Raw genomic sequence first — 57671 nt, 5'->3', positions numbered from 1 at the left:
ACTGGAGCAGTGAGATTAGCTGTGCAGAATCGTTCGCGGAGAGACCTATTATTTTCTTCGCAAAATGTCCCAGCAGCAGTGTCCGTTCCCCGGTCTCCGGGTGGACACGTACAAGCGGATGCTCGGTCTCATACAAGGTGGAGACAAACACTTCCTTGTGATGGCGAGCCGCTTCCTCCGTGATCTGCTCGCGGTGGGCAGCATAATCATACTGATTCGTATGCACCGCCCACAGCCGGTCCACAAGGTTCCTCAGTTCCTCAGGGAGATGGTCATACGCTGCGGCGGTATTGGCCCATACGGTATCTCCCCCTGCTTCAGGTATCACCACGGAACGAAGAATCGAAGCCTGAGGATAAGCATCTACGAAGGTCACATCCGTGTGCCACGAATCCGCCCGTCCTCCGTGAGCAGAGTCCAGCTCAAGCACATATTCTGTTCCATTCTTAATCGGTACCGTTGGATGAGCAACCGGAGCTCCAAATATGCCTGCAAGTGCTTCCTGTCCGGCATCATCCAGATGCTCCTGTCCACGGAAGAAAATTACTTTGTACTTCAGCAGAGCCTGACGGATCTCGGAGATCGTCTCAGCATCAAGGTCTGCCCCCAGACGAACACCGTGAATTTCTGCACCAATTCGGCCCGCAACCGGCAGCACCTGTAGACCCTTGATAACTTCCTTGTTCACCAAATTACTCATCATTAGTTCCTCCTTTTATTTGGATCCTGAATTAGGATTTGAAACCGTTAAGAGTTAACCGTTAAGAACTAAGAATAGCTTTAGTTGACGCTATACAGCACGGCTGCATCTTCAAAGGCCGCAGGATGCACCGGCCGCTTCAATTCGAGATGATCCCGCAGAGTTGTTCCTGTATACTCCGTACGGAACAATCCCCGTTTCTGAAGCTCGGGTACAACCAGATCCACGAATTCCTCAAGCCCTCCCGGCAAATACGGCGGCATAATATTGAATCCGTCTGCCGCTCCGCTTAGGAACCACTCTTCTAATTGATCTGCAATTTGTTCCGGAGTACCTAAGATCTCGCGGTGGCCCCGTGCACCGGCAATCCGCTCATACAACTGGCGAATCGTCAGATTCTCCCGCTCTGCCAGGTCCTTCAGCAGAGTGAACCGGGTCTTGCCTCCATTAATTTGATCCAGTTCCGGAAGATCCGGGAGCGGTCCATCCACCGGATATGGTGATAGATCGAAGCTGATCAGCTGAGACAGCAGACTTATCCCCGCCTCTTCAGGAATCAGCTGCTCCAGAAGCGCTTTTTTCTCTTTCGCCTCCTCTTCCGTTCTTCCGATAATCGGGAATACCCCAGGCATAATCTTCAGATCCTCCGGCGAGCGTCCATACTTGGCTAATCGCCCCTTCACATCACTATAGAAGTTCTGGGCTTCCTCCAGCGTCTGCCACGCTGTGAATATCACTTCCGCTGTGCGTGCGGCAAGCTCCTTGCCAGGCTCGGATGATCCGGCCTGTATGATCACCGGATACCCCTGAACTGGGCGGGCAACATTCAGAGGCCCTTTCACCGAGAACCATTCCCCTTTGTGATGTAGGGTATGAAGCTTGTTCTTATCGGCAAAAGCCGCATTCTCCTTATCAAATAAGAAGGCATCGTCCTCCCAGCTGTCCCACAACCCCGTGACTACGTTAAGGAACTCTTCCGCCCGTTCGTAGCGAAGGGAGTGAAGCAGATGGCTCTCCTTGTTGAAATTGAGCGCTTCATCCGGGTTCGCAGAGGTAACCACGTTCCATGCTGCGCGCCCGCTGCTCAAATGATCCAGTGAGGCAAACTTTCTGGCCACATGATAAGGCTCGTTATAAGTGGTCGATACAGTTCCAGCAAGTCCAACGTGGTCCGTTACGGCGGCCAAGGCGGACAGCAAAGTAATCGGCTCCGGACGTACGGTTACGGTCTGGGCCACGGCCTCGGCATATTTCTCGGAGACCGAGTATCCGTCAGCCAGAAACAGCATGTCAAATTTGCCTCGTTCCGCGGTCTGGGCCAGCTTCTTGTAGAATTTCAGGTTCAGCACTTCCGAAGCTTCCGCTCCCGGAAATCGCCATGCTGCCACGTGATGGCCGGGTGTCATCAGAAAGGCTCCGAGTTTCATTTGCCGCGTACTCTTGCTCATAGGGTTTCCTCCTCATAATGGACCGTGATATTTACTAGATAAGTTGAACTATCGAATTACACGTAGTCAGCCGTATGAAATATTCTTACGATCGCTGTTGCTCCCAGACTTCTTAATTGAAGTTTAAAGGTAGAAGTCTGGGAGCAAAGGCGAACGCTCCGCTTCTCCAGAATCATTTCACACTCTTGCCTACTAGTAATTCTTAAGTTCTCTTATATGGATAAACTCAGAACCATTCCTACTAATTCGAGACCTGCTTCCAAGCGGTCAATTTCTTCTCCAAAGTCACGAGCGCGTAATTCAGAATGACACCAAAGATCGAGATCGTAATGATCCCTGCGTACATCTCCGTAATCTGAAAGCTGAACTGTGTGTACTGGATGAAATAACCAAGCCCCGACTTGGCTCCTGCCATTTCGGCAGCGACGAGAACCAGGATGGAGGCCGATCCGGCTTGGCGGATGCCCACAAATATGGTAGGAACAGAAGCGGGCAGTACCACTTTCCGGAATAGCTGTACCGGAGATAACCCCATCGATCTGGCGGATCGGATGAGCAGCGGATCCACATTTCTGACCCCACTGATCGTATTGAGCAGCAGCGGAAATACGCAGGCATAGAAGATAATGGCGATCTTGGAGGTCTCTCCGAGACCGAGCAGCATAATAAACACCGGAAGCAGCGCAAGCACCGCTGTATTACGGAATAACTCAAGCAGCGGGTTCAGGTACTGCGCCACGCTCTTCCACCAGCCGATAGCCAAGCCCAGCGGAACACTGACCACCAGGGCCAGGGCAAATCCTCCAATAGAGCGAACGAGACTAACTTCCATATGTTCGGCAAGATCCCCCGAGAGGAGCAGGCTCCACCACGTGCTCAGCACTTCACTTAGAGGAGGCAGAAACGTAGCATTGGTCCAGCCGAGACGCGGAGCCACTTCCCACAGAACCATAAACGCAATTATGACAATAGATGACCTGAACGCCAGAAGCAGCTTCTCTATGGTCCAGCCCAGCGCTCTCCTCTGGGTGCTCTGTTCCTTCTTCTCCAATCTGACAAGTACTTCTCCTATTCCTGCTCCTGCTCCCGTATTAGCCATGGGTAGCCGCCCCCTTCCCGGATATTTTGCCGGTCCCCGACTGCAGACTGCGGTCCTTCTCCTGCTCCTGCGCGAGCTTGACTTCATCTTTTAGCAAATCCCAGATTTGGTGCCGCAATCTGACGAAGTCCGGATGAGCACGCAGATCCTCCTCTGATGTTCTCGCCTCAAACGGAACTTCAATCACTTCTTTAATCCTTCCCGGCCGGGAAGTCATGACAGCAACACGCTGGCCTAAATAGACGGCCTCCTCAATTCCATGAGTTATGAAGATAATCGTCTTCTTCGTCGCTTCCCAGATCCGCAGCAGTTCACTCTGCAGCGACTCCCGAGTCTGGGCATCCAGCGCGGCAAAAGGTTCATCCATCAGCAGCACTTCCGGATCGTAGGCCAGGCTTCTGGCAATCGCGATCCGCTGCTTCATCCCGCCGGACAGTTCATGGGGGTAACGATGCTCGAAACCGGCAAGACCCACAAGTTCGATATATTCCTGAGCGATAGCGCGCCGCTCTTTACGCGGAACTCCCTTCGTCTCGAGGCCGAACTCTACATTGGCCAGGGCCGTCTTCCAAGGAAATAAGGCGTACTGTTGGAACACAATTCCACGGTCCAGATTAGGCCCGGTTATAGGCTTGCCATCCAAAAGGATCTGTCCACTCGTCGGCGTGGTAAGACCCGCGAGAAGATCGAGCAGGGTGGACTTTCCGCATCCTGATGGACCTACAATCACCATGAATTCGCCCGGCTTCACGTCCAGATTAATATGGTCCAGTGCCTTTACAGACTGACTGCTGCCTTTCAAATCTCCGGGTCTACGCCGGACTCGAAAAGATTTATTCACCTGCTGAATGCTGATTTTAGCGGAATCGATACTCATCAATAACACCCCTTTTCTGATTATGATGCGAGTTACTTGGCCTCATTCAAGTAAGGATTGAACTCATTGGTATACAGATCTTTCGGATTCAGCTCTCCCTGCTTGATCGTGCCCTCCTTAACCAGCCAATCGACCCAGGTGCTGAATTCCTTCTCGGCTATAAGTCCGCCCTTCCCGGCAATTCCGGTACTCTTCCAGTACTTAATCGCCTTGGTATCCTCCTTGCGGCCGCGATTCTTGATAATCTTCTCGTATCTCGCCACAACCTCTTCACGCGGAGTTGTCCTCGCCCATTCAATGGCTTTGGCTGTGGCCTCCACGAATTTTCGCGTGGCCTTTGGATTATTCTTGATAAATTCATTGGTTAACACGTAGCTGCCTGCGCTGAACGTTCCGAACAGCTCCTTATCTGTGAAAAGAGGATGAATGCCACCGCGTTCCAATGCTTTGTCCCGCAGGATCCCACCAAGTGTGGCTACATCCACCTGATTGGCCCGCAGCGTCTGTTCCGTTGTAACTGGCGGAACAACAACTAGCGTAACCTGGTTGATCTCATCCTGAGTCAGGCCCTGTCTGTGGAGGTACTCTTTAATCACGAATTCGTGGTGGGCTCCAAGCGTATTAACGGCAATTCTTTTGCCAATTAGATCCCGGGCTGTCTTAATGGAACTCCCGTCCAGCACGTAATATCCGCTCCAGGTGTTATCATCAACCCCATAGTAAGAAATGACCGGAGTAATTGGCGCTTTGGCAGCAAGCAGCTTGACAATAGCTCCATTAAACGCTCCTCCGAAGTCGGTATCTCCAGTCACTACAGATTGGATATCCTGCGGTCCGCTGATTGTATTTCCGATAAATTTCAATTTGAGCGGAGCCAGATAACCGAGGTCTTCAGCAAGCTCGGGATAGGTAACCGCACCCACATTTCCCTGGTAACGAAGCTCGGCAACTTCCAGGCCATTCTGGCCGGCTGCGCTTGCCGATGGGGTTTTGTCTTTGCTGCAGCCGGACAACACCAGCGAGGATACAAGCATCAGGGCCATAGCCGTACCGGCAATTTTAGAAATAGGATTCATGAGAACAACCTCCATCTGCAATTTGATATGCGCTTTTAGAGCGGATGAACCGGTCTTATACATTTGCTGCAGCAAAAAAGACACATTCATCTTCAAGATGATCGTGTCTCCGGTGGTCCGGTCGATTAACGCATAAAACCAATCGACTTACTATGATTTGAATGTTATATTACATTTTGCCTCTGCTATAGTCAATACCTTTTCTGGAAATAAATATTATTTTCCTTAACTTCACTTTCGCTTTTCAAATGTCTATTATAGTCCGTAGATGAGCAATCAATATAAAAGCAGTCTTTCAAGGAGGAATTAGAATGTGCCCCAGAAATGTGGAACGTGACCAAAGAGTTAGAGATGAACGAATTCAGCTTATTCTGGATTCAGCTATAACCGTTATTTCTACTAAAGGCTTCGGATCGACAAGCATCAGCGACATCGCGAAGGCAGCAGGGATCAGCATCGGTACGATGTATCATTACTTCAGATCAAAGGATGAAATTTTTGCCGAAGTGCTGAAACGGGGTCAGCTGGATTATGGAAAGAGAGTGTTGGAGCTGGCCGAAGAACAGGGAACTCCAGCGCTTATCAAGCTGCAGGATTTTGCCGCGGGCTGGCTTGCCAATCCGATCAACTGGGCCTATACGATCATGCTTCAAACTGCCAGAACTACGGATACAGTGCCGCTGGAGATCAGACAAGCCGTAACCGACAGATTCACGGCGAACCTTCAGCCTCTCGCCCGTATTATGGAGGATGGGCAGCAGGAAGGGACCATCGTTCAAGGCGATCCGCTGAAGCTGGCCTTTTATCTGGTCAGTATGATCCAAGGCTTGACGCTTCAGCAGGCACCGGGATTCGAGATTCCCATATCTATTGAAGTCGACAGATTGATAGGATTGTTCCAAGCTTAGAATTCATTTAACTAGATCCAATTGAGCATACCCGAGTTAACTCATAGGAAAAAAATGATTGACACCCCAAACTCCCCCTGATAGAATGCTCATAACAAACCGAATACATATTCAAGTTGTGACTTTATCTAATTTGCAATGATAATTATCACATTTTCGACCAGACAGCTGGAGACTTGGCAATAGGCATACAACGGGCATGAATATCCTGCTCTGTATCCTTTGCCTTCTCTTTTGTGAATAAAACCAATTAAACAGGTTTGTTTAATAAACTTTAGGAGGCACGGTTATGTCTGAGCATTCTTTGGTCATCGAACATCTCAATCGTACTTTTGCTTCTCCCGCGGGTCCTGTCCACGCTCTCTCGAATATCCAGCTCAAGGTCAAACAGGGAGAGTTCGTCACGCTCATCGGTCCCAGCGGTTGTGGCAAGAGCACCCTGCTCAAGATCGTGGGCGGTCTGGATACCGGGTACGAGGGCAAGGCCGAGCTGAACGGCAGACCGATTACCGGTCCTGGCATTGAGAAGGGTGTGATCTTCCAGGAACCGCGCCTGTTCCCATGGCTGACTGTAGAGAAGAACATCGCCGCCAACCTGTCCCTTAAGAATCCGGCCGTTCGCCGCAGGGTAGATGAACTGATTGAGCTCGTTAGGCTCAAAGGATTCGAGAAGGCCTATCCCCGTGAGCTGTCAGGAGGCATGGCCCAGCGTGTTGCCATTGCAAGAGCTCTGCTGCGCAGTCCTGATGTGCTCCTGCTCGACGAGCCCTTCGGCGCGCTGGATGCTTTTACAAGAGCCCATATGCAGGAAGTGCTGCTCGATATTTGGCAGAACAACAAGACGACGATGCTGTTCGTCACCCATGATCTCGACGAGGCTGTTTTTCTCGGGGAAAAGGTCGTGATTATGAATCCCAGACCCGGTCACATTCGCGAAATTCTGCCGATTGACCTGCCCTTCCCCCGTTCAAGAACCGGAGCTTCCTTCCAGGAGCTGCGCCGCCTGGTTCTCCAGGCTTTTGAGAAAGGTGAAGAACCCGCGCTCGATTTGGGGGCAGGGATTTAAGCCCTTGCAGTGCATCATAAACCTACAAAATTTGAAGTTACTAGAGGAGAGAATGAGATGAAGAAACGGATATTTGCTGTGCTGATGCTGTTGGTTGTACTTACTACTGCAGGTTGCGCGTCCAAGGATCAAGCGGCAGCTACTACGACAGCGGATGGCAAGACGAACTATCAAGGGCTCACCCTTAAGCTGGGTGTTCAAGGAAGCGGCGGCTTATATGGCAAAGCCAGAGAAGAGAAATGGTATGAGCAGGCTTTCGAGAAGCTGGGCGTCAAAGTGGAATGGGCAGAATTCCAGAGCGGACCGCCGATGACGGAGGCCATGGCTTCAGATAAGCTGGATTTCGCAGCCCTCGGGAATATGCCTGTGATCGCGGCCCAAGCGGCGGGGATCAAGTTCGAGATTATATCCCAAATTCTTGACGGGAAGCAGAACACGGCAATCATTGTGCCGGCGAACAGCACGCTCAAAGATATTAAGGATTTGAAAGGGAAAAGGGTTGCCGTTACCAAGGGAAGCAATGCCTATAACCTCCTGACGCGTGGACTGCATGATGCCGGAATTGAAGCGTCGGAGGTGCAGATCATCCAGCTTCAGCCGAATGAGGCTCAGCCTGCTTTTGACTCGGGCAAAGTTGATGCCTGGGCGACCTGGGATCCTTTTATCACCATTAACACGCTTACCGGAAAAGGAAAAGTGCTGGCAGAAGGCGAGTCTCTTGGCGTTCTTGCCCCGTCCTTTGTGATTGTTCGTAAAGAGATCGCCGATAAATATCCGGAACTTGTCACTACTTATTTATCCGTGCTGGAGAAGTCGCGGCTATGGGAAGAGCAGAATTCAGCTGAGGCCACCAAGAAATATGCGGCAGACTACAAAATTCCTGAGGCTATTGTCGGAGGCATGCTGAAGCGATCCAAGTCCATCAACATTCCGGTCAGTCAGGATATTATTACAGAACTTCAAAAGACCGCGGACTTCCAGAAGTCTATTGGAACCATCCGCAGACAGATTGATGTATCGGAAGTCGTGAACAACAAGTTCATTGAAGAAGCACTCAAATCCGCGTCATCCACTAAATAGCATTTCGAAATGAGGCGCTGTCCATGTTCCCTGCAAGCACTCGAAATAAGACACTTCAAGGCGGGCTTCACAGCTCGCCGCAAATCCGGAAAGCACGTCAAAGATCCGTTCGCCTGACGAACCGATGGATCGGACTGCTGCTGCCGCTCACGCTTCTCGTGGTCTGGCAGGCTGCTGGCTCTGCGGAGCTTCTTAATCCCATATTGCTGCCGGCTCCCTTCGATATTTGGGAAGAATTCAGGGCCATGCTCCTCAGCGGGGAGCTCCTCAGCAATCTCGGTATTTCGACATGGAGAGTCCTGTTCGGCTTCTTGATGGGAGGTGGACTCGGACTTGCCGCAGGTCTATGGGTAGGCTTCTCCCATAAAGCCGAGAGGCTGCTGAACCCATCCCTGCAAATGCTGCGGACACTCCCCCACCTGGCCATTGCGCCCCTGTTCATTCTATGGTTCGGATTCGGGGAGGAATCCAAGCTGCTGTTGATTGCCAAGGGATCCTTCTTTCCGCTCTATATTAATACATTCCTCGGCATTCGCAGCGTGGATAACAAGCTGTTCGATGTAGCCCGAGTTCTTGAGTTCAGCCGCATGCAAATGATTATGAAATTAATTCTGCCAGCTTCGCTGCCTAATATCCTGCTTGGTACCCGCCTCTCACTTGGGGTTGCCTGGATTGGTCTGGTCGTAGCCGAGATGATGGGATCTACATCGGGAATCGGCTTCATGATCAATGATGCCCGGTCGATGTCTCTGACGACAGTCATGTTCGTCGGGATTGTGGTCTTCGCCATCGTAGGCAAGCTTTCGGATTCACTCGTTCTGCTCGTAGAGCGCAGGCTGCTCCGCTGGAGAGACAGCTTTCAAGGGGAGGGAGGTCAATAATGGCACAGCTTATCCATCAAGAAGTCCGGGGAGAGCCGGACACCTCTACAGTTAAGACATCTCTGAAATACAGGAAGGAACTTGGCTGGCTTAACCGGGTTCCCTTCTGGCTTCACGGACTGCTTGTTCCTATCGTCCTGCTAATCATATGGCAGATCGCCGGGGATACCGGACTCGTCACCAAGGAGCAGCTGCCCACGCCTCTAGCCATTATGAAGAGATTCATAGAGCTTGGGGCAAGCGGTGAGCTGTATCATCATCTTGGAGTAAGCGCCCTTCGGGCCCTAAGCGGCTTCATGCTGGGTTCAGTCATCGGTCTGCTGGTCGGAATGTTCATCGGGATTGGCAAAATCATCGAACGAACGCTCGACCCTTCCCTGCAAATGCTGCGGACTGTACCGCTGCTCGCTCTGATTCCCCTATTTATTCTTTGGTTCGGAATCGGCGAATTCAGCAAAGTTTTGATGATTTCACTAGGGGCCTTCTTCCCCGTCTATCTGAATACATTTCTCGGGATCCGAAGTGTGGACACCAAACTTTATGACGTGACTCGGATACTCGGATATTCCCGCTGGCAGCAGCTGACCAAGCTCATTCTTCCTTCTGCACTGCCGAATATTTTGCTAGGTCTGCGTCTGGCGATGAGCACTTCCTGGCTCGTTCTCGTCTTCGCCGAACTCATGGGAACCAGTGCCGGTATTGGCTATATGATCGAGGATGCCCGTACGTATTCCAATACGGACATTGTCTTTGTGGGGATTATCCTGTTCGCGCTGGTCGGATCTTTATCCGATATTGCTGTTCACGCTCTAGAGAAGCGCTGGCTAAGCTGGCAGGATACATTTAAAGGTTAACCATACTTCTTCTCATTAAAAAGGAGGCTTGAGGCAGCATGACCCAACGTACAGATCAGCTACACCTGGGCGCATTCATCTATTATGCCGGCCATCACCATGCCGGATGGCGTCATCCGGATTCCGGAGTCGAAGGCATGTATGACTTCGATCTTTACCGCTCTATTGCCGAGACGGCGGAACGCGGCAAGTTCGACATGATTTTTTTCGCGGATTTATTATATGTACAGAACGTAGACATGGCCGCATCAGGCATGCTCGATCCGATCACGCTCCTGTCTGCGCTGTCCGCGGTGACCACCCGGATTGGTCTGACGGCTACCGTCTCCACGACCTACAACCATCCGTATAATGTAGCCCGCAAATTCGCTTCCCTTGATTATATTAGCAAAGGCAGAGCAGGCTGGAATATTGTCACATCCCAGCTGGACATTGAAGCCCATAATTACGGGCTGCCCAAGCATCCCGATCATGCCCTTCGCTACGAGATGGCCGAAGAGTTCGTCGAGGCCGTGACCAAGCTCTGGGACAGCTGGGATGATGATGCGCTTGTCCTCGACCGCAAGACCGGTATCTATGCAGATCCCGGCAAGGTCAAAGCCATTGACTACAAGGGAAAATGGTTCTCGAGCAAAGGTCCGCTTAACCTTCCAAGGCCTCCGCAAGGGAATCCGGTGCTCATCCAAGCCGGTTCATCTCCGCAGGGTCAGCAGTTCGCCTCCAAGTATGGCGAGGTCATCTTCACGGCCCAGCAGTCGCTGGAAGCTGCCAAGGCTTTCTATGAAAGTGTGAACAGCAAGCTGATTGAAGCGGGAAGAAAGCCGGGAAGCCTCAAGATTATGCCGGGAATCTCACCGATTCTCGCAGCCACCGTGGAAGAAGCTAGGCGTAAAGAGCAGGAGCTCATGGAACTGATTCCGGCCGAGCTTGCTGTAGCTGCTCTATCCGGTATGTTAAGTTATGATCTCTCCGCCTATCCTGCTGACGGACCTCTGCCCGAGATCCCGGATCCTGTTGAGAAATCTAACGGAATGAAGAGCCGTATTCAGCTCATCATGGACACGGCTCGTTCCCAGAACTTGTCCATATTGGAGCTCGGCCGCAGAATTCTTGGGGCCCGTGGTCACCTGCAGTTCGTTGGCACGCCGGAGCAGCTCGCAGACCTCATGGAACAGTGGTTCCATGAGCGGGCATGCGACGGATTCAATGTCATGGGGCCAGTTCTTCCAGGGGATCTGGAGATATTTACAGATGAGGTCATCCCGATTCTGCAGCGAAGAGGTCTATTCCGCAAGGAATACACCGGGACTACGCTTCGGGAGCATCTGGGCCTGGATCGACCGGAATCGGGTCATTTCAGCCGTGGCCGCGCTGAGAAATCTGCGATCAGCTAAATGGCCCTCATAGAGCACCGCGGCTGAAGCTTGTCCGCAGCAACAAAAACCCGTGAGGCTATGGCCCCACGGGTGTATTACATTATAGGCATAGGCTGGATAATTGTAATTAACTGCTTCTGCAGCTTCAGCTCTCTTTGAATGTTCTCAAAAGATTTCTGAAGCGAAGAATCCCAACACATTGAATCCTGTCTAATATAGCTTAGAACTTCACCACAGCTTTGAATGAACCTCTGTAACTCGCTGCTCGATTCAGGCATACCCAAGCACATCTCTTCGATTATCCCGGAGTAATCCGAGATCAGCTTGATCTGAATTTCCCGCTCTGCAGGGGCAAGCTCCGACCATTCATAGGCACCGCCGTCCACAACTTCCACCGAACCATCAACATATTTCAGACTAGAGTGACAGACGATAAACCTTTGAATCTGTTCTTCAAGGACTTGGTAGCGTTCCAAAATAATGTGTACATTGTTCATAAATCGCCCCAATCTCACTCCTGAATGCGAAAGAACTTCCCTATAGTCAATAACTAATCGGGAAGCCCTTCAACTAACGACCGCAAACAGTAAGTTAATTCCATTATACCCTTTATCGACAAAAAAGTACATCACTATCTTTACGTCGAGAAGTAAATGTCCTCCTTGCCTGTAGGAGGAGTGGTTGCATTCCAGACCGCTGCCAGCGTATCTGGCAGACTCGTTGCTGCCGTAATATAGTCTCCGATCAGCGGAACAGGCGTTGGAGAATTACCATTCGGATCGAAAGACGCATCCGTCAGACGCCGGTTGGAGAAGGACCCCCCACCGTTGAATGACTCCGCTACAAAAACATCGAGGAGAAAGCCATTGACCCGATTAGTGTAATAAATAATTCGAATTGTCCCCGTGGAGGGCGAGACCGTAATAGATGGGAAGAAGTTCTGAGTTCCTGGCGGCGCTCCGGTTATACTTGTGGGAATAGGCCACAGTTGTCCATCTGGCGAGATAGAGAGTAGAATATCCGAATATCCATTGCGGAAGTCATTCCAGGCAGCGTATACGTTGCCGCTTCCGAGGCCGTTCGATATGTCCGCACCAAGAGTTAGATTCGTCTGGACACGAAAGCCGTAACCTGGTACCGGGAGAGGCGATGGAACGGGAACCACAGATGAAATCAGGATAGATTCCCGCGCTATTTGCGGAAAGAACGAGGCTCCTCCATCATAGGAAATGCGCAGGTTGGCGGACGGATTCGTTGGCCCTGTCAAGATATATCCGGAATATACCTCTCCGGATAAGCCTACCGCAATAGCAGCCCGGTCATGGAACCCTCTTGGATCACTAAGCCGCTGAGGAGTCTCCCAGCTTGCACCCTCATTTACAGACCGCTGGAAGAAGATCGCCGAGAAGTTGAAGAGCGGGGTGTAGCTGACATACGCATTGCCCCGGTAAGGACTGCCCGGTGAACGGTCTACGGCAATGAAGGGCTCATCATTATGGATAATTACCCCATATCCCCGCTGCACAATGACTGGTGGATTGAAATTCGCCCCGTTATTGAATGAAGTGTAGGTAACAATAGTCCCATCATTGATTCCATTAAATACATGAGCAGCAACAATGAACGTATTAGGAAAAGTATAGTCCACGGTTGGAGCCTCTGCGCTCTCATAACCACTCGGCTGGGGGAGAATGCTGCTGCTCCAGGTCTGGCCCCCGTCCGACGAAATGGATACACCAATCCGCCCCGTTCCCAGGCTGTCATCTACATACACTACGCACATGAAATTGGATAAGACTGAATTCACAGCAATCGAGGGCTCGAAATGATTCCCCGGTAACGCCCCCGTTATATTTACAACTGGCAATCATCTCACCTCCTTTCTCTCAAGGGAGATTTGTCAATCTGTCAATCTGGCTCATTTCAGCCTGTAGAACTCTCTGCACAACACCGCCTACAGCATCAAGACCAAATACATGAATCACTGCACTTGTTGCGCTGAAGTAATCCACCTGTACTTCATAGAAACCGCCCGCATTGATTGGATATGTGAAACTTTGGATAGCCTGTGGCGGCAAGGCAATTAAGTTATGCCCCAACGGCGTCCGCGGCCCATCGGTTATCCCCCATTGGAATACCTCAAGTTCAATACTTGCCGTCAGATTAATGGAGTCATTAATACAAATCACTAGAATTTGACCAGCCGCAGTTGAGCCCGTTGAAGGATTATATATGGCTCCGGTTGTGTAGGGCATCTCCCATGCTCCCCCTCCCGCGTTTTTGACTACTTTATAAAGACGTATAGAACCCTCCATTTAAAATATGCGAATGACGGTATAGAGAACAGGCTAAACGGCAATTATTTCGCGATTCTATCACACCATCATGGCTGATATACAGGAATAAATAGAAGTCAAGCATATGTTACCTGTGTAGTATATTCCACCCTTCGGAGGTGATTGATATGACTCTCTCTATTATTGATTTTGGCCGCAGTATTCCAAACAGCTTCACCCAGTCAACGAATATTCCGCTTGTTGCTATCCCAAGCGCCAACACACTGGCCAATTTCGGCCTGCTTACCAATACTGGCGGCCTGGTCGAACTTCATGTGAGCTTAGGTTTACAGGCTACTGCTGGAAGCCCTACCGTCCTCATCTCCCTGATTCGTGACGTGACGGAAATCGCCAATACCCAAACGACAATTTTCACCGTGAATGCCTTGGAGACGCTCAGTTTCTCGTTCGTAGATGCCAATGCTCCAGCCGGCTATCACTCTTATACACTTCAAGCCTCCATCACGAGCAACTTTGCCTTCAATAGGGCAAGTGTTGTCGGGCCAATCGTATTCTCAGGAACCTCTCTGGCTTAATTGCATCTGTAAGTTTATTGATGAGCATCTATTCATACTAAAAGCCGGAGCTCCTCGAATGGAGTTCCGGCTTTGTTACAACTATATCCTGTTATCCTTACTCGGCAGCTTCCTTATATTTGATATCCAGCAGCTCCCCGGTATCTTCGTTGAATTGTACACTTACATAGACACCAAATTCCTTGGAGGGCTTCTTCACGATCAGCTTGAACTGCTCCTCATAGATATGATCTTTAACCGGTTTCCGGCCGATATGCTTATAGTCGGTAATGTCGGCATCGTACTTCTTCTTCGCCTCCAGGACAGCGACCCTGCCCCACTCGGCATAGGAAGGTTCCGCCATTGCCAAACTCTCCGTACCCAGCATACTTATAGCCAAGGCTGTGAATAATGTAATCACCCATCTCTTTGCAGCTCGCATGAGATCTACACTCCTGTCTTTGAATTTTAAATCTTAGTATTCAAAGGAGATGTTGAAATTATACAGATGGGTCAGCCTGCGGGCAGCTCTACCTATAAGCTCCGGTAATGTCCCTGATCTTGATCCACTGCCAATCCTCACCCAGCTGCAGCTTGATCTCACGGCTGTGTGTATGAATAGAAGTGACGACACCCCGCAGCTCCGTGTCTTCATATTCCCCCCACAACCTAACCGTGACCGCTGTACGGCCTCTGAGCGATTCATTCAGCGCGCGCTCGATCAGCTCCAGCTCTTGGGCATCTACAATTGGCTTGGTACGGCGATCCCGCTCGCGGCCTGCCCGAATAATCGCCTCTTTGTGCTCCGGCAGCATCATCCTCGACGATTCCCACAATCCATTCGCTTCCAGCTTTCCTGCCATAACCCTGTCCTCCCGTCTCATATCATTCCAATTCATCTTCATTATATGCGAACACCTGTTTGTATTATATCCAGTTAGCTCAATCTAAATCAATGTAAATAAAATCCTTCTCAAGTACAACTTATATAGCAGGAATTGAACAAGCTGGGTAAGAATATAAGAATGATTACCGTGCTGGCGGCGAAAGGTATAGATTTAAGTCAGACCCGGCTCGGATAATTTAAAAGAAGCTTGTTCAGGCAAGCTATGGAGGACACAGAACAAGTATGCCCAGCATTCGTTTAGCGGAGCAACCAGAGTTTGAGACATTGACGCGTATTTGGCTTAATGCCACATTGACCGCTCATTCTTTTGTGAATCGGGAGCACTGGGAAGCGAGTGTCCCCGATATGGTGAATAAGTGGCTTCCTATGGCGGAGAACTATATGATCGAATTGGAGAACCCTGCTAGGATTGCGGGGTTCATCTCGCTCGTTGATAATTACCTCGCTGCTATATTTGTTGATCCTCAGGATCAAGGCAGGGGAATGGGTACAGAACTTTTGAACAAAGCCAAGAAGCTTAAAGATAGCTTAACATTGAAAGTCTATCAGAAGAACGAGTCTGCACTGCGTTTTTATTTAAGACACGATTTCGTTATTGACCATGAGGAGATAGATGGTTCCACGGGTGAGAAGGAATACCTTATGACGTGGCACAAATAAAAAACCGTTCCCATGTAATAAGTACTTACAAAGGAACCGCCTTTGTTTTTATGGATGAGTTTATGGACTACTTATCCAGTAAATTTACAGAGTAACAAGCTGCCTCAGATAAGGCATGAGCTGCGGATACAATTCCTCCTGACTAAGCCCGATCTCCAGGATCGCCTGAATGTAGCCAAATTTGTCGCCAATATCATATCTCTTCCCGGCGAGTTCAAGAGCAAGCAGCCCTTCCGTGCCGCAGATTCTGTGCAGCGCATCCGTAAGCTGATATTCCCCGCCTGCTCCCCGGTCGATCTGCTCCAGCACGGAGAAGATCGAAGGCTGGAGAATATAACGTCCCATAATGGCCATTTGGGAAGGTGTCTCCTCCGGAGAAGGCTTCTCCACCAGTCCGCTCACCTGATAAAGTCCATTTTCGGCGGAGGAAGAATCGATAATTCCGTATTTACTTACATCAGATAACGGGACAGGCTTAACGCCGACTACCGGCTTTCCCGTCTCTTCGAACACGGAGATCAGCTGTTTGAGAGCCGGAGGCTCGGAGACCATAATATCATCGCCGAGCAGAACGGCGAATGGCTCATCTCCGATGAATTGCTGGGCGCAGAGGATGGCATGGCCGAGGCCAAGAGGTTCTTTTTGCCGGATATAATGAATCCCTGCAAGCTCACTGATGGCCTGTACTTCCAGAAGAAGATCGTGCTTGCCCTTCTCCTTCAGGATGCGCTCCAGCTCCACGGACTTATCGAAGTGGTCCTCGATCGATTTCTTGTTGCGGCCGGTCACGATAATGATGCTCTCAATTCCGGATTGAACCGCTTCTTCTACGATATATTGAATCGCCGGCTTGTCGACGATCGGCAGCATTTCTTTGGGTTGTGCTTTGGTCGCCGGCAGGAAGCGGGTGCCGAGTCCGGCGGCGGGAATTACGGCTTTTCTGACTTTCATATGGATTCACTCCTGTTCTTCTTATCTCTAGTCTGTTGTCCGAACACCAGATAGCGGCTTCCCGCGTAATTAACAAGGATAATCGCTGCTGTGGCAGCCAGCTTGCAAAGCGTGAGATTCATTCCTGTACTAGCGTACAGCGACTTGAGCAGTAACGAAGATAGGGTTAGCGCTGCAAGATTCACCAGTATAAATCGAAGAAGCTCATGCTTTCTTTTCTGGGCGCGCACCGCACGAAAGGTCCATCTGCTGTTCAGGATATAGCTGTTCAGTACACCGCAGCCATAGGACACAATCTGGGCGGGAATAACAGGGGTACTCACCCAGATGAGGAATGTGAATACCCCCAGATCAATTCCGGTATTCAGAAGTCCAACAAGCCCGAATTGAATCAGCCGGGTCATCCTGCTGTTCATGCCTTGATTGTGTGCTCCGCAGGGAGCTGCTCCTCTTGTTGAATCCCGTGCACTTCATTCACGATATAAAGCGGGCGCCCCTTCGTCTCATCATAAATCCGGCCGATATATTCACCAAGCACCCCAAGCATGATCAGTACAAATCCATCGAACAGCAGCATAATTCCAATGAGGGAAGGCCAGCCCTTACTGGTGGCCCCCGTGAACAATGCCAGATACAGAACATACAGCAGATAGATGAAACCAAGGATGGACAAAGTTATTCCTGCATACCCCGCGAGCTTCAGCGGTTTGTAAGAGAAGGACATGATCCCGTCCAATGACAGCTTGATCATCCGTTTGAGGGGATATTTGGTCTCCCCGGCAAGACGTTCATCCCGCTCATACTCCACCGCGGTCTGACGGAAGCCTACCCAGCTGACCAATCCGCGGACGAACCGGTTCTTCTCAGGCAGGCGCTTCATCTGCTCCACAACCTTGCGGTCCATCAATCGGAAGTCACCCGTATCTACCGGAATATTAATATCAGTAGAAGCCCGGAGAACGCGGTAGAACATGCTGGCAGACCACTTTTTGAACAACGTCTCCCCGTTCCGTTTAACCCGCTTCGCGTAGACAACCTCAAAGCCTTCCTTCCATTTATCAATCATAGAGAGAATCAGTTCAGGAGGATCTTGAAGATCCGCATCAATGATAATAATAGCTTCTCCAGAAGCATAATCCATACCTGCTGTAATGGCGATCTGATGCCCGAAATTCCGGGAGAAATCGATCAGCTTGACGGTGTCATCCCAGCAGCTGTAATCCTTAATAATCTCGGCACTCTGGTCCCTGCTGCCGTCATTTACGAATATTAACTCATAGGCTTCCTGCAAAGTTCCCATTACTTTTTTTAAACGTCTATACGTCTCCTGAATAACAGCTTCTTCGTTATACATCGGAATCACAACTGAATACTTCGCTTGTGCGCTCATACGGTCGCTCCCTCCTTAGAAAATAAATTTATTTCACGGTAACTTCGTAAAGAGTCATATTTCCATCCGGTCCGCCCTGCATGAGGCCTGAATCCGTCTGCTCCGCTGTACTTCCGGATTCATTCCATTCACTAGAAGGAATTTCAGTACCGTGGTCTTTGATCCAGGTTGTAAGCTCTGAACTTCCGCCACGGCCGCCCATTCCACCGCCAACCAGGAAATACTTCACTTTGCTGCTCTTCACCAGAGTTTCAAGCTTAGCAGTTGTATATACAGGGTCTGAACCTGAGAAACCACCCATAATGATGACAGATTCATCTTCATCAATCATATAAGGAGCCGCAGTACCATAATTCGTCGTGGCGAATAAGTACTCCTGACCTGTGTTGTTCTTCTTCAAATAAGCAAGCAGCTTGGTATTCACCTTCTGGCTTTCGCCCATGCCTCTGCCGCCTTGACCCGCATTCGATCTGCTGTCGTTCTGGGCTGCAGAACCCGGTGAAGTATCTGATGGTGTAGTGTTATTCGCTGAATCTCCCCCTGCGGGGATACCGGTTGAGCCGCTTCCGGAATTCATTCCAGGCGGAGTCATATCGCCAAACGGTCCGTTCGCGCCTCCAGGGAATCCCATCCCCCTCATACCGCTGGATGTTCCAGGCCCGGCCTGCGGGATCATGCTGTTAAGTCCATACGTAAGCGGAGTCCATGCCCAGAATACCGGCCCAATCATCAGTACCAGGAATCCGGCCACCGCCGCGGTATGCTTCCATGATTTCTCCTGTCTGCGGATGTAGACAAGCACCCCTGCAGCCACAATGCCGGCTGTCGCTATGGCGATAGACCATCCAGTTCCGATGGTGCTGTTATACGCCTGAACAATGTAATATTGAAATGCGGCTGTAACGATCACGGCTGCCGGAAGCAGCCAGGACTTCCAGCCGCTCCGTTCGCGGTAGGAGGTCCACATTGCAGTCCAGCCTGCGCCAACCAGCGCCGCAATCGGAGCAGCGAGCATGATCAGATAATAATGATGAAAGAAACCCGCAATGCTGAAGAACACCATAACCGGCCCAAGCCAGGCCAGCCAGAACAAGGCTTCTTTATGCTTCTCTGTAATGCTGTTGCGGCGAATCCCTGCGAACAGGGCAACGAGGCCGAACAATACAAAGGGCAGTAGCCAGCTGGCCTGACCCGAGAGTTCAGTCTGGAATAGGCGCAGCGGACCCGGGGTTCCTGTTCCGAACATGCTTCCCATACCTCTGCTGCCATCATTTCTGCCATTCTCACCAAAAGGCGGCATGCCTTGGCCGTTCCATCCACGGCCGCCGTCGTCCTGATTCATGCCGGCCTGTGGAGCCTGGTTGTTAGCTGACAGGGCTGTGTTCGACTGATTGTTGTTCGCTTGAGTACTATTTGTTTGACCAGATCTTGATTGAGCACCGCTGTTCGATGGAGCATTGTTCGAAGGATCGCTGTTCAATTGAGTACCATTGGATGGACCATTGCTCGCCTGGGCGGACCCGGACTGATTCATTCCTGAAGAACCCCCACCGCCTGCATTCCCCATACCTGTCTGACCCGGATTCTCTCCGTTGAAGCTGCCTCCTGGAGGCGTTCCAGCGCCCATGCCGCCTTGATTCCCGGTCAGACGGGATACGCCATTATAACCAAATGCCAATTCAAGAACCGAGTTGGTCTCACTGCTTCCGATATAAGGTCGCTTGTCTTTCGATATGGAGTCCACGGTAACCGCCCAGGACAGGGATACGACCATGAGAACCGCAGTGCAGCCGGCAAGTATACTCACCTTTCTTTTCCAGCTGGCTTTGACGGCAAGAAGATAGAATAAGTAGAATGCGGGAAGAACCATATAAGCTTGGAGCATCTTCATATTGAAACCAACGCCGACCATGGCAAAAGCGCCAAGCAGATTCCATATACGATTCCGCCGGATCCCCCGGAACAGCAGCCAGGCTGCAAGCAGCAAAGTAAATACCAACATACTGTCAATGTTATTGGTTCTGCTTACAGCTACGGCTACCGGCATGCAGGCCATGACAAGCGCCGCAATTCTGGCCGATGCCAGTCCAAAGGTTGGCCTCACCAAGAAGTAGATGAGCAGCACCGAGCCAATCCCGGCAAGCGCTTGAGGCAGAATTACACTCCAGCCATGAAGACCGAAGATATAAGCACTGATCGTCTGAATCCAGAAGGTAACCGGAGGTTTGTCCACGGTCACTGAGCCAGCCGAGTCAAGCGACCCATAGAAGAAGTTGTGGAAATTCTGAAGCATACTTGCGACAGCTGTTGTGTAGTAAGTGTTGGCATACTGATCATTCCAAATGCCATACAAATTCAGAAAAGCTGCTAGCAGCACGATAAGAATCAGAAGCTTATCCGTGCACATTTTCTTTAATAGTTTCATATTCCAAATCCACTCCCTTGATTAACCTGCACTAATTGTGCCATCCTTAACTGAAGTGAAATTGAGTGCTGGCTGAATGCTAGCTGAATGTTTAAGTCCAGCGCCTAATCAGGCGTATTTTTCAGACAAATTTCAGTTAAATAACCGATAATACAATAGGAATGCACCTGCCAGAACTGCTTCAGAGAGAGGAAGAACCTAGATGAAACCAACCAAGGGAATCAAAATATTACTCGTTGACGATGAGCCGCATATTCTGCAGTTTCTTGAAATGGGTCTTAGTAATGAGGGATTCGAGGTACAGACGGCACCCGATGGAGCGATTGCGGTAGAGGTAGCCGTCGACTTCAAGCCGCACGTAGTGATCCTCGATGTGATGATGCCCGAAATGAACGGCTTCGAGGTGGTTAAGCAAATGAAAGCTGATGGCAATAATGTGGGCATTATTATGCTCACTGCCAAAGACGAGGTGGAGGACCGGGTTAAAGGATTGACTTTGGGAGCGGACGACTACATGGTCAAGCCCTTCAGCTTTGATGAACTGCTGGCGCGGATCCAGGCACGCCTGCGCAATCAGTTTCCTGATTTGCTGGGAGAAGTCACGCAAGGTCCATTCCGCATTGATGACCGCAGAAAAGAAATCATTTACAATGACAAAGCTCTTGAGCTATCTCCTACAGAATATGAGCTGCTCAAATTCATGATCATGAACTACGGGATTGTGCTCAGCAAGACGCTGATTCTGGACCGGGTCTGGGGATATGACTTTGGCGGGGAAGAGAATATCGTTGAGGTCTATATTCGCTCACTTCGAGAGAAGCTCGGTGACAAGGAGCACAAGCTGATCCGTACGCTCCGCGGTGTAGGATACCGGGTAGATCTGCCATGATCAAGAAAGCCCGAAAGTTCATCCGTAATCGATTAGTACCGGGCTCTCTGCGTTCCCAGCTGCTCGTACGTTCCTTGTTCATCCTTGCGGCCCTGCTGATTCTCATCGGCGGTCTACAGTACTGGCTGATGAGAGACTTCCTTTACCAGAGTCGTGCTGAGGGAATGCGGGCACAGATCATGTCCATTCCCAAAGGGTTACTTCGTACCACCCAAGGAGAGATCTTCCCTGATTCGGATCATGAGGAACAAGAGAAAAATCATAATGCATCGAATTCCTCTGCATCAGATTCCAGTATGGAGCGGGAGGGACGTCCTTTTGTATTCAGAGAAACCTCCCTTGCCTTAATTAATACTGACGGAAGCTTTACCGACATCTCGGGGGAGTTTGGAATGAAGTCCCCACAGCTGTCTGCTGCAGAATATACAGCGCTCATGACTAATTATCAGGATTACCATGCTCATAAGAATTACGTAATCGCGCAGGATTCTACTGGAGAAGAGCAGCTGATTGTATTCAGTCCAGCCGGTCCTCCCAGCGAGTCCAAGGGCCTTCTCCAAATGGGCACAAGTACGGCTCCGCTGCAGGAGCAGCTGCTTCAGCAATTGCTAATCTTTGTCGTGCTGTCCTTTCTCGCACTAGCCGGGGGTGTAGTTCTCTATATTCCTGTGCTTCGCCGAACGCTTGTCCCGCTGTCACGAATGGTTGAGGTTGTTCAGCAGACCGATGCCGGGAATCTGGCGGAGCGCTTCCCAACGGCTCAGGGCCAGGTTGAAATTGACCGCTTGTCCACTTCTTTCAACGGCATGCTGGAAAGGCTCGAGCTGTCCTTTGAAGCAGAGCGGGAGTCCAAAGAACTGATGAGACAATTTATTGCGGATGCCTCTCACGAGCTCCGTACACCGCTTACCTCCATTCACGGCTTCCTGGAAGTGCTGCTTCGCGGAGCTGCTGACAACCCGCAAAAGCTGCAAGCAGCCCTAACCAGCATGCATGGAGAATCCAGACGCATCAACAAGCTGGTCGAGGACCTCCTCCTGCTCACGAAGCTGGATCAAGCCCCTCAGCTCCAATTAACCGAGGTACGGCTCGATGCCCTTCTGCGGGAAATGGAGCCTCAACTGCTCATGCTTGCTGGCCAGCGGAATGTACGCTTTGACCTGACTGCCCATGTGAGAACGGCAGCTGATCCGGATAAGATGAAACAGGTCGTACTCAATTTATTTCATAATGCAGTACAGCATACGCACGAGAACGAAGGGGTTATTACGGTATCCCTGAATGTCTCGGGGGAACATGCCGAATTGACCGTCCAGGATAATGGCAGCGGCATAGATCCCGAGCATCTCCCTCATATCTTTGACCGGTTCTACCGGAGCGAATCGTCCAGAACCCGCAAATCTGGCGGCGCGGGTCTGGGTCTCTCCATTACCAGGTCTATCATTGAAGCTCACAAAGGAACCATCTGTGCCCAGAGCAAGCCCGGCCGCGGAACTTCATTTCATATCACGCTGCCGACCGTTCAATAGAAATGTTAACAACCCTTACCGGACATCCGGCAGGGGTTGTTTTTTATTGACTAAAACAAACGACATACCCCTTTAACCCCCTCCAAATTCCCAAAATTACTTAAAATCAACCGCCTTACAGCCGATATAAAAAATATACATAATATTCGACAAAATTATCATGATTCGACAAAAGCAAAAATGACGGGTTAGGAGAATGAGTGTGTCTTTTCGATTACGTACTTTTTTCACGATCGCCCTTTCCGGGTTGATTGTAATATTAACGGCCGTGTTAAGCCTGGTTATCGGCAGAGAATCTTCCAAGGAAATTGAGAACACGATCGGTTCCTCTCTGGCTGAAGTGTCTTACCAGATGGCTGAGAAGCTGGACTATTTCATGTGGTCCCGGGCCGGTGAAGTTCAGATGCTAAGCAAGCTTGATACTTTCCGGGACGCCAAAAGTCCAAGTGATATGCGGAGACTCCTGGATGAATTGAAGAGGAGCTTTCCGGTCTTTACCTGGGCCGGATTCACCGATCCAAGCGGTAAGATTCTGGCATCCACAGATGGAATTCTGACCGGGGTGAATGTGGCAGAACGTCCCGTGTATAAGAATGCGCTCAAGCAAACGTTTATCGGCGATGTACACGATGCCAAGCTGCTGGCCAAGCTGATCCCTCATCCGAGCAATGAACCCCTGCAGTTCGTTGATATCAGCACCCCGGTATATGGCAGCAACGGGAAGCTGGTTGGCGTGTTGGCCGCACACTTGAGCTGGGAATGGTCTAGGGAAGTGGAGAAGTCTATTCTTTCACCCCTGAAGAATCGTCTGAATGATCTGAGCATTATCGTAGTTAGCAAAAAGGATAATACCGTTATCCTGGGCCCAGCAGACATGCTGGGTAAACCTCTTAAATCGGACCTCCTTGCTCATACGCAGTCCGGTGAGAATCATTGGAAGACCGAGACGTATGCGGACGGTAAATCCTATTTGACTGGATACGCTTATGGAAAAGGCTACTTGTCCTATCCGGGACTTGGATGGTCCATTCTGATTCGCCAACCGGTGGAGATCGCTTTTGCCTCTACGGATCATCTGCGTCTTACCATTCTAATTACTGGGGTTATAGCGGCTGCCATATGCGCTATTCTCGGATGGTTGATTGCCGGCTGGGTTGCACGACCGCTGAACTTAATCGCCAAGGCGGCCGACCAGCTGCGGAAAGGCGAAGCTGCCGAAATCCCTCATTACAAGCGGATTTATGACATCGATGTGTTATCCTCTTCTCTGCGGAATTTGGTGGCGGATCTCACTCATACCGAGGACAAGCTTGGTGAAATGTCTGTGCTTGCCATGCATGACAAGCTGACAGGGCTACCCAACCGTATCGCGCTCAGCGACTATCTGTCGCAGGCCCTGCGTGAGGTCACAGGGAAAGCCTCTACCCTGACGATCCTCTATATGGATCTCGACGGCTTCAAAGCGATTAATGATTCGCTCGGGCATCAGGCCGGTGACGTTCTGCTTCAGAAGGTCGCAGAGCGCCTGAAGGACATCGTCCGGGAAGATGAGCTGGTCTGCCGAATGGGCGGCGATGAATTTGTTATTGTCTTATGTACTTCTGTGCAAAAACCAATGATCGAAGCCACTGCCGTCGCTAACCGAATTATCAAATCGATCAATGAACCTTTCCATATTGATGGCCAGACGGTAACCGTTGGCTGCAGTATAGGGGGCGCCCTATACCCGGTGGACAGCCCTGATCCGGTGGAAGTTCTTAACCAGGCTGATGAAGCCCTGTATCTGTCCAAAGGGGCAGGCAAGAACTGCGTAACCTTTATTTCGAGCAGCAGTTTAGGTAAGATTTCTTAATCAAACATCATATCCACCACAACGAAGAACCCCCTGCCGGATAATAAGGCAGGGGGTTCTTGCTGCATGTCACCCCCATACGGGTGACATGTCATTCGTCACTTTGGACAGGCCAGTTGGGAGACAGGCCTGTCCTCTATATATAAGGTGAAGAAGAGGGATGCCCTAAATATACATCCCCTAACTTAAATGAACCTTATATAAATCTGAAGAACAGATTAAAATTGTAAAATCAGTTCGTGCAGAATTTAATTTGAACCTTTTGCAGGAAAGTTGCCAATATCTATTGTAAGACCCGATTGGAGGCCGGCCCGATGGAGGACATAGAGATACACCCTTGGCTTATCCGGATGAGTCAAGGAGATGAAGAAGCATTTCAGATGATCTATCAATTAACAAAAGACCATGCTTACAGATTAATCTACTATCTTGCTTCAGACAAACAGGAAGTAGGAGATCTGATGAGTGAGGTGTATATGGAACTCATGAAAAGTCTGGATAATTATCAACAAGATCAAAAATTCAGTTCATGGTTCAATGGTCTAATCATCAGACAAGTACGAAATTGGCAGCGAAAAAGCTGGTTCCGGTTTCGCATTATTGAGAAGCTAAAATCAGTAACCTCCTTCGACATGACGGACAGGGATTCGGAGCTTCGAACGGCCGTCTTATACAGCCGCATGGAGCTGCTTCCGATACTGGAGGCATTACCGCTGAAGTTTAAAGAAATTATCGTTCTTAGATACTATCAGGATTGTTCATTGGAAGAAATATCTGATCTGCTAAAAATTCCGTTAGGCACTGTAAAATCCAGACATCACCATGCCCTCAAACACATGCGCAAACACTTTAAAATTCAGGATCAGAGAAAGGAGATGAATGGATATGTCCATGGAAAATCAGCTCAAAAATGAGTTTCACCAAAACTCAAAAAATATCGTTCCTCCTCCTTCTCTGGATTCTAGAATCATGGCGATATACCGGGAGAGCCTGGCGGCAAAAAAGGAGAAGAAACAAATGAAGAGATTATGGAAGTTACCCAATATCGCAGTAATCGGTTTATTATTTGTTCTATTGTGCGGCTTCGCTTTGGCGGGTGGCAAACTTCTTTTCCAAGAAGAGCTAGGGAATGTGAAAATTAATTACACAGCAAATGAGGAAGTAACGCTGGATAGCGGCCTATTGGAGAAAATGCGCCATTCTCTAAGTGAAGTTAAAGCTAAGTTGAACAAGGGGGAGACCGCCGTCTTATACTTCGCAGAGCTTGGAGCGAATAGATACGCATTTCAATCGGTATCGAATCCGGAAGTCGTTAACGACCTAGACAGCTGGAGCAGAACAGTGTCTCATCAGAATCCTACCGAACACATTCCAGAGTCTCTGCCTGGATCATTCAAGTTCGCCCAGGGAATGGAGTCACCTGCCTATGGGGCTTTTATCGATAGTGCTGCCTTTAAACTTCTGGATGACATGAAAGTCGAAAGCAAACAGACGGGAAAAGATGTGGTTTGGCGTAAAACAGCTGTAAAGTCAAAGCCGGTTTTTAATTTTTACACTTCCTTATACCGCAATGCGGAGCAGCAGACGATCTATTATACTTTGCAGATTCCAAATGAAAAAGTTAGGATGGAGGGAATTACCTCCCCTACATCCGTGTATGAAGATCTGAACATTCATGGGCATCCAGCTCACTACACCTTGGACAATCAATCTTTATACGGGGCCAGCAAGATCGCTCAGTACATCCTATGGATGGAGGAAAAAGGAGATCAGACCCTCATTTATCAAGTCGGAACAGACTCTCCAACTGTTACAAAACAACAATTAATCCAAGCGGCTCAGAGCCTATAATAGCTGATTAATTCCGCTGCAGCGCAGTCTTAAGTAGACTTGAATATACAGTAAAGGGCACCTGATAGTTCAGGTGCCCTTCTCTTCTATTTAATTACACCTGCAAAGGCCAGACGGAAATCGGTACCCGTACAGGATTCCGCGCTGCCGTGAATGACTTCGATCTCGATCTCATGTGGACCCTCGGTCAGATCATCCGCGATCACCAACAGCCGGAACCATCCTTCGTCACCGACCCAGGAAGGCCGGTCACGGGAGGAAATCTTCCACTCTCCCCCATCCAGGCGGTACTTGAATTCTGAGGAGGCTTTGCCGAAATCAAAGCCAAGCGCAAGGCCGCGCCCCTCGAACTCAAAGGATAACTTGGCTCCCACCGCTGCGGTCTCCAGCACACGGTCAATCCATTCGAGATTCACCCACCTGCGGATAACCCAGGGTCCCTGCCACTTCATGTTCTCAAAGGGGACATGTTCTACCCGTTCCCAATTGTTCGGATTCAGCGGATCAGGACGGTTCCATGTGCTGGAACCGGGTGTTGAACCGTTATTTAGTCCGTTGTCAGATCCGTAATTGAGTCCGGATTCTGATTCCGGTTGTGTTCCCAGCTCAAACTCCGGTTTAGCTCTAAGATCAGATCCTGAACCATATCCAGATTCAGTTTCGGGCTCTGCTCTCAGTTCAGCCCCAGGTTCATCTCTAGCAGGCTCCGCCTGTCGCTCCACCAATTCCCGTTCGAGGAATTTGATCACACTGTGCGCATAGCTCAAGCTTCCGCGCTGAGTCGGATGCAGACCATCCGGGAGCCACTCCTGCCATCTCATCCGGCCCTTCTGCACTTCATCCAGGGCATATCTCCCCATCCAGATGGAGCCGAGACCATAATGAACACCGAGCTGTTCAAGCTCGGCAATGGAATCGGGCACTTCTCCGTTCATCATAGCTTCATACATTTCCTGCATGTAAGTATAGGTAAGTACAACATCGCGGCCTTCTCCTGCCAGCAGCTGGCGGATCAGTCCCTCGCGCGTCCGGCCGCGCTTCTCCTGTGGTTCTCCGTAATCATTCACCGCATATTCCACGAAGACCAGATCAGCGCCCCGGTCAATCAAGTCCCGCTCTGCACGGAACACAGCCAGATCACTACCCGTAGCTCCAATAGCGGCATTCTCTACCTTCAGGGTAACCTGCGGAAATACTTCCGAGAACCAGGCTATAACCGGCTCCGGCCAGTTGTGACGAGGCCGTGCATCCGTGATGGAGCCTCCGATAAAACCAAGCGTGAGCGTACCTTCGCCGATCCGCTGCAGGGTCCGCTCCAGCCGTCTGCGATGATTCCAAATCTGTGTCATGAAAGAAACCCTCTCTCCCTGTTATAGCGTAGACATTACCTGAAATAATCGGTCAGACAGATAAGGTAGATACTCATGTCCATATTCATGGTACAGCAGTACGTCCTTCTCCGACTGAATTTTGTTATACGCAGCAAACTGGGTTGAAGGTGGACAGATGGGATCACTTAGTCCCGTGATCCAAAGCACTTTGGCCTGAATCCGGTCAGCCAAATTCTGAATGTCGATATAGCCAAGTCGATTGAACACCTCGTCCTCCCGCTTATGGTTTGGGTCGAACATGCGGAAATAGTAGACGAGCTCTTCATAAGCACTGCTTGTAATATTCGTCTCCCATGCCCGCTTATAGTCAGACAAGAAAGGGTGCACAGGAACAAGTGTCTTCACACGCGGCTCAAGTGCAGCACAAGCGACAGCTAGGGCTCCGCCTTGGGATTGACCGTACACGCCGATCCGTTCAGGATCAACCTGATCCATGCTCATCAGAATGTGGACTGTCTGCACCGTATCCAGGAATACATTCCGGTAGTAGAGTTTATCTGGATTCGGATCATCGAGTCCGCGAATAATGTGGCCCCGGATTGTCGTGCCTTTCACATTCAAATTATCCTCGGACAGGCCGCCCTGACCCCGGCAATCGAGTGCCAGAACGGTAAAGCCATGCGCCGCATAGCCTGCCTTCTCCAGCCAGTCTCCGCTATCGCTGGAATATCCGTGGAATATAGCAAATCCAGGACCTTTCCGACCCTCATGCCGTCTGGGTCTGGCCAGCTTGCAGTGCACTCTCGCCCCGCCTACACCTGTGAAATACAGATGAAAGCACTCGGCAAGCTCGGTCTGGAACTCCGCAGGCACAAGCTCATAATCTTTGCCCTGCTCCGCGAGCTCCTTAAGGCCGCGTTCCCAGTACTGATCAAAGTCATCCGGTCTCGGACTTCTTCCCATATAAGTCTTCAAATCTTCTATCGACATTTCAAAAGCCATATCCATTCTCCTCCCTATGCATAAACAGCCCGTCTGAGACGGGCTGTCTTGATCATCTTGTTAAAGCTTCGTTCATATAAAATGAACCGGAATACCTAATGGGAAAGGCAGGAGCAACGGAGGGGAAGTTTGGAACTGAAGGAGCGTGAGCGATCGCCTTGATCTCCGGATTTCAACCGCTAAGGCGGTTTCATTCAGAAATCTGGAGATCACAGCGGCCGGAAGTCCAAACATTCACTGGAGTTGCTAACTATCCTGACTCATTGCAATTTTCAGTTCATTTCATATAGAATTCCTTAACAATCTTCTCGGCAGGCTTGCCATAGACGCTGTAATCATCGTTGGTGGAAGCTTCAGCTTCGTCGTACAGAAGATGACGCCAATCCCACAGGCCGAAGCCCTCTACCCACGATCTGCGGCTGGTTTTGTCGAACATATCCTGATAGAAATCCGCCTGCTCCTTGAGATTCACATCTCCCTCAAGCCCCCAGTCGTTCGGAATCTGGGAAGAACCCGTACGGCTTGGGCACCCTGCTTCCGCAAAGAAGAAGGGCTTCTGGAACGGAGCAATAATCTTCTCGATCCGATCAAGCTGATTATCCCAGTCGCCAAGCGGATAATAACCGCTGGAAGAGATGACATCTACAGCATCCCACCAGCTGACATTACCTTCCTGATACTTATCTGTATTATAAGTGACTGGCCCGTGATAATGTTCGCGGATCTTCGCGATACACTGACGCCATTCATCCGCGCGCCGCTCCGTCTGAACCATTTCGCAGCCGGCAATATACATCTCGCAGCCGGTCGCCTGTGCAATGGCTGCATAGTGCTCCTGGTAGTCCGTGTAGCTGGCGAACCAATCGCGCCATTTCGGCTCACATGGAACATCCAGATCGAAGAAATTGATATGCGCTCGCCACGTGCCGTCTTTGACATTTACCGTGGGCTTAAGGATCGTCTTGAACCCTAACGTTCTTGCATACTGAATCATATCGATAAGCTCTTCGTCGTCTACGATATGCTGTCCCTTGTAATCAATGCTCGTAGACTGCGGGGTATCCTGAAGTGCAGCTAGTGCAAAAATAACATGGGTTGTGCCCGTTCTCTCCTGGAGAAGTCTAAGCGACTCCTTCGCTTCCGGCTTCAGAAAATCTCCCTTGCGTGCCATCCAGCCGTAAGTAAATCCTTTGATGTAATCCATTCCTGGCAGCACTCCTTATTTACATAATCCCGATTTCGTGATCGTCTCCTACCACTTCATTAGTTTCTTTTACGTAATTGATAATTTCGTCTACAGTTGTGTAAGCTACACCTACATAAGTATCTGCTGCGCCGTAATAGATCGCGATTCTGCCTGTAGCCGCATCATGAAGCGTCGCACAAGGGAAGACCACGTTATCCACAAAGCCTCTCTCCTCATACCATTCTTCTGGAGTAAGTACATAAGTGCTGGAACGGTACTTCACTTTGGATGGCTCATCCTTATCGAGAATGACGGCACCCATGCTGTAGACAAGCCCGTTACAGGTTCCGGTTACGCCGTGATAGAACATCAGCCAGCCTTCGGAAGTTTCAATCGGAGCCGGTCCGCCGCCGATCTTAACGGACTGCCACCAGCCATCTCCACCTTTGGACATCACATGGCGGTGTTTGCCCCAGTATACAAAGTCCGGGCTCTCACTGAGGAATACATCACCAAACGGAGTATGACCGCTGTCACTTGGACGGGACAGCATAACGAAATTGCCATTAATTTTTCTTGGGAAAAGAACGCCATTACGGTTAAACGGAAGGAATGGGTTCTCCAGACGTACAAAAGTTTTGAAATCATCGGTCTTCGCTACACCAATAGCTGCCCCGTAGAAATCAGTGCACCAGATAACGTAGTAGGAATCCTCTACCTTCACCAGGCGTGGATCATAAGCATAACGCGGCTGGAAAGGCTCTCCCTGCTCATTCACGAATTCAATGCGCTGTTCGTCAATCGTCCAGTTAAGTCCGTCTTCACTAGTTCCCATATGAAGGTGAGGACGACCATTAATCGTCTCAGCTCTAAATACCCCGATGAATCCGTCGCCATAAGCTACAACCGCACTATTGAAAATACGGGCAATTCCCTTAGCCGGATTTCTCTTCACAACTGGGTTCTCGGAATGGCGCCATACAGGACCTACGCTGCCTTCCGGCTTATCCTCCCAAGGCATTTTGCTAAGGTTCTCTCCAATGATCTGATATTGTCCCATTTTAATTCTCCTTTGGTTATCTATATATTTTATAAGTGCTTCGATTACTTAACTGAACCTTGAGAAAAGCCGTTATAGATGTATTTTTGCAGGGAAACAAACGCAATGGTAATCGGAATGATCGAGATAATGATTGCCGCTGAGATGACTTCCCACTGCGATCCGTAAGGTCCCTTGAACTTAAAGAGTGCCGTTGAGACCACTTGCAGCTCTTGGCTCGGCATATACAGGAACGGCGTGTAAAAGTCGTTGTAAATGTTAACCCCTTTGACGATGATGACCGTCACAATAGCAGGAGCCAGCAGCGGAAGAATGATTCTGAAGAAAATCGTGAAGTATGAAGCTCCATCAAGCATGGCCGATTCATCCAAAGACTCTGAAATGGAATCCAGGAACTGCAGGAAGATGTAAACCGCGATAATGTCTGTACCCAAATAGAGCAGAATCGGTGCAAAGCGTGTATCAACCAAGTGCAGGAAATCGATAATTTTAAAAGTTGCTACTTGCGTAGTTACGCTTGGAATCAGGGTTGCCAGCAGGAAAGCGCCCATAAGCAGCTTGCTTCCGCGGAATTTGAACCGGCTTAATACAAAGGCGATCATTGAGCCAATAAGCGTAGCACCCACAATAGATACGATAACGATGAAGATGGTATTGGCGAAACCAAGCAGCATTTTTCCGTCTATGAACGCTTTCTTGTAGTTGGCAAAATTGAACCAGTCCGTTGGAGGCTGCAGCGGACTTGAATTCGCGTATTCCTGCCCCGTCTTGAGGGAAGCGAACAGGACAACTACGATCGGAATAAGCACCACAAAAGCAGCTATGATCAAAGAGAGGTATTTAAATATGCTTGCAGCCGTGTATTTGAGTTTATACATATTTAATCCTCCTTCTTGGACAGCAAGTTCTGAAGTATGGTGACAATTACTACAATGAAGAGCAGTACGACAGCCATTGCAGATGCAAGTCCAAGCTTACTGAATTTAAATGCTACGTCGACAGTCTGGATTACGAACGTATTACTTCCGTTGGAACCGCCTGTCATAATGTATGGAATATCGAAGGCGCTGATCGCACCGCTAATGCCGAGAATTAGGTTAAGCTGAACGATACGCTTGATACTTGGAATGATAATATGGCGGAATTGATGCCATTTGTTCGCTCCATCGATATCGGACGCTTCATATACGTCTTTACCTACTGAGGAGATCGCCCCGAGGAAGATAATAAAGTTAAAGCCCATATATCTCCAGATGGAGGCTCCAGCGAGTGAGACGTTGATAATATTCGGGTTAAGAAGCCAGCCTTGTGAGAGACTGCTAAGTCCCAGGAAGTTCAGGATCGTATCCAGCGTTCCGTCCGGCTTGAAGAAGAAGAGGAAGATAAATCCGATAGCAACCCCATTAAGCAAGGAAGGAAAGAATAGGACGCCCTTGAAGAAGTTCTTGGCGCGAACCTTGAAGCTTAGGATCGTTGCAAAATATAACGCGAGGCCCATTTGAACAAATGTGGCTACAAAATAGTACAAGCTGACTTTAAAGACGGTGAAATATTTTGGATCCGTGAAAATGGTTTTGTAGTTCTTGAAGCCGACCCATTTATAATGGTCGCTGTATCCATTCCAGTTCGTAAAGCTGTATTTAAACATGTTGATCACCGGCAGATAGGCAAAAGTGAACAATAAAACGACCGGTATCAGGGAGAAGGCTATAATGATTAATTTTCTCTGATTTTTATAGCTCATATTTTTGAACACCACTCACACCTCCAATAGTCCCTGCCTCCCTATAAGGAAGAGAAGGAAAACGAACACACAGTTCGTTTTCCTCATCTCCTCATGAGAAGCTATTTCTGATAATTTCTCTTATTCACTAGCAACAGATGCACGTGATGCTTTCCACTTATCATTCAGATCTTTCATGATGTCATCATAAGATTCTTTCTTGTTACCGATAGCCGCTTCGATAATACGTTTCTTGAAGTCAGGCTGCCAGAGACCAATTTCAGAGTCTTTATCGATTTTGTCTACAAGACCTTCTTGACCTGCTTTAGCTGGTGTTTGGAACTTGAATTCAACATCTGTGCCTTCAAATTGCTTCAATGTAGCAGGAAGCTCAGCGCCCACAGCAGGGCTCATACCGCCGCCTTCAGTTGTTGGATAAGTGGATTTGTTAATGAACCAGTCAATCCAGGCTCTAGCTGCTTCTTTATTGCTGCTCTTGGAGCTGATACCAATGGTGTAGTCATCCGCAAGTGGCATGATAACTTTCTCAGCATTGGTTGGGAAAGGCATGAATCCGATATCTTCAGGAGTCTTGCTTAGACCTTGGATTTGTCCGATAGCCCAAGATCCGAGAACCATAGTACCGATTTTGCCATTAGCCAGATCTGCTTTAGAAGTTTCCCAGTCAGTCGTTGTAGGATCTTTCTCGATCAGACCTTTTTGAGCTACATCGTACATTAATTTGTAGAGTTCATAATGTGGTGAACCCTTAACAAAGTTGTCGTCTGTGTTGGCTTGGGTAATGTTAACGTAGTCCACGTTACCAGCTACAGTTGTCAGATCAGCTTCCCATTGAGTTAAAGGCCAACCAGCTGCATAGTTCGTATAGAGTGGAACCGCAGCACCTTTGTCTTTAATCTTCTGGAGAGCTGCCAGGAATTGATCAGGAGTTTTTGGAACTTCTGTAACACCTGCATCTGCGAATACTTTCTTGTTGTATACAAGACCGTTGAAGTTAATTGTTGTTGGAATTCCGTAGACTTTGCCGTCTACTGTTCTTTCTTCCAAACCGTTGTATTGCTTCTTCATATCATCGTAGTTACCAAGTGGCTCGAAGAATTGAGGTGTGTCAGCCAGCGGAATGCTGGTTGGCAGCAAGAGCACATCACCGTAGTCGGAAGAGTTCATACGAACTTTAATTTGTCCTTCATAATCAGACAGCGCTTGGAATTTAACATTGATGTTTGGATATTCTTGTTTGAATTTCTGAGCGTAATCCTTGAACACAGTATCCACGATATCTGTTTTTTGTGTGATTACTGTGATGTCCCCTTTAAGGTCTTTACCAGTTGCAGCAGTTCCGGTTGTTCCGGTGTTTGTGCTGCCAGTGTCCTCACTTTTAGAGGATGAACAACCTACCATTGCAAAAACCAGGAGCGCCGACATAAGTCCTAATAGCATTTTACGTCTTTTCACTTTATGAAACCCCTTTCTTTAACCTTTATAAAGTTATCGTTTAAGTTACAACTTGATCTTACAATGATACCGCTTTCTCGTCAATCCATTTTTTTAGGTTTCTTGTTAGGTTTTTTTAAACACTCAAAAAACCCCTTATATATCAAGGGTTTTTAAGATTCGCGCTGTTTCTTCTTCCATCTTTTGTGGGTTTATTATTATGTCAAAAGTTACTTTATTTTATTCTCCCCTCTTTCATTGACAAAGGATTTAAGGATTATTAGAATGATATTATAAGTTAACGGTAAACATTGTTAAGTAACTTAACTTGCAGTTATGCTAAATCCTTTGTAAGTCTGAGATATTACCATGTGAAGATGCACGATTTGATCTTTATAATTAACAAGTTAGCTAGTATACTAAAGAGTGATATTTAGATGATTCTGGAAATTGAGTGCAGGAGTGATAGGTGGTGATCGGATGAAGAACAATGTTACTATGCGGGATATAGCCATGAAACTAGGCGTTAGCAGTGTTACAGTCTCCAAGGCCCTGGGGGATAAAGAAGGGGTTAGTGACGAATTAAAGGCTAAGATCAAGCAGGTTGCGGCTGAGATGAACTACCGGTACAATACAGCGGCTAAGTCAATGAAAGAGGGTCTTTCTTACAATATTGGCGTTATTATTCCGGAGCGATTCACCGGGCTCGCCCAATCCTTTTACTTGAGAATATATCAGCACATCTCCAGTCTGCTGGATAGTTACGGCTACTATGGCATTCTCAACATCCTCAACAGCGAGGATGAAGAGCAGCTTAATCTCCCGAGAATTTACTCCGAGAAAAAGGTAGACGGGATCATCGTGATTGGTCAGATCAGCAAAGAATACATTGAAGTGATCGAAAACATGGATCTGCCTAAGATCTTCACCGACTTCTATGACGAACATGCGGATATCGACTCTGTCATCACGGATAACTTCTATGGTTCTTACGAAATTACGAACTATCTCATCCGTAATGGACACCGGGATATTGCCTACGTCGGTAACCTTCATTCCACCAGCAGTATTCAAGACCGCTTTCTGGGATATTATAAGTCCCTGCTTGAGCATGACATTCCGTTAAATAACAACTACATTATCAATGACCGGGATAAGCGAGGAAAGTACATCGACATCGAGATTCCAACCCCTTTACCTTCCGCTTTTGTCTGCAACTGCGATCAGGTCGCTTATCTGTTAACGGATAAGCTGAAGTCCATGGGCTACAACGTTCCAGCAGACTGTTCCGTAGTCGGATTCGATAATGATATCTATGCTACGTTGACATCCCCTTCTCTGACCACGGTTGAAGTGGACATTGAACAGATGGCAACAACCTCGGTGAATTCCATTATGCAAAAAGTAACCCAACCTAACAAGCGCTTCGGGCGCGTGCTAGTTCAAGGTAAGATTGTATATCGTGATTCGGTCAGATCACTGAACGAGAATCATGGAGACAAGGTACAATCCATTGTCGTATAGGTAATGAAAAGGCTCTCTCCCCAGGAATTTAATCCGGGGAGAGAGCCTTTTTATGTATCTAACACTTCGAACAAATCCTGTGTATGCCAAACAGCAAGTCTTCCTCTTGTCGGAGACTTGCTGTTTGGCAATTCTTAATTCATTACAACAAAGGCAGGCTTTTCACCGAGTAAGTCTAATCAATTAGCTCCAACCAGGGTAACCTCATCCATATAGACAGCGGAATCTCCTGAACCCTCGAAGGATTCCAGCTTCAGCCCCATGGATTTAACTTGATTCAGGTCCGTTACACTATCCAGAGAAAGAGTAATTGTAGCAAAGCCTGCAGAATCCACATTGGCGGTATCCGGCACTCCGCTATCGAACCAAGACCAATTGCTTCCTGTCTTGATATATAGACGGGCTTTGGCCTTGCCAGCAGAGAGCTTCACTTTAACTGTGATTGATTTAAGGCCTGTCAGATCGAGAGCCGTATCATTCTTGAGTTCAAACGATCCGGTGCCCAGGGTAAAGGTCGACTTCAATGCCTGCGCTCCTTCAGAGTGCTCAGCCGCAGTCACTTCAGGCGCAGCTGCACTGGCCTTGTTCTCACTGGAATTCAGACCCCAGCCTTGTGTGTCGCTTTCGAAGTCATACAGAATCCCTGGAGCATGTGCACTGCTGTCTGACCCAGAACCTCCGTTGGATAGAACTGGCGCCGCACTATCGTAGACAGCCTTAATGTCATCGAAATACATGGTGTTCGTTATTGTCCCGGTATAGCTGCCAACTGCATTGGTGTAAATGGAGAACTTGCTCACCGTCTTTAACAGCTCCTTGGTCAGCGGGCCTGTTGCACCATGTACAGGAACAAATTCTGCAAGATTCATTTTCTCCAAGCGAGCGTCGGTAGTTGAGGTATTCGGATAATACTCATAATCCCCCGTCTTCACATGAATCTGGATGACCAGCTTCTGCCCCTTTCCATCCGGCTTAATCCACGCCTGCAGCTGGTTGAATCCAGACCAATCTACATCGTTGAGCGTCTTGGATACCCCCGCATACCCTTGAGAGGCAAGGGTGTAATTATAGGCTATGCCGTAGTTACCGCCTTGTTTGTTGTCTGTATTCAGAGTTACCATCCCGCCATCACCTTGCGAGATATACTTGGCCGCTGCCGCATCGGAGCTGCCCATGTATCCTTCGAAATCATCCACAACTGCCGGATCTGAGGTTGGTTCCTGATACACACTGTAAAGTCCAAGATTATCTACATAGACGGAGCCATCTCCACTAAGTCCATTTCCAATCAAGGAGAATGCTAGACCTGTAGCATTGGCAGAAGCTTCTGGGTTCGTAATATCAATACTTACTGGATATACATAATAATTGCCGTCACTTGTCTTGTCCAAATCTGTCAGCTTCTTCGTGGTCATGTTCATACCGAACTTACCCGGGTCAGAATAATCCGGTGGAAGCTGCACAACAGCCTGAATACTGGCGTCCGCATTATTCGCACCAAGGCTGACAGGGATATAGGCATTAAATTTCACACGTTTGATTTCCTTGAGCATAGCCGTGTCCAGATCTGACAGTCCAAGCTTAAGCTCCTGCCAGGTGTCCGCTTGCTGCAGCCCGGCTACATCCAGCTTAAGTGCTCCACTTCCGTTGAAATCAGCGGATTTGAGGTCCATCGTCAACGTGTTGCTCGCAGACCAAGTTCCATTATTCAAGACTCCGCCAATGCCGTTGTCAAATGTGTACTGCTTCAGCAAGGCTTCCGGAACTTTGACGAAGACTTTGCTAGTCTGGTCAAGCTCTGGCTGCAGGACTCCATTCGCATTGTATACATGTACGGTAAAAGCAGCTGTTTTGCCATTTAGAGCAGCGTCTGGCGACCAGTCTGCCGTGTAATAGCTCTCTGCGGCATCCCATACCATTGGAACTTCAGTAGTAGACCCCTCCACCGAATAAGTAACCTTGGACGGATTCTCATTCAGCACTCTAGCGCGAATCTTCGTAGTAGCCGATCTCACGGTAGAGCCGTTAACCGGGGAGGCGATATGCATGAATGGCTTCTCGGTGCTGGCTTTCACTGATTTGGCGTACACATCTCCAACTTCCTTGGCAAATGCCGTATATGGATCGTTGTAGAATTTAACGAAATCAGGAAGAAGCTCATGACTGCCTAGATTACCTGCATCTTTGTAAGGAACGAATAGATTTCCGTCCAGATTAAAGTTCGCCCATGTCAGCATATAGGCGATCCGCTTCGCATTCGGATCATTCTTGATCGCATTCAGCAGCTTGGTGAACCATTCCACATCTTTGTTGCCAGAAGTCTTCATCCCCATTGGACTGTAGCCAAATTCGGAGAACGTTGCGATTTTACCCTTGGAATCTGCCAACTTGGAGATCATAGCCAGGTCGCTGACTAGGCCGCTTACGAATCCATCACTTCCTGGATTGTCTTGGTTATCGTATTGGTCCATACCCAGAATATCTACATAATCATCCCCTGGGTAAGTAGCCAGATATTTGGACTCCGTTCCGCTAAATGCACCATTTGGAGAATATACATACAGCAGGTTATGAACTTGCTTAATATCACGCAAATATTCCACGGTATATCTGTAGATTTCTACATACTCACTTTGGGTTGTAGTCTGAGCGCCCCACCAGAACCATCCACCATTCTGCTCGTGGAACGGACGGAACATAACTGGAATCAGCTTACCTTGATCATCCTTCAGATTGTTCGCAAGCTTGGCGATTTGATCAAGAAAAGCATTAAATTCCGCGTTCTTGTCTCCGCCGGGGAGAATATGCTCTACAACACTTCCTTTGGTATCATTGAAGCTTCCACCCGTTACAAAATTCGGCATATGCGAGCTGAGTGTAATGATCCCGTTCTTATTGTGAGCCTTCTTCATCAGGTCAGCCAGATTCTCGCGGCTCTGGTCTGGGTCGTTCGCAACACCCGGCTTTTCTTTCCCTTCGAGGCTCAGCGTATCCCACCCGTATACAGCAGGCAGGTCACCAACTGAGTTCAGAACGTCGGATTGTTCACCCGAGATTGTAGTCTCATTGGCAAAGGACAGCCCGACATCCGTCGCATGCTGATGGCCGAAGAGTACCTGCTTCCCGCGTGTATCCGACAAATAAGCGAACAAGGCGCGTGTCGTATCCGAAGCCTCGGCATCCACTAGATTCGCGGTTCCAACAACCGGTCCACTGTTGCCCCCGCCGCTTCCCGGTGTCGATCCATTTCCACCTGTAGAAGCAGTGCCTTGAGAAGCTCCTGTCCCTCCGCTGCCTGCGATAACTTGACCCTTATTAATACTGAAATCTCCGGGAACAGCCGGGTTTCCGTTAACTTTTACATTGCTAGCCTTAAGGATGGATTCGTTAATATTCCCTTTTGAGTCAATCGTTGTTCCAGCAGCCGTGCTTAGTATTTCAAGCTTCTTGATCGTTGTTCCGCTTTCGGCGATTAATTCCAGGATTTGATTAGCCACAACATGATCAACTGAGGTTCCTGTACCGAGCTCGAGCTTGGATTTGCTGTTCGCAACCACTTGCCCCATTGCAGTGGTGCCTGTTGCTAGCACTCTAACACTGCCTTCTTTACGATTCACATCGACATTACCCAGCGTTGAGTTACGTACGATAATCGTATGATCTCCACCCCCGGCCACAAAGGTCGTACCCTTCACAGTTACATTATCAAGTGTGACTTCGCCGTCAGCAATCCCGGAGGACAGATATAAATTCCCGGTAATCGTGGTATCCTTCAAGGTTATTCCTTCATGGTTAATAACCACATTCCCCTGGATATTGCCTCCTTGTAAGGTTCCTGCATTCGCATAATAACCTGCAACCAGCTTGTCGATCAGGGTAACAACTTCGGCCCGAGTGATCGGAGCATGGGGCTTAAATGAACCGTCTGGGTAACCGCTTACAAATGGAATCAGTGCATTCACGGCATCTTTGGCATAAGCGTTAATATCCTTTGCATCGCTAAAAGATGCCGGATTACTGCCTTTAAGTACAAACGCTCGTGCAAGGAGGGTTACTGCATCCTCACGTGTAATTTTCGTATTCGCACGTGCCTCATTGTTCTCAAACCCCTGGTAATACCCTGCTTTCTTCGCAATAGCGAGGGCGTCCGAATACCACGAATCTGCGGATACATCCGAGAATGAAGTGCCTGATTTGTCATAATAACCAAACACCTTGTTAAGTATAGTCGCGAACTCTGCTCTCGTAATCGGCTGGTCAGGATGGAACGACCCGTCTTCATAACCACGAATCAAGCCATTTGACTTCCATTTCTCAATACTCACATTAGCCCAATGCGTACTAGCTGTCGGTGATCCAGCAGACTCATTTCCTGAGGCCGCGTAGGCTGATCCAGAGGACGAAAGCAAAGAGATAACAAGCAGTGCTACGGTTGATGCGGATAACATTTTCCCCTTCTTCACGAACATACCCCTTTCAAAAACTTATTATTAAGTTAACGGTAAACTCACAAAGATTTTATATTGATAGCGCTTACTAGTCAATATTGGATCGTAAATTTAGTTGTTTTTTCACATTTTCCGTAAAATAACCTCTTTAAACTCCTTCAATATGAATTGACAGAAGGTTTTTAGGCATTTAGAATTAAGTTATAAAGTTATCGTTTACTTTACTTTTGGAGGTGTAATTTTCTTTTGCAAAAATTAAAAACCGAAGTAGCCCGGGAATTGCACGAACACATCCTTCCCTTCTGGTCAGCATGTATCGATGAATCCCATGGTGGATTCTATGGCGAAGTCAATTATGAACTCCAAAGAAATGAACAGGCAGATAAAGGCGGGATTGCCACATCGAGAATTTTATGGGCTTTTTCTTCTGCTTACGTCATCACGAAGAATGAGAAATACCTTCCATTTGCCACTCATGCCTATAAATTCCTGCGGGATAAAGTTATTGACCATGAATTCCTCGGTTTGTACTGGATGGTTGATTATAAAGGCAACCCTGCTGACACCAGAAAACACGTCTATACCCAATCGTTCGGAATATATGCTCTCAGCGAATACTACAAAGCATCCCAAGATCCGGAAGCTCTTGAGCTTGCCAAGCAGCTCTTCCTACTGATCGAGGATGTGGGATTTGACAAGGAGATTAATGCTTACAAGGAAGAATTCGACCGCAAGTGGACGGAGACTCCTAATGAGATGCTCAGCGAAAATGGGGTTGTAGCTGACATTACGATGAACACACATATTCACGTTTTGGAAGCGTATACGAATCTCTACAAAGTCTGGCCGGACATCCGTGTTAGAGCAGCACTAGAGAACTTGCTTGAGATTCTCTATTCCAAGATTTACAATGCCGAGACCAAATACCTGGGTGTGTTCTTCGACAAACAGTGGACCTCCCTGCTTGATCTTAAGTCATTTGGTCATGACATCGAGGCCAGCTGGCTGATGGATCAGACGCTTCGGACACTGGGCCTTGAGAAGCCGGAATATGTTCAAATGGTCATCGATATTGCGTACAATATCGCAGATCATGCTATGCAGGAAGACGGCTCCATGATGAATGAACAAGAGGGGGATCATCTGGATAAGACTCGGGTATGGTGGGTACAAGCGGAAGCAATTGTAGGTTTCTACAATGCCTATGAGCGGACCGGGGATTCTAGATTCCAGGAGCTTGCTGACAACCTCTGGATCTATATCAAGAACAATCTGATTGATGAACGCGCTGGTGGAGAATGGTACTGGTCTATTGATCCGGATGGCACACCTACACCAAGAGAAATAAACGGGGCATGGAAATGTCCATATCATAACAGCCGATTCTGTCTTGAAATTATGGAAAGGGTGAACGAATAACCATGATACATCCCAAATATAAAGAGGTTCTTGCCAAGCAGGAACAGCTGATCACTCGCAAGAACGAACTGAACGAGGATTTTTACAACGGCGTATATGACAGATATAAATATCCGGTAATTACCCGTCATCACGTTCCAGTTCACTGGAGATTTGATCTGAATGCAGAGACTAATCCGCATTTCATGGAAAGACTCGGAATTAACGCTACCCTGAATCCTGGCGCTATTTACTTTGAAGGTAAATACTATCTGGTTGTCAGAACCGAAGGTTTGGATCGTAAATCGATCTTTGCTCTCGCTGTAAGTGACAACGGGATCGACAACTTCCGCTTTATCGACACTCCGCTGACATGGGAAGATATCGATGCTGCTGAGACAAATATGTATGATATGCGTCTGGTACTTCATGAAGATGGATGGATCTATGGCATTTATTGCTCCGAGAGCAAGGATCCTGAGGCATCTCCATTTGATACTTCCAGCGCTGTAGCCCAGGCTGGCTTTGTCAGAACGAATGACCTCAAGACATGGGAGCGCCTGCCTAATATTCAGACCAAGTCTCCACAACAGCGTAATGTGGTGCTTCATCCTGAATTGGTGGATGGTAAATACGCCTTCTACACTCGTCCGCAGGATGGCTTCATCTCCACAGGCTCCGGCGGCGGGATTGCCTTTGGCCTGTGTGATGACATCCTAAATCCGGTGATTGATCAAGAAGATATCATCGATGAGCGCAGATATCATACTGTATATGAAGTGAAGAACGGCCAGGGTCCTGCTCCAATCAAGACCGACAAAGGCTGGATTCATATCGCTCACGGCGTGCGCAACACGGCAGCTGGTCTGCGTTATGTACTCTATACTTTCGCTACAAGTCTCGAAGATCCAACGAAAATTATCGCAAAGCCGGGCGGACACTTTATTGCCCCTTATGACGATGAGCGCGTTGGCGATGTGTCAAACGTTATCTTCTGCAACGGTGCAGTGGTGAATGAGAATAATGATGTGTTCATCTACTATGCTTCCAGTGATACACGCATCCATATCGCGACAACCACGATCGAGAAGCTGGTGGACTATACGTTCAACACACCGGAGGATCCATATCGTTCCCTGGACAACGCCCTTCAGCGGAAGAGCTTGATTGAACGGAACGAGGACCTGCTCAAGAGCAGTAACTAAGGCAGTAACTAAGGACAGTAACAAGGGCAGTAACTTAGTTCAGTAACTTAGTGCAATAACAAAAAGCAATTGGCGGATCTCCCGTCAATTGCTTTTTTGGTGTTCCTTCGATTTGGTGATGCTTCAAAATGATCATAGATCCGAGATGATCATTCCTCGAGTTGATCGTATCTTAAGTTGATCATACACCAAGATGATCCTTCCTCGAATGGTTCATGCACCCGAGTGATCAAACTTCGACTTGTTCACATTTCGAGATTACTCTTCAACACTCTTCAACACTCTTCAAGATCACACTTCTTCATTTGCTGCTTCACATAAGAACCAGACTTAAGACTTCACAGCTAGCTTCTGGCTGATGTACAGACCGGCAAAGGCCCCGGCCGCTCCACAGAGACTCACCAGGAGAACCAGATCGTAAGATTGCCAGCTGAGGAGAAACGAGATCCCGCTGCCAAATGTGGTGCCAGCCAAGAATCCGAGCGACAAGCCTGCGCTTTTCTCCATTCTCATCCTCACCTTCATTATCACTCAGTCATCCACTACTGTACTTTTGGATAACAGACTCTTAAGCTCCTTCATGAACATGTTGATGTCTTTGAACTGTCGGTACACCGAGGCAAAACGGACATAAGCTACTTCATCCACAGGATAGAGCTGTTCCATCACAAGCTCACCAATATAACGGCTCTCAACCTCAGCGATGGCCGTATGCCTGAGCGATCTTTCCACTTCCGACACGATGGTCTCCAGCTGCTCGACAGAGACAGGACGCTTCTCACAAGCACGAATCAGACCACGCAGCATCTTCTCTCTGCTGAATTCTTCCCGGCTTCCATCCTTCTTCACTACAATCAGCGGGGTTTCTTCCACCATCTCGAATGTAGTAAATCGCCGACTGCACTGCTCGCATTCTCTTCTGCGGCGAATAGAGCGATTATCATTGGCAGGTCTCGAATCGAGCACCTTGGTCCCCAAATAATCGCAGTAAGGACACTTCAAATCATCACTTCCTTCATCTCTAGGATTCCCAAAAAATTCATGTTTCTTTCCGTAATGAGATTGCGAGTCACGAGACATAATAGTTGTACCAACCGGAGGAGGTGAACAACAATGGCTCAAAACAACAACAGCAGCAGCAATAATCTCGTAGTAAGACAGGCATCTGGAGCTCTCGAACAAATGAAATACGAAGTTGCTCAAGAACTGGGTATTGCTTTTCCACAAGACGGTTACGCAGGTAACCTGACTTCTTATGAGAACGGTTCAATCGGGGGTACAATTACGAAACGTCTGGTTACCCTTGCTGAACAACAACTAGCTGGACAATTCCGCCAATAGTCAAAGTTCTTACCGGAGCATTTGGGCAGGGTGACCTGCCCGGGTGCTCTTTTTCTAATCCAAAGTCCAGCTAGAACTCCTTGTAGATACTCACATACTGCTCATAATAATGAGTAACTCTCTGTACGTAATGCCGGGTCTCACCAAAAGGAATATCTTTCGAGGTCTCAAGCCGCCCATCCCATTTACCGCTTTTCAGCCAACTCTTCACTTTCGTGGGTCCGGCATTATAAGCCGCAATCACCGCGATCGGATTACCGTCAAATTGATCATACAAGGACTTCAAGTACCAGCTTCCGATCTGAATATTTTTATCCGGGTCTTCCCTCAGGCTTTCTAGTGAGACATCCTCAAAATTAGCTTTGTCAATGACCCACTCGGCCGTGTCCGGCATAATTTGCATAACCCCTAATGCGCCTTTGTGCGATTCCTGATCGGTCTTATAATTCGTCTCTACACGGATAATAGCAGCAACCATGAATGGATCGATCTGATTCTCTTTGGCATAAGTCCTGATTTCGTCTTTATAGTGGATGGGATAGAATAACGTCAGCCACCCGCTGTTGAAGAACACAAGTACCGTGAATCCAAGAAACAATAAAAGCAGCACCCTCTTCTTACGCAGCCACTTCATAGCAATCCTTTGCGAAGCCAGAATTCATCAATCTGCCGCTCGGTGTGTTCAAGCCCCAAGCTGTTGTCAATGACAACATCAGCCAGCTTCCGTTTCTCTTCAATATCCATTTGAGCCGATATTCGTGCTGTGGCTTCCTCCTTGGATAACCCATTTCTATTCATCAACCGGGTTAGCTGCATCTCACGCGGGATATAGACAACCATAACTTCTTCAAAAGAAGATCCCTGCCCTGTCTCATAAAGAAGCGGAATATCCGAGACGATAAGACGTTCCGGGTACATAGCTTCATATTCTGCGGCCCGCCCGCGCATTTCTGCCCGTATGGCAGGATGGGTAATGCCTTCAAGAACTTTTCTCTCTTCTTTATGTGCAAAAATATGCTCCCCCAGCTTCTTCCGGTCCAGGGTTCCGTCCGCAAGAAGCATAGCTTGTCCGAAGTGCGCGATAACGGCTTTCAGTACAGGATGTCCAGGCAGCATAACCTCTCTGGCTACCACATCCGCATCAATCAGTATCGCTCCCCGCTTCACAAGCATTTGCGAGACCGTACTTTTCCCGGTTGCAATTCCACCGGTCAGTCCGATATTCATTTCTTCACCTCATTAATGCTTCTTCTTGGTCTTATTCGTCTGAATGAGCTGGCAGCTTGGACAATAATGAGTACCGCGTCCCCCAACCACAGACTTCTCTACAGGTGTACCGCATACCACGCAAGGAGCCGCCTTGCGCCCGTATATTTGAAGCGAGTGCTGGAACATGCCCATCTCTCCTTGTCCATTCACATAGGACTTGATCGATGACCCGCCTGCTTCCACCGCTTCACTCAAGGTAAGCACGATAGCCTCGTACAGCCGCACAAGCTCCTCCTGATCCAGTTCATTACAGAGCTTCTCCGGATGGATTCCTGCGCGGAACAAAGCCTCATCCACATAAATATTCCCAAGCCCCACCACATATTCCTGATTCAGCAAAGCCGGCTTGATCTTGGTCTTGCGAGCTGCAATAACCCGCTTGAACGCCTCAAAAGTAAACGCCTCATCCAAAGGCTCCAGCCCAAGCTTCAGCAGTGGCTTCATCTTGAATTCTTCTCCGGGATTGAACAGATGCATCGTACCGAATTGGCGCACATCTTTGTAACGAAGCTCGGTCCCATCTGTAAAATGAAAGATCACATGGGTGTGCTTCTCCACCGGCTCACTGCTGTCATAGACGCCATATCGGCCTTCCATCCTCAGATGTGAGACGAGAACAAGCCCGTCCATGATAATTCTAAGGAACTTGCCTCTGCGCCCAACATCAATTATAGTGTGTCCCTGAAGTTCAAGCCTAAACTGTTCTATATCATCAGGTCTCTGGATAATCCTCGGCAAAGAGACCGTAACGTCCCTAATGGTCTTCCCCGTAATCAACTGACTAAGTGTTCTACGGACTGTTTCTACTTCCGGCAATTCCGGCATCGTTCATTCACCTCGGGTACTTCCTAATAATAACGGTACAAGCCGCAGGGCACAGCGACTTTTATTTCGCTTCGTACCAGTTCAACCCACTGCTGACCTCCGCTTTAAGCGGAACGGACAAAGACAGCGCCCTCTCCATCGTCTCAGGGACCAGCTTGGTCATGAGCTCCAGTTCATCTTCCGGCACTTCAAATACAAGTTCATCGTGTACCTGGAGCAGCATACGGCTTTTTAGTCCATGTTCTCTAAGCACATCATTCATCAGAACCATAGCCAGCTTAATAATATCCGCTGCCGTCCCTTGAATTGGGGTATTCATCGCTGTACGTTCAGCGAATGAGCGGAGATTAAAGTTCGATGCGTTAATCTCCGGGAGGTAACGACGGCGTTCCAGCAAGGTTGTAACATACCCGTCGCGCTTCGCTTCCTTGACGATATCGTCCATATACTTGCGAACCCCTTGAAATACCTCGAAATACTGATCGATGAATTTGGCAGCTTCTTTACGTGTAATGTTAAGGTTCTGGGACAGCCCATAATCACTGATTCCATATACAATTCCGAAATTGACGGCCTTCGCGGAACGGCGCATGTTCGAATCCACCTGCTCGGGTGGTACGCCGAACACATCACTGGCAGTCTTCGTATGAATATCCATATCATTGACGAACGCTTCCTTAAGCCGCTCATCACCGGAGATATCCGCCAGTACACGAAGCTCGATCTGCGAATAGTCTGCCGCCAGAATGTGCCAGCCCGGCTCGGAAGGTACGAATACTTTACGAATCTTGCGGCCTTCTTCCATCCGGATCGGGATATTTTGCAAATTCGGATACTGGCTGCTGAGCCGTCCCGTTGCCGCAATGGTCTGACGGTAATACGTGTGGACCTTGCCCGTCTCCGGGCGAATCTCTTTAAGCAGACCTTCCACATAAGTGGATTGGAGCTTGGCCAGTTGGCGGTACTCCAGGATGGACTGCACAATATCATGATAAGGAGCCAGTTTCTCCAGAACTTCAGCATCTGTAGAATAACCAGTCTTGGTCTTCTTGATCACCGGAAGTCCAAGCTTATCGAATAGGATTTCGCCCAATTGTTTCGGGGAATTAATATTAAATTCCATGCCAGCCAGTTCGTAGATATGCTGAACAAGTCTGCGGATCTGAGTCTCGAACTCTTTTCCAAGCTCCTGAAGGTCTTCACGATTCACGGCAATTCCCTGCTTCTCCATATCGGCAAGAATACGGGATAGCGGCATTTCAAGCTCAAAGAACAAGCGGTTCATCTCGTTCTTCTCCAGCTCCTGCTCCTGCAGTGGGATGATCTTCTGGGCAGCTGCCGCTTTATGGGCCAAATGAAGACTCAGCACCCCGGTGTCAGGCACTTTGTACTTCGCTCCTTTGCCGAACACCTCATCATCCGGAGCCAGGAAGGACAGCTCATACTTGGATGCCAGGCCGCTAAGCGTCTGGTTGTTCTCGGTAGGGTCGAGCAAATAAGCGGCGAGCTGAATATCAAACGCAGCCCCTTCAAAGACAATACCCTGCCAGTGAAGAGCCAGGTCGATCCTGTGAAGATCATATCCCTTCTTGGGAGCTTTGGCATCCGCAAGCCACTGCCGAACAGGTTCGCCAGCTGGGTGCTTCAGCAGTTCACTAGAAATATAGTAATGGCTGTCCTTCGATGAAAGAATCAGCCCGATAATATCAGCATGGTGCGGATTATCCCCGTTCGTCTCCACATGGAGCACTTCAATCTCTCCAAGCTTCCCCTTGAGGGAGTCTATTCCCGCTTCGTCCACCACGGTAACATGAATAGGCTCAGCCTCATGAGCCGGGTTCGCATTCTTCTCGCCGGTATTCGGGCCAGCCGTGAAGGAAAGACGTTCAATCAAAGATTTGAACTCAAGCTTTCGCAGCATGGGTGCTGCTTTCTCTTCCTCAAGACCGCTAAATGCCATGTCATCCCACAGATGCTCCAACGGCACCTCGCGGAAGATGGTGGCAAGCCGCTTGCTCATACGCGCGTCTTCTGCATGATTGATGAGGTTCTCCTTCTGCTTGCCCTTTAACTCATCCGTACGTGCAAGCACTTCTTCCACAGAACCAAATTGATGGAGCAGCTTAAGCGCGGTCTTCTCCCCAATACCAGGAACACCTGGAATGTTATCCGAGGTATCTCCCATCAGACCCTTAAGATCTACGATCTGAGCCGGAGTCAGACCATATCGCTCTTGAATCTCCTGCACGCCGTAAGGCTCCACCTCAGAGACCCCTTTACGGGTAAGGGAGACCTTCACGTTGTCCGAGACTAGCTGCAGCATATCTTTATCCCCGGTAACGACGATAACCTGCCGGCCGGACTCATCAGCCTGTCTGCTCACAGTGCCGATAATATCATCCGCTTCGTAGCCTTTAAGTTCAAACCGCGTTATGCCAAAACTGTCGAGCAGCTCCTTAAGCAGCGGAAATTGTTCTGACAATTCGGGAGGCGTCTTTTCCCGGCCTCCTTTGTATTCTTGGTAACCCTCATGCCGGAAAGTCTCCTTGCCCGCATCAAAAGCCACCATCATATGTGTAGGCTGCTCCTCCTGAATCAAGCGCAGCAGCATGTTGGTGAAACCATACACTGCATTGGTATGCATTCCGCTCGAATTCGTCAGCGGAGGCATGGCGAAGAACGCGCGATAAATAATGCTGTTGCCATCAATCAGAATCAATTTTTCCATACTACACCTCGTTCCTTCGTACTACTATCTAACTCTAATGATAACACAAGGGCTGTCCGATTAAGAAATTAAAAAGAGGCGCCTATTTCAAAAGGCGGCCGCACATTTTGTTGAGGAGTTCGGTTTGTGTCCGAAGGGCGCAGGGGACGAACGCTGCTCCCATCACCGTTGGCTTTGGATTCCAGGAATGAATGTTAAGCGGATCTTCTGAAGAAGCATAGCAGAGCAAGACAGCAAAACGCCAGTCAATAAGGATTACTCCCCTGACTGGCGCTTGATTAACTGTTTTTAATTATTTAAATCCGGACGCTGACCTGTAGCAAGATACACAGCACTCTCTCCAATGTTAGTGGCGTGATCCGCAATACGCTCAATGTAGCGGCCAACCAGAGTCAGCAGCATAGCCTGCTGCACATTGTCTGGATTTGCCGTCATAAAGGCATATAGATCGCGGATGATCTGACTGTACAAATGATCGATTTCATCATCATCCTGAGCCATTTTATAAGCTAGATCCGTATTCTCATCCAGATAGGACTGCAGCGACTCTTCAACCATGATGCCTGCCAGTTCCGCCATCCGTGGAATATCGACAAGGGGCTTGATCAGCTCCTGTCCTTCAATCCGTAAAGTTACTTTGGCAATATCAATGGACAAATCACCCATACGCTCCAGATCGCTCGAGATCTTGAACGCAACAATAATACGGCGCAGATCCTTGGCTACTGGCTGCTGGGTAACAATCAGGCGCGATCCGATCTCCATAATCTGTTCTTCCATTTGATTGAGATCGATATCCCGCTTAATAATAGCTTCGGCTTTGGCTATATTTGAGGTTTGGAGCGTGTCAATTGCTCCTTTGAGCGCCTCCTGTACGTGGTCGCCCATCGCACGGAGCAAATTCCGCAGTTCCTCTAAGTTTTGATCAAATTCTTTTCTACGTATCATGAACTAGATGCCTCCTTCTACTTAACCAAAACGACCGGAAATATAATCCTCGGTTCTGGAGTCCTGCGGGGTTGAGAACAGCTTCTGGGTTTCATCCGCCTCAACAACTTCTCCATTCAGGAAGAAAACGGTTCTGCCTGAAATCCGTGCTGCCTGATGCATGTTATGCGTTACCATGACAATTGTATACCTATCTTTTAACTCCTGCACCAATTCTTCAATCTTGAGTGTAGAGATCGGATCGAGCGCCGACGTAGCCTCATCCATGAGCAGGATATCCGGTTGTACAGCCAGTGCTCTGGCAATGCAGAGACGCTGCTGCTGTCCACCTGACAGACTTAAAGCGGAACGCTTCAGGAAATTTTTCACTTCATCCCAGAGCACGGCCTGACGCAGACTTTGTTCCACGATTTCATCTAGCTCTGATTTGCTGCGAATACCGTGAAGACGTGGACCATAGGCAATATTATCATAAATAGATTTAGGAAAAGGATTCGGCTGCTGGAACACCATGCCAACCCGCTTGCGCAGAGCTTCAACGTGAACATCATCACTATAAATATCGGTACCACCGATCTTCACGGCTCCTTCAATCCGGGTGCCTGCGATCATATCATTCATCCGGTTAAGGGTACGCAGCAAAGTGGATTTCCCGCATCCTGACGGTCCAATGAATGCTGTGATCGCCTTCTCGGGAATGTCCATGGATACATCCTTTAGCGCATGATAAGATTCGTAGTACAAATTCAACTTGTCAATATTGATGATCGCTTCCATGTCTCTTCTCCTTCAATTAACACCTTTTTAAGATAAAAGAAGCCCGCAGGCTTCAGATTAACGTAAACCTATTGATTCTGAACATACATATCGATCTTACTAGTTTTGTGTAAAGGTGAATGTGCAGAATTGTAAACGCAGTGTAAAATATCCGGGTCCTTAGTACCGGAAACCAAGGTTTCCCTTAACCCTGAATTAGTGCAGCTCTGACAATCGCTCAAGCTCCTTCATGACAAGATGTGCTCTCTGCGCAGCTTCATCTGCAGACAAGTGCATCTCCTGGCCACGAAGCTCTACAATCTGTACGGCTTCAACCAGGGATTCAAAGGTAGTATCCGCTTCGGCAACCCGGCTCTGGCTTCCTTCAACCTCGGCTGCTGAAGCGGCAGACATGCTTGCGGTTTCACTAATCATTTCGCTAATCACCGTAAGCGTCTTTCCGATCTCTTCCGAGAACTTCATCGTCTGAGCCGACAGATTGCGCACCTCGTTCGCAACCACCGCGAATCCGCGTCCGTGTTCCCCGGCATGGGCAGCTTCGATAGTTGCATTCATGGCTAACATCCCGCTGCGATCCGCGAGCTCTTTGATACTTCTTGTGACCTCCGAAATTTCAACTGTTCGCTGCAAGAGCTCCTTGACCTGCTTTTCCTGGTTATTCGTAATGGTTAATACCCGGTGAAACGACTCACGTACCTGCCGGAGTTCCGACCTACCGGATCTGACCAGGCTGCTCATCGTCTCTGCCTCACGAAGACTCCGCTCTGCCGCTTCAGATACGGCTTGAACAGAGCGTTCAATCCGCTCAAGTCGTCCATGGCTCTCCTGGACAGTTATGACTCTAGCCTCATCCGCTTGCTGCTGCAGGCTCCTGGACATCACCATAAGATCCTGAACAGTTAATACTCCTCTTACTTTCCCTCGATCTGTAAGGATCATGCATTGGTAGAAGTGCTCTGTGTCTCGGCTTAATGCCGCATCAATTAATCTTTCTGGAGCATCTGTGACTTCCCGAACCAAAGGCTCCTGCTCAGCGAATTGAACTGCAGCTTTCTCATAGAATAAATCTGATGCGAATCGGCCGGCGAACAGCCGATAGAAGCTATCCCGCATAATTAAGGAAAGGGAGCCCTTCTGCTCATCAACAAGAATGACACACGGAATCACTTCATCTGCTCGGAACTTTCGAAGCACTTCCCCACAAATTCCCCTCGAATCCATAACCGGAACTTCACGGCAAAATAGTTCTGCCGACACATCAAATTCACTCGTGACACTATGTTCGATAGTTGTAACCTTAACGGCTTCATCTGTCTTTACTTGCATATGTATAGGTGTAATCACTTCTGTAGCAGGTCTTTCAAGGACTGCAGAGGCTTGATTGCTCACGGTCTTCACTCCTATGACTTTATTCCTATACCTAGAAATATAGGACAATACTATTTGTGGAATGTTAACCGAGCCCCGCTAAATTGTAAAATACGTATAACCCAAATAAAAACCCATCATTTTAGCCAAAATGATGGGCAGTTCTCTTCTTATTGACAACCAGCTTATAACCGACTCCACGGATCGAATCAATGTGGACCGATTGCGGGTCTAGTTCGAGCTTCTTGCGCAGTGAGCTTACATGGACATCCACCGTACGCTGGCCACCAATATAGTCGAAGCCCCATACCGCATTCATCAAATCATCCCGGGTCATAACCACGCCTGGCTTTCTCGCCAAATACAGCAGGACCTCGAATTCCTTGGGACGAAGGGTAATATGCTCCCCGCCAAGCGTCACTTCGTACTTCTCCGGGTAAATAGCCAGCTCACCTAGACTGATCTGCGACTCAGGCTGCAGCTGAGGCTTATCCCGCTCATCCTGCCCCGTGGATCTTCTCAGGACAGCGGCAACACGGGCCAACAGCTCGGCTACCCCGAAAGGCTTCGTAATGTAATCATCTGCTCCTGACTTAAGCCCCTGCACCACTTCTTCTTCTGCATTCTTGGCTGTTAGGATGACGATTGGTGTCTTCACCCCTTCACTCCGCAGCTTGGACATAATTTCAAATCCGTTCATCCCCGGCAGCATTAAATCCAGCAGAATCAGATCAAAGTCTGATTTGAGCGCAGCATCACAGCCGGTCTGTCCATGCTCTTCTACTGTAACCTCATAACCTTCATTAGAAAGATTATAGGATAATAATCTGGATAAGGTTGGCTCATCCTCAATAACCAAAAGTCTATGCGTCATATATACTCTTAGTACCCCCATTTTTTCAAATCGGAATAAATGTTGACAAATGTTGACATGGATAGCATATCACGAGAGTGTTAACGGTGTGTAAAGTAGTCAACTTTCTTCTAATACTACTCTACATTGTGCAATAAAGGTAAATCCAGAATAAACATTGTTCCCTCGCCAACCTTGCTCTCGACCCGGATTGTTCCATGATGAAGCTCGACCAGGTGCTTCACAATCGATAGTCCCAGTCCTGTCCCGCCTGAGCTGCGCGAACGGGCCTTATCCACCCGGTAGAAGCGCTCGAATATTCTCGGCAGGTCTTTCTTCGGTATGCCGATTCCGGTATCACTGATAATAAAACGAACCTTCTCTTCTTCGCCGGAAATCTCGGCCACGCTCTCCGCCGTAACTTTAACTCTGCCGCCGTCCAGTGTGTAACTGATTGCATTGGACAGAAGATTCATGAATATCTGCCGCAAGCGGTCTTCATCTGCTTCCATGAACAATTCCTCAGGAATCTCGAGCTTCATAGTGATGAACTTCTTGGCTGCCGAGGACTGCAGGACTTCGAAGATGCTTCCAAGCAGACTGTGTACGTGGACTGGTGAATATTCAAGCGGCACACGTCTGGATTCTATCTTAGACAGCTCTAGAATATCACCAATCAAGCGGTTAAGACGGTCGCCCTCATCATAAATAATCTGCAGGAAAGAGCGGCTGGTCTCTTCATCCTTGACCCCACCAGACAGCAGTGTCTCGGCGAAGCCTTTGACTGCGGCGATCGGTGTCTTGAGTTCATGCGAGACATTCGCAACAAATTCACTGCGCATCACTTCCAGCTTGCGAATTTCCGTGACATCTCTGAGCAGGAACAGCATTCCACGGTAAGACCCATCATCTTCAAACATGGGCACACTGTCAAAATGCAGAATTTTCTCTTCAGGATCGTAGATGGTCCGCTCTTCACTCATTTGCTCCATGCGAGAGATTCCTTCATCCATGAAGCGGGTCAGCTCGTAGCTGCGCTTGATTTCATGGTACAGCTTACCGAGCATATAGGTATCCTTGAGCCGCAATATCCGCTCGGCCTCCCGGTTCACAAGGGCAATCCTGTCATTCGTATCCACCATAAGGATACCGCCGGTCATATTAGACAGCACACTCTGCAGAAGATCCTCGTTATCACGGATCCGCTTAAGCTGATGTTGAAGACTGTCTGCCATCCCATTGATGGCATTGCCGAGCTGCCCGATTTCATCCTGACGCTCCAGATTGACACGGGCATCATAATCCAGCTTGGAGATCCGGTGAGCTACGGTAGTGATATGTTCAATCGGTCTCGTTAGACCAATAGCAACACGGTAACTGACCAAAGCTGCGGCCAGGAAAAGCACTACAAGTCCTCCGATCATCAATGACCAGCCTCTGCGAAGACCCTCTTCTACAGTCTCAAGGCTCATAGACAGCCGAATGTAGCCATCAAATCCCTGCTTGGAGACCACATGCCTGGCTACGTAGAGCATATTCTCATGCACCGTGCTGCTGTAGCGAATCGATGTACCTGTATTCCCGTTCTTCTTCGCAGATAAGACCTCTTCACGAGTACTATGGTTACCCATTTTGGATGGATCACTCTCGGAATCACCGATGACCTTCCCACTCAGGCTGATAAAAGTAACCCGGGAATTCGTCAGCTTATCGATCTCCTTTGCCCGATTGGTATAGTAGGTCATTGCACCTGAGTTGCCTTCGATTCTTGGCAGTTCCAGAGTACTGGATATCAAATTTATTTCCCGGGCCATATTGTCTTCAAGCGCGGTAACATGGGAATCTTTGAACACTTGGGCCATGGTAAGACCTGCGGCGAGCATCGAAATCCCCACAAGACCCATTAAAATCAAGGTTAAACGCATTCGAAATGTCTTCATGTTTTCTTCCTTTGAAAATATTTTAGTAGGATTAGAGCTTGCTTCAATCTGCTTCTATTGGTTAACATTGTTAGTATTATAATAACACAATGTAATGAGAGTATTATCTTTATAAAACTTAGTTAAAATGGCCACATTTCGGGTATGAACATAACTTTGGGTAATGTTTAGACTTTCGGATGTGGATGAAATCCGATGATAACCGCGGCCGCATTCGCTCTTCCCGTACGTTACACCTCAGCTGTATACCCTTTATCTAAGTCCGCTTTATCTATTGTAATTCTTTCGGAAAGAGGTCTAGTTCATGGATTATCACTTTTCTGCTTATATGTACAGACTAAAAGCCATTCATCGCTGGAGTCTGATGCGGAGCACTTCCACAGAGAATGTGGCAGAGCACTCCTTCCATGTAGCCATTCTGGCCCATCTCCTCTGTGAAATTGCCAATCAGCTCTACGGCAAACATCTTCAGGCTGATCGCGCAGCCACGCTGGCCCTGTTCCACGACGCCACGGAGGTATTCACGGGGGATATCCCGACACCTGTGAAACATCACAATCCGAGGCTGCTCTCTAATTTCCGAGAAATGGAAGCCATTGCTGCAGAGCGGCTTGCCTCCATGATCCCTCCGGCCCTTAAGCCGGTGTATGAACCTCTGCTCGATCCTGCCTCCGAGACTGATAAGGAGCTCCGTAAGTATGTAAAAGCAGCTGACAGCCTTGATGCCTACTTGAAATGTACCTGGGAGGTTGCCTCGGGTAACCGCGAATTTGCAGCCGCCAAGGCACAGCTTCAGAACAAGCTTGAGAGTTTGAATATGCCTGAGGTCTCTTACTTCCTGGTTCATCTGGCCCCAAGCTTTGAATTAACTCTAGACGAGCTGTCGGATGAGCTGGACGAATGACGTTAATTTCACATCCTATAATTATCGTAAAAAAAGCGGTATCTGAGTCCGTAGACTACAGATACCGCCTTTCCAAGTTAAAAAGAAAGCGTAGGCGGTTATCCGCCTAGCTTACCCGTTCACAATCTCGCCGCCATTCACATGAATGACTTGTCCGCTGATATAGGATGAATCCTCGGAAGCGAGGAATACATAGGTCGCAGCCAGTTCTTCCGGCTGACCCGGGCGCTGCATTGGCGAATCCGCACCGAACTGCTTCACCTTCTCTTCATCGAATGTCGATGGGATAAGCGGAGTCCAGATCGGTCCCGGTGCAACCGCATTAACGCGAATCCCCTTCTTGCTGACGAGATTCATCGAGAGCGAGCGCGTGAAGCTGACAATGGCTCCTTTGGTCGATGAATAGTCCAGCAGCGCAGGGCTTCCTTTGTACGCTGTGACGGAAGCTGTATTAATAATCGTGCTGCCTTTCTTAAGATGAGGCATGGCCGCTTTGGTCAGATAGAACATCGCAAAAATATTGGTACGGAACGTACGCTCGAGCTGCTCTGCGGTAATATCCTCGATATTTTCTTGTGGATGCTGTTCCCCCGCATTGTTGACCAGGATATCCAGGCTGCCGAGCTCGCTTACCGTCTTCTGCACTGCTTCCTGAGCAAAAGCTTCATCGCCGATATCTCCAGGGATAAGCAGGACCTTCTGTCCTGTCTTCTCAACTTCAGCCTGTGTCTTCTTGGCATCATCATGCTCATTCAAATATACAATCGCTACATCAGCGCCTTCTTTGGCATAGGCCAGAGCAACAGCACGTCCGATCCCGCTGTCACCTCCGGTGATGAGCGCTACCTTACCTTTCAGCTTGCCGGCCGGCTTATAATTACCCTCATACTGCGGCAGTGGAGTCATCTGCTCCTCGATACCCGGTCTTTGGGACTGATGCTGTGGTGGTAGAGTCTGCTTCGGTTGTTGATTATTCTGTGACAATATAATCTCTCCTTCCTTAGTTGAACCTGGGTTTCATAACCATGTCTATATGGAATGAACGTCCAATTCATATAGGATGCCAACAATGGCTTGGACATTATACCTACACATACTTACCACCAACCTGCTTGCAGCAAACAGTGTCCAAGAAAGACCAACTCATCTAGAATTTAATATTATAACGATCAAAGAACCAGTTATCATCAAACCTTCGGTTTGTCTTATACCTTTCTCTGGCCTGAAATGCTCCCGACTTCTTAATCTCAGACTCCCAGCCTTCAGACTCTTCATTCCTGCCCACAACCTCCCAAGTCTTCAGCAATCTCTCTTCGTTAAAATGCAATACTGCCATTCTAAGCAGATGGTACCCTCTGTAATCGACGGGAGGAACATAAGGGAACTGGGTTCGCTCAACCAATAGGAGATGAACGGCAGGCTCGATCCGGCACCGATACCCGAATAAGCCCATTCGCAAGGAGAACTCGGCTGCAATCGCAGTTTCCTCCTTGAATTCACGATCAAAGCCTCCTATGCTTTGAAAGCTCTCCAGCTCTACGGCTATACATTGCCATGGCATAACCGCAGCCTCAAAAGAAGGAGGCAAATCATAAATCCACTCCGTGGTAAACTCCGGTAGATGAAGCCATTGCCCATAGCCGATTTGTCCGGATGTGTCTTTAATTCTGGATATTCCAGGACTGGTGCAGTTCGCATCCCTGCCCAGAATTGGTG

General features: G+C 48.6%; 53 protein-coding genes (2 of these 53 cut by a window edge). 18 read left to right on the top strand and 35 right to left on the bottom strand.

The window, feature by feature from the left end:
* From EJP77_RS14545 to EJP77_RS14525, 5 genes are all read right to left on the bottom strand, one after another.
* On the bottom strand, positions 1-700 hold the 5' portion of the coding sequence (locus tag EJP77_RS14545) for a TauD/TfdA dioxygenase family protein (protein WP_127200066.1). 233 nt of this gene lie to the left of the window's left edge; only the first 700 of its 933 coding nucleotides appear in the window; it begins with the start codon at positions 698-700; its stop codon lies beyond the left edge, outside the window.
* Positions 701-780: 80 nt separating this feature from the next.
* Entirely contained in the window at positions 781-2148 is a 1368-nt protein-coding gene (locus EJP77_RS14540; RefSeq protein WP_127199977.1) for an LLM class flavin-dependent oxidoreductase, read from the bottom strand.
* A gap of 241 nt (positions 2149-2389) precedes the next feature.
* Positions 2390-3247, bottom strand: coding sequence for an ABC transporter permease (locus EJP77_RS14535; protein ID WP_127199976.1), 858 nt, complete (start codon positions 3245-3247; stop codon positions 2390-2392).
* Positions 3240-4124: an ABC transporter ATP-binding protein gene (locus EJP77_RS14530; RefSeq protein ID WP_127199975.1), complete on the bottom strand. Its 885-nt coding sequence runs from the start codon at positions 4122-4124 to the stop codon at positions 3240-3242. The genes EJP77_RS14535 and EJP77_RS14530 overlap by 8 nt, the downstream gene beginning before the upstream one ends.
* A gap of 32 nt (positions 4125-4156) precedes the next feature.
* On the bottom strand, positions 4157-5200 hold the full coding sequence (locus EJP77_RS14525) for an ABC transporter substrate-binding protein (RefSeq protein ID WP_127199974.1): 1044 nt from the start codon (positions 5198-5200) through the stop codon (positions 4157-4159).
* A gap of 311 nt (positions 5201-5511) precedes the next feature.
* Here EJP77_RS14525 and EJP77_RS14520 point away from each other — a divergent pair, with 311 nt between their 5' ends.
* The 6 genes from EJP77_RS14520 to EJP77_RS14495 all read left to right on the top strand — a co-directional run bounded on the left by EJP77_RS14520 (position 5512) and on the right by EJP77_RS14495 (position 11383).
* Positions 5512-6108: a TetR/AcrR family transcriptional regulator gene (locus EJP77_RS14520; RefSeq protein ID WP_127199973.1), complete on the top strand. Its 597-nt coding sequence runs from the start codon at positions 5512-5514 to the stop codon at positions 6106-6108.
* A gap of 289 nt (positions 6109-6397) precedes the next feature.
* Positions 6398-7174 (top strand): ABC transporter ATP-binding protein, encoded by a 777-nt coding sequence (locus EJP77_RS14515; RefSeq protein ID WP_127199972.1) that lies wholly within the window; start codon positions 6398-6400, stop codon positions 7172-7174.
* A gap of 57 nt (positions 7175-7231) precedes the next feature.
* Positions 7232-8254 (top strand): aliphatic sulfonate ABC transporter substrate-binding protein, encoded by a 1023-nt coding sequence (locus EJP77_RS14510; protein WP_127199971.1) that lies wholly within the window; start codon positions 7232-7234, stop codon positions 8252-8254.
* 23 nt (positions 8255-8277) lie between these two features.
* Positions 8278-9135, top strand: a complete 858-nt coding sequence (locus EJP77_RS14505; protein ID WP_127199970.1) for an ABC transporter permease — start codon at positions 8278-8280, stop codon at positions 9133-9135.
* Positions 9135-9989: an ABC transporter permease gene (locus EJP77_RS14500; protein ID WP_127199969.1), complete on the top strand. Its 855-nt coding sequence runs from the start codon at positions 9135-9137 to the stop codon at positions 9987-9989. The genes EJP77_RS14505 and EJP77_RS14500 overlap by 1 nt, the downstream gene beginning before the upstream one ends.
* A gap of 38 nt (positions 9990-10027) precedes the next feature.
* Complete coding sequence (locus EJP77_RS14495) at positions 10028-11383, top strand: LLM class flavin-dependent oxidoreductase (RefSeq protein ID WP_127199968.1); 1356 nt, start codon at positions 10028-10030, stop codon at positions 11381-11383.
* A gap of 77 nt (positions 11384-11460) precedes the next feature.
* Here the strand turns inward: EJP77_RS14495 and EJP77_RS14490 are convergent, their stop codons facing one another.
* The 3 genes from EJP77_RS14490 to EJP77_RS14480 all read right to left on the bottom strand — a co-directional run bounded on the left by EJP77_RS14490 (position 11461) and on the right by EJP77_RS14480 (position 13620).
* On the bottom strand, positions 11461-11862 hold the full coding sequence (locus EJP77_RS14490) for a hypothetical protein (protein WP_127199967.1): 402 nt from the start codon (positions 11860-11862) through the stop codon (positions 11461-11463).
* 140 nt (positions 11863-12002) lie between these two features.
* Positions 12003-13232: an exo-alpha-sialidase gene (locus EJP77_RS14485; RefSeq protein ID WP_127199966.1), complete on the bottom strand. Its 1230-nt coding sequence runs from the start codon at positions 13230-13232 to the stop codon at positions 12003-12005.
* A 19-nt stretch (positions 13233-13251) separates the two neighbouring features.
* The gene (locus tag EJP77_RS14480; protein WP_127199965.1) at positions 13252-13620 is read right to left on the bottom strand and encodes a hypothetical protein; all 369 of its coding nucleotides are present in this window, start codon (positions 13618-13620) and stop codon (positions 13252-13254) included.
* A gap of 209 nt (positions 13621-13829) precedes the next feature.
* Between EJP77_RS14480 and EJP77_RS14475 the strand changes: the two genes are divergently transcribed.
* A complete protein-coding gene (locus EJP77_RS14475) occupies positions 13830-14237 on the top strand; it encodes a hypothetical protein (protein WP_127199964.1) in 408 nt (135 codons plus the stop codon).
* A 97-nt stretch (positions 14238-14334) separates the two neighbouring features.
* On the opposite strand, the gene EJP77_RS14470 is transcribed toward EJP77_RS14475, so the two are convergent.
* Both EJP77_RS14470 and EJP77_RS14465 read right to left on the bottom strand, forming a co-directional pair.
* Positions 14335-14658, bottom strand: a complete 324-nt coding sequence (locus tag EJP77_RS14470; protein WP_127199963.1) for a DUF3889 domain-containing protein — start codon at positions 14656-14658, stop codon at positions 14335-14337.
* An 88-nt stretch (positions 14659-14746) separates the two neighbouring features.
* Complete coding sequence (locus tag EJP77_RS14465; protein ID WP_127199962.1) at positions 14747-15079, bottom strand: YolD-like family protein; 333 nt, start codon at positions 15077-15079, stop codon at positions 14747-14749.
* A gap of 266 nt (positions 15080-15345) precedes the next feature.
* On the opposite strand from EJP77_RS14465, the gene EJP77_RS14460 reads away from it, so the two are divergent.
* Positions 15346-15783: a GNAT family N-acetyltransferase gene (locus tag EJP77_RS14460; protein ID WP_127199961.1), complete on the top strand. Its 438-nt coding sequence runs from the start codon at positions 15346-15348 to the stop codon at positions 15781-15783.
* A gap of 84 nt (positions 15784-15867) precedes the next feature.
* Here EJP77_RS14460 and galU read toward each other — a convergent pair whose 3' ends face one another.
* Genes galU through EJP77_RS14440 form a run of 4 tightly spaced genes read right to left on the bottom strand, consistent with a single transcriptional unit; the run spans position 15868 to position 20549 of the window.
* Positions 15868-16734: a UTP--glucose-1-phosphate uridylyltransferase GalU gene (galU, locus tag EJP77_RS14455; protein ID WP_127199960.1), complete on the bottom strand. Its 867-nt coding sequence runs from the start codon at positions 16732-16734 to the stop codon at positions 15868-15870.
* The gene (locus tag EJP77_RS14450; protein ID WP_127199959.1) at positions 16731-17150 is read right to left on the bottom strand and encodes a GtrA family protein; all 420 of its coding nucleotides are present in this window, start codon (positions 17148-17150) and stop codon (positions 16731-16733) included. The genes galU and EJP77_RS14450 overlap by 4 nt, the downstream gene beginning before the upstream one ends.
* Positions 17147-18124 (bottom strand): glycosyltransferase family 2 protein, encoded by a 978-nt coding sequence (locus EJP77_RS14445; RefSeq protein WP_127199958.1) that lies wholly within the window; start codon positions 18122-18124, stop codon positions 17147-17149. Before EJP77_RS14445 ends, EJP77_RS14450 begins: the two co-directional genes overlap by 4 nt.
* A gap of 28 nt (positions 18125-18152) precedes the next feature.
* Positions 18153-20549, bottom strand: coding sequence for a glycosyltransferase family 39 protein (locus EJP77_RS14440; protein WP_127199957.1), 2397 nt, complete (start codon positions 20547-20549; stop codon positions 18153-18155).
* A gap of 202 nt (positions 20550-20751) precedes the next feature.
* Here EJP77_RS14440 and EJP77_RS14435 point away from each other — a divergent pair, with 202 nt between their 5' ends.
* From EJP77_RS14435 to EJP77_RS14415, 5 genes are all read left to right on the top strand, one after another.
* A complete protein-coding gene (locus EJP77_RS14435; RefSeq protein WP_127199956.1) occupies positions 20752-21438 on the top strand; it encodes a response regulator transcription factor in 687 nt (228 codons plus the stop codon).
* Positions 21435-22967: a sensor histidine kinase gene (locus EJP77_RS14430; protein ID WP_127199955.1), complete on the top strand. Its 1533-nt coding sequence runs from the start codon at positions 21435-21437 to the stop codon at positions 22965-22967. Before EJP77_RS14435 ends, EJP77_RS14430 begins: the two co-directional genes overlap by 4 nt.
* A 202-nt stretch (positions 22968-23169) precedes the next feature.
* A complete protein-coding gene (locus tag EJP77_RS14425; protein ID WP_127199954.1) occupies positions 23170-24819 on the top strand; it encodes a sensor domain-containing diguanylate cyclase in 1650 nt (549 codons plus the stop codon).
* Positions 24820-25133: 314 nt separating this feature from the next.
* A complete protein-coding gene (locus EJP77_RS14420; protein ID WP_127199953.1) occupies positions 25134-25733 on the top strand; it encodes a sigma-70 family RNA polymerase sigma factor in 600 nt (199 codons plus the stop codon).
* 103 nt (positions 25734-25836) lie between these two features.
* Positions 25837-26670, top strand: a complete 834-nt coding sequence (locus EJP77_RS14415) for a hypothetical protein (protein WP_127199952.1) — start codon at positions 25837-25839, stop codon at positions 26668-26670.
* An 86-nt stretch (positions 26671-26756) separates the two neighbouring features.
* Here EJP77_RS14415 and EJP77_RS14410 read toward each other — a convergent pair whose 3' ends face one another.
* The 7 genes from EJP77_RS14410 to EJP77_RS14380 all read right to left on the bottom strand — a co-directional run bounded on the left by EJP77_RS14410 (position 26757) and on the right by EJP77_RS14380 (position 34448).
* Positions 26757-28019: an SGNH/GDSL hydrolase family protein gene (locus tag EJP77_RS14410; RefSeq protein WP_127199951.1), complete on the bottom strand. Its 1263-nt coding sequence runs from the start codon at positions 28017-28019 to the stop codon at positions 26757-26759.
* 21 nt (positions 28020-28040) lie between these two features.
* Positions 28041-29003: an acetylxylan esterase gene (locus EJP77_RS14405; RefSeq protein WP_127199950.1), complete on the bottom strand. Its 963-nt coding sequence runs from the start codon at positions 29001-29003 to the stop codon at positions 28041-28043.
* Between the two features lie 277 nt (positions 29004-29280).
* Entirely contained in the window at positions 29281-30207 is a 927-nt protein-coding gene (locus EJP77_RS14400) for a glycoside hydrolase family 113 (protein ID WP_127199949.1), read from the bottom strand.
* 19 nt (positions 30208-30226) lie between these two features.
* On the bottom strand, positions 30227-31249 hold the full coding sequence (locus EJP77_RS14395; protein ID WP_127199948.1) for a glycoside hydrolase family 130 protein: 1023 nt from the start codon (positions 31247-31249) through the stop codon (positions 30227-30229).
* Between the two features lie 44 nt (positions 31250-31293).
* Complete coding sequence (locus EJP77_RS14390; RefSeq protein WP_127199947.1) at positions 31294-32127, bottom strand: carbohydrate ABC transporter permease; 834 nt, start codon at positions 32125-32127, stop codon at positions 31294-31296.
* Positions 32128-32129: 2 nt separating this feature from the next.
* The gene (locus EJP77_RS14385) at positions 32130-32993 is read right to left on the bottom strand and encodes a carbohydrate ABC transporter permease (protein ID WP_425464252.1); all 864 of its coding nucleotides are present in this window, start codon (positions 32991-32993) and stop codon (positions 32130-32132) included.
* Between the two features lie 120 nt (positions 32994-33113).
* Positions 33114-34448 carry an ABC transporter substrate-binding protein gene (locus tag EJP77_RS14380; protein ID WP_127199945.1) on the bottom strand — a complete coding sequence of 445 codons (1335 nt, stop codon included), beginning with the start codon at positions 34446-34448 and terminating at the stop codon, positions 33114-33116.
* A 459-nt stretch (positions 34449-34907) separates the two neighbouring features.
* Between EJP77_RS14380 and EJP77_RS14375 the strand changes: the two genes are divergently transcribed.
* A complete protein-coding gene (locus tag EJP77_RS14375; RefSeq protein ID WP_127199944.1) occupies positions 34908-35951 on the top strand; it encodes a substrate-binding domain-containing protein in 1044 nt (347 codons plus the stop codon).
* A 179-nt stretch (positions 35952-36130) separates the two neighbouring features.
* Here EJP77_RS14375 and EJP77_RS14370 read toward each other — a convergent pair whose 3' ends face one another.
* Complete coding sequence (locus tag EJP77_RS14370; RefSeq protein ID WP_127199943.1) at positions 36131-40420, bottom strand: glycosyl hydrolase; 4290 nt, start codon at positions 40418-40420, stop codon at positions 36131-36133.
* A 225-nt stretch (positions 40421-40645) separates the two neighbouring features.
* On the opposite strand from EJP77_RS14370, the gene EJP77_RS14365 reads away from it, so the two are divergent.
* Together EJP77_RS14365 and EJP77_RS14360 are read left to right on the top strand one after the other, a co-directional pair.
* Positions 40646-41818, top strand: a complete 1173-nt coding sequence (locus EJP77_RS14365) for an AGE family epimerase/isomerase (protein ID WP_127199942.1) — start codon at positions 40646-40648, stop codon at positions 41816-41818.
* 2 nt (positions 41819-41820) lie between these two features.
* Positions 41821-43002: a glycoside hydrolase family 130 protein gene (locus EJP77_RS14360; protein ID WP_127199941.1), complete on the top strand. Its 1182-nt coding sequence runs from the start codon at positions 41821-41823 to the stop codon at positions 43000-43002.
* 330 nt (positions 43003-43332) lie between these two features.
* Here the strand turns inward: EJP77_RS14360 and EJP77_RS14355 are convergent, their stop codons facing one another.
* Together EJP77_RS14355 and nrdR are read right to left on the bottom strand one after the other, a co-directional pair.
* Positions 43333-43509: a hypothetical protein gene (locus EJP77_RS14355; RefSeq protein ID WP_342773020.1), complete on the bottom strand. Its 177-nt coding sequence runs from the start codon at positions 43507-43509 to the stop codon at positions 43333-43335.
* Positions 43510-43533: 24 nt separating this feature from the next.
* On the bottom strand, positions 43534-44004 hold the full coding sequence (gene nrdR / locus EJP77_RS14350; protein ID WP_127199939.1) for a transcriptional regulator NrdR: 471 nt from the start codon (positions 44002-44004) through the stop codon (positions 43534-43536).
* A gap of 111 nt (positions 44005-44115) precedes the next feature.
* On the opposite strand from nrdR, the gene EJP77_RS14345 reads away from it, so the two are divergent.
* Complete coding sequence (locus tag EJP77_RS14345) at positions 44116-44343, top strand: alpha/beta-type small acid-soluble spore protein (protein ID WP_127199938.1); 228 nt, start codon at positions 44116-44118, stop codon at positions 44341-44343.
* Between the two features lie 70 nt (positions 44344-44413).
* On the opposite strand, the gene EJP77_RS14340 is transcribed toward EJP77_RS14345, so the two are convergent.
* From EJP77_RS14340 to pnpS, 9 genes are all read right to left on the bottom strand, one after another.
* Positions 44414-44977, bottom strand: a complete 564-nt coding sequence (locus tag EJP77_RS14340) for a lytic transglycosylase domain-containing protein (RefSeq protein ID WP_127199937.1) — start codon at positions 44975-44977, stop codon at positions 44414-44416.
* A complete protein-coding gene (gene coaE, locus EJP77_RS14335; RefSeq protein ID WP_127199936.1) occupies positions 44974-45570 on the bottom strand; it encodes a dephospho-CoA kinase in 597 nt (198 codons plus the stop codon). Before coaE ends, EJP77_RS14340 begins: the two co-directional genes overlap by 4 nt.
* 12 nt (positions 45571-45582) lie before the next feature.
* Positions 45583-46437 (bottom strand): DNA-formamidopyrimidine glycosylase, encoded by an 855-nt coding sequence (mutM, locus tag EJP77_RS14330; RefSeq protein ID WP_127199935.1) that lies wholly within the window; start codon positions 46435-46437, stop codon positions 45583-45585.
* A 61-nt stretch (positions 46438-46498) separates the two neighbouring features.
* Entirely contained in the window at positions 46499-49165 is a 2667-nt protein-coding gene (polA, locus tag EJP77_RS14325) for a DNA polymerase I (RefSeq protein WP_127199934.1), read from the bottom strand.
* Between the two features lie 288 nt (positions 49166-49453).
* On the bottom strand, positions 49454-50113 hold the full coding sequence (phoU, locus tag EJP77_RS14320; protein ID WP_127199933.1) for a phosphate signaling complex protein PhoU: 660 nt from the start codon (positions 50111-50113) through the stop codon (positions 49454-49456).
* 21 nt (positions 50114-50134) lie between these two features.
* Positions 50135-50890 (bottom strand): phosphate ABC transporter ATP-binding protein PstB, encoded by a 756-nt coding sequence (gene pstB, locus EJP77_RS14315; RefSeq protein ID WP_127199932.1) that lies wholly within the window; start codon positions 50888-50890, stop codon positions 50135-50137.
* A gap of 195 nt (positions 50891-51085) precedes the next feature.
* On the bottom strand, positions 51086-52279 hold the full coding sequence (locus tag EJP77_RS14310; RefSeq protein ID WP_127199931.1) for a methyl-accepting chemotaxis protein: 1194 nt from the start codon (positions 52277-52279) through the stop codon (positions 51086-51088).
* 121 nt (positions 52280-52400) lie between these two features.
* Complete coding sequence (locus tag EJP77_RS14305) at positions 52401-53132, bottom strand: response regulator transcription factor (protein WP_127199930.1); 732 nt, start codon at positions 53130-53132, stop codon at positions 52401-52403.
* A gap of 116 nt (positions 53133-53248) precedes the next feature.
* Positions 53249-55051, bottom strand: coding sequence for a two-component system histidine kinase PnpS (gene pnpS / locus EJP77_RS14300; protein WP_127199929.1), 1803 nt, complete (start codon positions 55049-55051; stop codon positions 53249-53251).
* 304 nt (positions 55052-55355) lie between these two features.
* Here pnpS and yfbR point away from each other — a divergent pair, with 304 nt between their 5' ends.
* Complete coding sequence (gene yfbR, locus EJP77_RS14295; protein ID WP_127199928.1) at positions 55356-55955, top strand: 5'-deoxynucleotidase; 600 nt, start codon at positions 55356-55358, stop codon at positions 55953-55955.
* 111 nt (positions 55956-56066) lie between these two features.
* Here yfbR and EJP77_RS14290 read toward each other — a convergent pair whose 3' ends face one another.
* Together EJP77_RS14290 and EJP77_RS14285 are read right to left on the bottom strand one after the other, a co-directional pair.
* Entirely contained in the window at positions 56067-56939 is an 873-nt protein-coding gene (locus tag EJP77_RS14290; RefSeq protein ID WP_127199927.1) for an SDR family oxidoreductase, read from the bottom strand.
* A 163-nt stretch (positions 56940-57102) separates the two neighbouring features.
* Positions 57103-57671, bottom strand: partial view of a glycosyltransferase family 2 protein gene (locus EJP77_RS14285; protein WP_127199926.1) — the 3' portion only. It continues 322 nt past the right edge of the window; only the last 569 of its 891 coding nucleotides appear in the window; its start codon lies off the right edge, out of view — the gene reads right to left on this strand; it ends in the stop codon at positions 57103-57105.

The organism is Paenibacillus zeisoli (genome assembly GCF_003994465.1).
GTDB classification, from domain to species: domain Bacteria; phylum Bacillota; class Bacilli; order Paenibacillales; family Paenibacillaceae; genus Fontibacillus; species Fontibacillus zeisoli.
This window is presented reverse-complemented; position numbering and strand designations above follow the sequence as displayed.

Excerpts from the sequence above, each read along its gene's own strand:
- galU (WP_127199960.1), bottom strand. The coding sequence starts at position 16,734 with ATGAAAGTCAGAAAAGCCGTAATTCCCGCCGCCGGACTCGGCACCCGC.
- EJP77_RS14375 (WP_127199944.1), top strand. The coding sequence starts at position 34,908 with ATGAAGAACAATGTTACTATGCGGGATATAGCCATGAAACTAGGCGTT.
- EJP77_RS14305 (WP_127199930.1), bottom strand. The coding sequence starts at position 53,132 with ATGACGCATAGACTTTTGGTTATTGAGGATGAGCCAACCTTATCCAGA.
- EJP77_RS14360 (WP_127199941.1), top strand. The coding sequence starts at position 41,821 with ATGATACATCCCAAATATAAAGAGGTTCTTGCCAAGCAGGAACAGCTG.
- EJP77_RS14385 (WP_425464252.1), bottom strand. The coding sequence starts at position 32,993 with ATGAGCTATAAAAATCAGAGAAAATTAATCATTATAGCCTTCTCCCTG.
- EJP77_RS14420 (WP_127199953.1), top strand. The coding sequence starts at position 25,134 with ATGGAGGACATAGAGATACACCCTTGGCTTATCCGGATGAGTCAAGGA.
- EJP77_RS14505 (WP_127199970.1), top strand. The coding sequence starts at position 8,278 with ATGTTCCCTGCAAGCACTCGAAATAAGACACTTCAAGGCGGGCTTCAC.
- EJP77_RS14540 (WP_127199977.1), bottom strand. The coding sequence starts at position 2,148 with ATGAGCAAGAGTACGCGGCAAATGAAACTCGGAGCCTTTCTGATGACA.
- yfbR (WP_127199928.1), top strand. The coding sequence starts at position 55,356 with ATGGATTATCACTTTTCTGCTTATATGTACAGACTAAAAGCCATTCAT.
- mutM (WP_127199935.1), bottom strand. The coding sequence starts at position 46,437 with ATGCCGGAATTGCCGGAAGTAGAAACAGTCCGTAGAACACTTAGTCAG.
- EJP77_RS14415 (WP_127199952.1), top strand. The coding sequence starts at position 25,837 with ATGAAGAGATTATGGAAGTTACCCAATATCGCAGTAATCGGTTTATTA.
- EJP77_RS14520 (WP_127199973.1), top strand. The coding sequence starts at position 5,512 with ATGTGCCCCAGAAATGTGGAACGTGACCAAAGAGTTAGAGATGAACGA.
- EJP77_RS14400 (WP_127199949.1), bottom strand. The coding sequence starts at position 30,207 with ATGGATTACATCAAAGGATTTACTTACGGCTGGATGGCACGCAAGGGA.
- EJP77_RS14480 (WP_127199965.1), bottom strand. The coding sequence starts at position 13,620 with ATGCCCTACACAACCGGAGCCATATATAATCCTTCAACGGGCTCAACT.
- EJP77_RS14370 (WP_127199943.1), bottom strand. The coding sequence starts at position 40,420 with ATGTTCGTGAAGAAGGGGAAAATGTTATCCGCATCAACCGTAGCACTG.
- EJP77_RS14500 (WP_127199969.1), top strand. The coding sequence starts at position 9,135 with ATGGCACAGCTTATCCATCAAGAAGTCCGGGGAGAGCCGGACACCTCT.
- polA (WP_127199934.1), bottom strand. The coding sequence starts at position 49,165 with ATGGAAAAATTGATTCTGATTGATGGCAACAGCATTATTTATCGCGCG.
- EJP77_RS14535 (WP_127199976.1), bottom strand. The coding sequence starts at position 3,247 with ATGGCTAATACGGGAGCAGGAGCAGGAATAGGAGAAGTACTTGTCAGA.
- EJP77_RS14430 (WP_127199955.1), top strand. The coding sequence starts at position 21,435 with ATGATCAAGAAAGCCCGAAAGTTCATCCGTAATCGATTAGTACCGGGC.
- EJP77_RS14470 (WP_127199963.1), bottom strand. The coding sequence starts at position 14,658 with ATGCGAGCTGCAAAGAGATGGGTGATTACATTATTCACAGCCTTGGCT.
- EJP77_RS14340 (WP_127199937.1), bottom strand. The coding sequence starts at position 44,977 with ATGAAGTGGCTGCGTAAGAAGAGGGTGCTGCTTTTATTGTTTCTTGGA.
- EJP77_RS14345 (WP_127199938.1), top strand. The coding sequence starts at position 44,116 with ATGGCTCAAAACAACAACAGCAGCAGCAATAATCTCGTAGTAAGACAG.
- EJP77_RS14405 (WP_127199950.1), bottom strand. The coding sequence starts at position 29,003 with ATGGCTTTTGAAATGTCGATAGAAGATTTGAAGACTTATATGGGAAGA.
- phoU (WP_127199933.1), bottom strand. The coding sequence starts at position 50,113 with ATGATACGTAGAAAAGAATTTGATCAAAACTTAGAGGAACTGCGGAAT.
- EJP77_RS14410 (WP_127199951.1), bottom strand. The coding sequence starts at position 28,019 with ATGACACAGATTTGGAATCATCGCAGACGGCTGGAGCGGACCCTGCAG.
- EJP77_RS14475 (WP_127199964.1), top strand. The coding sequence starts at position 13,830 with ATGACTCTCTCTATTATTGATTTTGGCCGCAGTATTCCAAACAGCTTC.
- EJP77_RS14495 (WP_127199968.1), top strand. The coding sequence starts at position 10,028 with ATGACCCAACGTACAGATCAGCTACACCTGGGCGCATTCATCTATTAT.
- EJP77_RS14465 (WP_127199962.1), bottom strand. The coding sequence starts at position 15,079 with ATGGCAGGAAAGCTGGAAGCGAATGGATTGTGGGAATCGTCGAGGATG.
- EJP77_RS14530 (WP_127199975.1), bottom strand. The coding sequence starts at position 4,124 with ATGAGTATCGATTCCGCTAAAATCAGCATTCAGCAGGTGAATAAATCT.
- EJP77_RS14395 (WP_127199948.1), bottom strand. The coding sequence starts at position 31,249 with ATGGGACAATATCAGATCATTGGAGAGAACCTTAGCAAAATGCCTTGG.
- pnpS (WP_127199929.1), bottom strand. The coding sequence starts at position 55,051 with ATGAAGACATTTCGAATGCGTTTAACCTTGATTTTAATGGGTCTTGTG.
- EJP77_RS14525 (WP_127199974.1), bottom strand. The coding sequence starts at position 5,200 with ATGAATCCTATTTCTAAAATTGCCGGTACGGCTATGGCCCTGATGCTT.
- EJP77_RS14440 (WP_127199957.1), bottom strand. The coding sequence starts at position 20,549 with ATGAAACTATTAAAGAAAATGTGCACGGATAAGCTTCTGATTCTTATC.
- EJP77_RS14510 (WP_127199971.1), top strand. The coding sequence starts at position 7,232 with ATGAAGAAACGGATATTTGCTGTGCTGATGCTGTTGGTTGTACTTACT.
- EJP77_RS14355 (WP_342773020.1), bottom strand. The coding sequence starts at position 43,509 with ATGGAGAAAAGCGCAGGCTTGTCGCTCGGATTCTTGGCTGGCACCACA.
- EJP77_RS14390 (WP_127199947.1), bottom strand. The coding sequence starts at position 32,127 with ATGTATAAACTCAAATACACGGCTGCAAGCATATTTAAATACCTCTCT.
- pstB (WP_127199932.1), bottom strand. The coding sequence starts at position 50,890 with ATGGAAGCGATCATCAATATTGACAAGTTGAATTTGTACTACGAATCT.
- coaE (WP_127199936.1), bottom strand. The coding sequence starts at position 45,570 with ATGAATATCGGACTGACCGGTGGAATTGCAACCGGGAAAAGTACGGTC.
- EJP77_RS14460 (WP_127199961.1), top strand. The coding sequence starts at position 15,346 with ATGCCCAGCATTCGTTTAGCGGAGCAACCAGAGTTTGAGACATTGACG.
- EJP77_RS14515 (WP_127199972.1), top strand. The coding sequence starts at position 6,398 with ATGTCTGAGCATTCTTTGGTCATCGAACATCTCAATCGTACTTTTGCT.
- EJP77_RS14435 (WP_127199956.1), top strand. The coding sequence starts at position 20,752 with ATGAAACCAACCAAGGGAATCAAAATATTACTCGTTGACGATGAGCCG.
- EJP77_RS14490 (WP_127199967.1), bottom strand. The coding sequence starts at position 11,862 with ATGAACAATGTACACATTATTTTGGAACGCTACCAAGTCCTTGAAGAA.
- EJP77_RS14445 (WP_127199958.1), bottom strand. The coding sequence starts at position 18,124 with ATGAGCGCACAAGCGAAGTATTCAGTTGTGATTCCGATGTATAACGAA.
- EJP77_RS14450 (WP_127199959.1), bottom strand. The coding sequence starts at position 17,150 with ATGAACAGCAGGATGACCCGGCTGATTCAATTCGGGCTTGTTGGACTT.